General features: G+C 65.7%; 36 protein-coding genes, 1 other RNA gene and 2 pseudogenes. 20 read left to right on the forward strand and 19 right to left on the reverse strand.

Going from position 1 to position 43,918, the window contains the following annotated elements; translation table 11 throughout:
* From QMX82_RS15470 to thiI, 4 genes and pseudogenes are all read right to left on the reverse strand, one after another.
* A pseudogene (locus QMX82_RS15470) lies at nucleotides 1-208 on the reverse strand (autotransporter domain-containing esterase); the annotation flags it as partial.
* Nucleotides 209-1,028: 820 nt separating this feature from the next.
* Nucleotides 1,029-1,418, reverse strand: a complete 390-nt coding sequence (locus QMX82_RS15475) for a lysozyme inhibitor LprI family protein (protein WP_282285126.1) — start codon at nucleotides 1,416-1,418, stop codon at nucleotides 1,029-1,031.
* 145 nt (nucleotides 1,419-1,563) lie between these two features.
* Nucleotides 1,564-3,381, reverse strand: coding sequence for a translational GTPase TypA (gene typA / locus QMX82_RS15480; protein WP_133860504.1), 1,818 nt, complete (start codon nucleotides 3,379-3,381; stop codon nucleotides 1,564-1,566).
* A 157-nt stretch (nucleotides 3,382-3,538) separates the two neighbouring features.
* Nucleotides 3,539-4,993, reverse strand: a complete 1,455-nt coding sequence (gene thiI / locus QMX82_RS15485) for a tRNA uracil 4-sulfurtransferase ThiI (RefSeq protein ID WP_208693120.1) — start codon at nucleotides 4,991-4,993, stop codon at nucleotides 3,539-3,541.
* A 385-nt stretch (nucleotides 4,994-5,378) separates the two neighbouring features.
* Here thiI and glnA point away from each other — a divergent pair, with 385 nt between their 5' ends.
* The 5 genes from glnA (at nucleotide 5,379) to ntrC (ending at nucleotide 10,781) form a co-directional block, all read left to right on the forward strand.
* Nucleotides 5,379-6,785 (forward strand): glutamate--ammonia ligase, encoded by a 1,407-nt coding sequence (gene glnA, locus QMX82_RS15490; protein ID WP_017639449.1) that lies wholly within the window; start codon nucleotides 5,379-5,381, stop codon nucleotides 6,783-6,785.
* A 160-nt stretch (nucleotides 6,786-6,945) separates the two neighbouring features.
* Nucleotides 6,946-7,464 (forward strand): DUF4124 domain-containing protein, encoded by a 519-nt coding sequence (locus QMX82_RS15495; RefSeq protein ID WP_158890157.1) that lies wholly within the window; start codon nucleotides 6,946-6,948, stop codon nucleotides 7,462-7,464.
* Nucleotides 7,464-8,102 carry a DUF4124 domain-containing protein gene (locus QMX82_RS15500; protein ID WP_208693122.1) on the forward strand — a complete coding sequence of 213 codons (639 nt, stop codon included), beginning with the start codon at nucleotides 7,464-7,466 and terminating at the stop codon, nucleotides 8,100-8,102. The genes QMX82_RS15495 and QMX82_RS15500 overlap by 1 nt, the downstream gene beginning before the upstream one ends.
* A 171-nt stretch (nucleotides 8,103-8,273) precedes the next feature.
* Nucleotides 8,274-9,338 (forward strand): nitrogen regulation protein NR(II), encoded by a 1,065-nt coding sequence (gene glnL, locus QMX82_RS15505; RefSeq protein WP_133860500.1) that lies wholly within the window; start codon nucleotides 8,274-8,276, stop codon nucleotides 9,336-9,338.
* Between the two features lie 12 nt (nucleotides 9,339-9,350).
* Nucleotides 9,351-10,781, forward strand: a complete 1,431-nt coding sequence (gene ntrC / locus QMX82_RS15510) for a nitrogen regulation protein NR(I) (protein ID WP_017639445.1) — start codon at nucleotides 9,351-9,353, stop codon at nucleotides 10,779-10,781.
* Nucleotides 10,782-11,917: 1,136 nt separating this feature from the next.
* On the opposite strand, the gene QMX82_RS15515 is transcribed toward ntrC, so the two are convergent.
* Nucleotides 11,918-12,475, reverse strand: coding sequence for a hypothetical protein (locus QMX82_RS15515; RefSeq protein WP_208693124.1), 558 nt, complete (start codon nucleotides 12,473-12,475; stop codon nucleotides 11,918-11,920).
* A gap of 72 nt (nucleotides 12,476-12,547) precedes the next feature.
* Between QMX82_RS15515 and QMX82_RS15520 the strand changes: the two genes are divergently transcribed.
* Both QMX82_RS15520 and QMX82_RS15525 read left to right on the forward strand, forming a co-directional pair.
* Nucleotides 12,548-13,015, forward strand: coding sequence for a tRNA (cytidine(34)-2'-O)-methyltransferase (locus QMX82_RS15520; RefSeq protein ID WP_208693125.1), 468 nt, complete (start codon nucleotides 12,548-12,550; stop codon nucleotides 13,013-13,015).
* Between the two features lie 76 nt (nucleotides 13,016-13,091).
* Complete coding sequence (locus QMX82_RS15525; RefSeq protein WP_282285140.1) at nucleotides 13,092-15,440, forward strand: FdhF/YdeP family oxidoreductase; 2,349 nt, start codon at nucleotides 13,092-13,094, stop codon at nucleotides 15,438-15,440.
* A gap of 173 nt (nucleotides 15,441-15,613) precedes the next feature.
* On the opposite strand, the gene putA is transcribed toward QMX82_RS15525, so the two are convergent.
* A complete protein-coding gene (gene putA, locus QMX82_RS15530; RefSeq protein WP_282285142.1) occupies nucleotides 15,614-19,582 on the reverse strand; it encodes a trifunctional transcriptional regulator/proline dehydrogenase/L-glutamate gamma-semialdehyde dehydrogenase in 3,969 nt (1,322 codons plus the stop codon).
* A gap of 269 nt (nucleotides 19,583-19,851) precedes the next feature.
* Entirely contained in the window at nucleotides 19,852-20,841 is a 990-nt protein-coding gene (locus QMX82_RS15535) for an LLM class oxidoreductase (protein ID WP_187980921.1), read from the reverse strand.
* 500 nt (nucleotides 20,842-21,341) lie between these two features.
* On the opposite strand from QMX82_RS15535, the pseudogene QMX82_RS26055 reads away from it, so the two are divergent.
* Together QMX82_RS26055 and QMX82_RS26060 are read left to right on the forward strand one after the other, a co-directional pair.
* A pseudogene (locus QMX82_RS26055) lies at nucleotides 21,342-22,346 on the forward strand (methyl-accepting chemotaxis protein); the annotation flags it as partial.
* Between the two features lie 144 nt (nucleotides 22,347-22,490).
* Nucleotides 22,491-23,204, forward strand: coding sequence for a methyl-accepting chemotaxis protein (locus QMX82_RS26060; protein ID WP_442969394.1), 714 nt, complete (start codon nucleotides 22,491-22,493; stop codon nucleotides 23,202-23,204).
* A gap of 482 nt (nucleotides 23,205-23,686) precedes the next feature.
* Here QMX82_RS26060 and QMX82_RS15545 read toward each other — a convergent pair whose 3' ends face one another.
* Nucleotides 23,687-24,262: a nucleotidyltransferase family protein gene (locus QMX82_RS15545; protein WP_282285149.1), complete on the reverse strand. Its 576-nt coding sequence runs from the start codon at nucleotides 24,260-24,262 to the stop codon at nucleotides 23,687-23,689.
* A gap of 261 nt (nucleotides 24,263-24,523) precedes the next feature.
* Between QMX82_RS15545 and QMX82_RS15550 the strand changes: the two genes are divergently transcribed.
* From QMX82_RS15550 to QMX82_RS15560, 3 genes are read left to right on the forward strand one after another with little or no spacing between them, the layout of a single operon-like run.
* Nucleotides 24,524-26,146 (forward strand): methyl-accepting chemotaxis protein, encoded by a 1,623-nt coding sequence (locus tag QMX82_RS15550; RefSeq protein WP_133860493.1) that lies wholly within the window; start codon nucleotides 24,524-24,526, stop codon nucleotides 26,144-26,146.
* A 51-nt stretch (nucleotides 26,147-26,197) separates the two neighbouring features.
* A complete protein-coding gene (locus tag QMX82_RS15555) occupies nucleotides 26,198-27,319 on the forward strand; it encodes a hypothetical protein (RefSeq protein WP_282285151.1) in 1,122 nt (373 codons plus the stop codon).
* Between the two features lie 11 nt (nucleotides 27,320-27,330).
* On the forward strand, nucleotides 27,331-27,732 hold the full coding sequence (locus QMX82_RS15560; RefSeq protein WP_282285152.1) for a phosphate ABC transporter substrate-binding protein: 402 nt from the start codon (nucleotides 27,331-27,333) through the stop codon (nucleotides 27,730-27,732).
* 57 nt (nucleotides 27,733-27,789) lie between these two features.
* Here QMX82_RS15560 and QMX82_RS15565 read toward each other — a convergent pair whose 3' ends face one another.
* The 4 genes from QMX82_RS15565 to yrfG all read right to left on the reverse strand — a co-directional run bounded on the left by QMX82_RS15565 (nucleotide 27,790) and on the right by yrfG (nucleotide 32,663).
* The gene (locus QMX82_RS15565) at nucleotides 27,790-30,114 is read right to left on the reverse strand and encodes an FdhF/YdeP family oxidoreductase (protein WP_208693133.1); all 2,325 of its coding nucleotides are present in this window, start codon (nucleotides 30,112-30,114) and stop codon (nucleotides 27,790-27,792) included.
* Nucleotides 30,115-30,130: 16 nt separating this feature from the next.
* Nucleotides 30,131-30,946, reverse strand: a complete 816-nt coding sequence (gene fdhD / locus QMX82_RS15570; RefSeq protein ID WP_158890178.1) for a formate dehydrogenase accessory sulfurtransferase FdhD — start codon at nucleotides 30,944-30,946, stop codon at nucleotides 30,131-30,133.
* 94 nt (nucleotides 30,947-31,040) lie between these two features.
* The gene (locus QMX82_RS15575; RefSeq protein ID WP_282285154.1) at nucleotides 31,041-31,934 is read right to left on the reverse strand and encodes a LysR family transcriptional regulator; all 894 of its coding nucleotides are present in this window, start codon (nucleotides 31,932-31,934) and stop codon (nucleotides 31,041-31,043) included.
* Nucleotides 31,935-32,003: 69 nt separating this feature from the next.
* Nucleotides 32,004-32,663: a GMP/IMP nucleotidase gene (gene yrfG / locus QMX82_RS15580; protein WP_282285156.1), complete on the reverse strand. Its 660-nt coding sequence runs from the start codon at nucleotides 32,661-32,663 to the stop codon at nucleotides 32,004-32,006.
* A gap of 63 nt (nucleotides 32,664-32,726) precedes the next feature.
* Between yrfG and nudE the strand changes: the two genes are divergently transcribed.
* Nucleotides 32,727-33,293 carry an ADP compounds hydrolase NudE gene (nudE, locus tag QMX82_RS15585; protein WP_282285158.1) on the forward strand — a complete coding sequence of 189 codons (567 nt, stop codon included), beginning with the start codon at nucleotides 32,727-32,729 and terminating at the stop codon, nucleotides 33,291-33,293.
* Nucleotides 33,290-34,132 carry a 3'(2'),5'-bisphosphate nucleotidase CysQ gene (gene cysQ / locus QMX82_RS15590; protein WP_282285159.1) on the forward strand — a complete coding sequence of 281 codons (843 nt, stop codon included), beginning with the start codon at nucleotides 33,290-33,292 and terminating at the stop codon, nucleotides 34,130-34,132. Before nudE ends, cysQ begins: the two co-directional genes overlap by 4 nt.
* Before the next feature lie 4 nt (nucleotides 34,133-34,136).
* Here the strand turns inward: cysQ and QMX82_RS15595 are convergent, their stop codons facing one another.
* The 4 genes from QMX82_RS15595 to QMX82_RS15610 are packed head-to-tail and all read right to left on the reverse strand — an operon-like array spanning nucleotide 34,137 to nucleotide 38,464.
* Nucleotides 34,137-35,366 carry a 2-octaprenyl-3-methyl-6-methoxy-1,4-benzoquinol hydroxylase gene (locus QMX82_RS15595; protein ID WP_282285161.1) on the reverse strand — a complete coding sequence of 410 codons (1,230 nt, stop codon included), beginning with the start codon at nucleotides 35,364-35,366 and terminating at the stop codon, nucleotides 34,137-34,139.
* A gap of 19 nt (nucleotides 35,367-35,385) precedes the next feature.
* Nucleotides 35,386-36,567 (reverse strand): 2-octaprenyl-6-methoxyphenyl hydroxylase, encoded by a 1,182-nt coding sequence (ubiH, locus tag QMX82_RS15600; protein ID WP_208693137.1) that lies wholly within the window; start codon nucleotides 36,565-36,567, stop codon nucleotides 35,386-35,388.
* Entirely contained in the window at nucleotides 36,554-37,903 is a 1,350-nt protein-coding gene (gene pepP, locus QMX82_RS15605) for a Xaa-Pro aminopeptidase (RefSeq protein WP_208693138.1), read from the reverse strand. The genes ubiH and pepP overlap by 14 nt, the downstream gene beginning before the upstream one ends.
* 6 nt (nucleotides 37,904-37,909) lie before the next feature.
* Entirely contained in the window at nucleotides 37,910-38,464 is a 555-nt protein-coding gene (locus QMX82_RS15610) for a UPF0149 family protein (protein ID WP_282285163.1), read from the reverse strand.
* A gap of 98 nt (nucleotides 38,465-38,562) precedes the next feature.
* Here QMX82_RS15610 and QMX82_RS15615 point away from each other — a divergent pair, with 98 nt between their 5' ends.
* From QMX82_RS15615 to QMX82_RS15630, 4 genes are all read left to right on the forward strand, one after another.
* Nucleotides 38,563-38,793, forward strand: coding sequence for a TIGR02449 family protein (locus QMX82_RS15615; protein WP_007161334.1), 231 nt, complete (start codon nucleotides 38,563-38,565; stop codon nucleotides 38,791-38,793).
* The gene (locus QMX82_RS15620) at nucleotides 38,790-39,098 is read left to right on the forward strand and encodes a cell division protein ZapA (protein ID WP_017639427.1); all 309 of its coding nucleotides are present in this window, start codon (nucleotides 38,790-38,792) and stop codon (nucleotides 39,096-39,098) included. The genes QMX82_RS15615 and QMX82_RS15620 overlap by 4 nt, the downstream gene beginning before the upstream one ends.
* Before the next feature lie 58 nt (nucleotides 39,099-39,156).
* A non-coding RNA gene (ssrS, locus tag QMX82_RS15625) (6S RNA) lies at nucleotides 39,157-39,334 on the forward strand.
* Nucleotides 39,335-39,343: 9 nt separating this feature from the next.
* On the forward strand, nucleotides 39,344-39,979 hold the full coding sequence (locus QMX82_RS15630) for a 5-formyltetrahydrofolate cyclo-ligase (protein ID WP_280309797.1): 636 nt from the start codon (nucleotides 39,344-39,346) through the stop codon (nucleotides 39,977-39,979).
* Here QMX82_RS15630 and QMX82_RS15635 read toward each other — a convergent pair.
* Nucleotides 39,946-40,113, reverse strand: a complete 168-nt coding sequence (locus tag QMX82_RS15635) for a hypothetical protein (protein WP_208693141.1) — start codon at nucleotides 40,111-40,113, stop codon at nucleotides 39,946-39,948. The genes QMX82_RS15630 and QMX82_RS15635 overlap by 34 nt on opposite strands.
* A 182-nt stretch (nucleotides 40,114-40,295) precedes the next feature.
* Here QMX82_RS15635 and QMX82_RS15640 point away from each other — a divergent pair, with 182 nt between their 5' ends.
* Entirely contained in the window at nucleotides 40,296-40,751 is a 456-nt protein-coding gene (locus tag QMX82_RS15640; RefSeq protein WP_208693142.1) for an EVE domain-containing protein, read from the forward strand.
* Nucleotides 40,752-40,760: 9 nt separating this feature from the next.
* On the opposite strand, the gene QMX82_RS15645 is transcribed toward QMX82_RS15640, so the two are convergent.
* Both QMX82_RS15645 and QMX82_RS15650 read right to left on the reverse strand, forming a co-directional pair.
* Complete coding sequence (locus QMX82_RS15645) at nucleotides 40,761-41,168, reverse strand: flagellar basal body-associated protein FliL (protein ID WP_261793911.1); 408 nt, start codon at nucleotides 41,166-41,168, stop codon at nucleotides 40,761-40,763.
* 45 nt (nucleotides 41,169-41,213) lie between these two features.
* Nucleotides 41,214-42,239 (reverse strand): DUF5924 family protein, encoded by a 1,026-nt coding sequence (locus QMX82_RS15650; RefSeq protein WP_208693144.1) that lies wholly within the window; start codon nucleotides 42,237-42,239, stop codon nucleotides 41,214-41,216.
* 190 nt (nucleotides 42,240-42,429) lie between these two features.
* Here QMX82_RS15650 and glpT point away from each other — a divergent pair, with 190 nt between their 5' ends.
* Nucleotides 42,430-43,770, forward strand: a complete 1,341-nt coding sequence (glpT, locus tag QMX82_RS15655) for a glycerol-3-phosphate transporter (protein ID WP_158890196.1) — start codon at nucleotides 42,430-42,432, stop codon at nucleotides 43,768-43,770.
* Nucleotides 43,771-43,918: the final 148 nt, after the last annotated feature.

Here is a 43,918-nt window from a genome sequence, read left to right on the forward strand (position 1 = left end):
TGGCCGGGCTGTAGCCCGGCCCGACACGGTTGGTGAATCTGAGGCTGGCACCATTGACCCCGGTGTCGGGAAACTGCCCGGCATCGAGCAGGCTGTCGCCGAACACGGTGAAGCCACTGTAGGGATTGGGGGCCGCCTGGGCGGTTGCCGCGAGCGCCGTGGCCAGGGCGATGGCCAGCGGCAGGCGTTGCCGGAGAAAAGATGTCATGCCTGCATCCTTGATTGTTGTTATCGGAGCACGCGTCAGGGCGTGTAGCCCCACGCTAGACGGTTTTTGTGACGTTGTATCTGGGTGTGAACAAAAACTTGCAAGACGTTCATGCCGTCTGGACGGCGTGCCAGACGGCTGTCGATAGTTCGACTAGGGCGGCCCGCCATGACTGTCGAGTCTGCAGCTAACCAGTGGCAGCGCTCATGGGGGCGACGACGCTGAGCACCCGTTCGAATAGCCCCCTCTCCCCCGGGAGAGGATTAGGGTGAGGGCTCTCTGGCGGCGAACCCCCAGTGGAAAAGGCTAACGCCGTTTTCCACGCTACGATTTTCTCCGGGGCAATGACGCTGAGCGCCCGCTAGAATAGCCCCCTCTCCCCGGGAGAGGGTTGGGGTGAGGGCTCTCTGGCGGCGAACCCCCAGTGGAAAAGGCTGCGCCGTTTTCCACGCTACGATTTTCTCCGGGACAATGATGCTGAGCGCCCGCTCGAATGGCCCCCTCTCCCCCGGGGAGAGGGTTGGGGTGAGGGCTCTCTGGCGGCGAACCCCCAGTGGAAAAGGCTGCGCCGTTTTCCACGCTACGATTTTCTCCGGGGCAATGACGCTGGGAGCCCGCTCGAATAGCCCTCTCTCCCTCCGGGAGAGGGCTGGGGTGAGGGCTCTCTGGCGGCGAACCCCCAGTGGAAAAGGCTGCGCCGTTTTCCACGCTACGATTTTCTCCGGGGAAATGACGCTGAGCACCCGCTCGAATAGCCCCTTCTCCCTCTGGGAGAGGGCTGGGGTGAGGGAGCGGCGAGATCCCTACCCCGCCAGCTACCTCACTGCCCCAGCTTGCCCGCCTCGCAACCGGTGCTGGCGCACTCGCGCAGGCGTTCCTTGAGCACCTCCAGGCGGTTGTCGGTCAGGGTGACGGCGCAGTCCAGATTGACGAAGTAGCCATCGGCCTCCTCGCGGGCGCACTGGCTGTCGCGCTGCTTGATCCAGGCCAGCTGGCTCTGCTTGAGCACGGCCTGCTGATCGGCCGGCAGCTGCTTGCGCAGCTCGCCATAGGTCTGGTTCAGCGACTTGTCGCTCTGGGCGAACAGGTTGCTGGCGCAATATACGGTATCGAAGGCATTGCGCGGCGTACCGCAACCGGCGGCCTCGGCCGTGGCGAAACCGAAAATACCGGTCAGGGTGAAGGTGGCGACGAGGGTGGTCTTGAGCATGGCAGCATCCTGCAAGGAGGCCGTCCGGAGTGGCGCGGCCATGAGACCAAACCTAGCAGAGCCACCGGCTCCGCGCGTCGCGCGCGCTGAAAAACAGCCAACAAAAAAGCGCCCGAAGGCGCTTTCCTGTACTACCCGGGCGGGATCAGACCTTGGAACGCTCGAAGCGCTTGCGGTCGTTCTCGTTCAGGTACTTCTTGCGCAGACGGATGGACTTCGGCGTCACTTCCACCAGCTCGTCGTCGGCGATGAATTCCAGCGCCTGCTCGAGGGTGAACTTGATCGGCGGCACCAGGGCAATGACTTCGTCCTTGCCCGAGGCGCGCATGTTGTCCAGCTTCTTGCCCTTGGTGGGGTTGAGCACCAGGTCGTTGTCACGGCTGTTGATGCCGCACAGCTGACCTTCGTAGATCTCGTCGCCCGGCGCCAGGAACAGCTTGCCGCGGCTCTGCAGGGTTTCCAGCGAGTAGGTCAGCGCGGTACCGGTGGCCATGGACACCAGCACGCCGTTCTGACGGTTGGTCACTTCGCCGGCCTTGATCGGGCCGTAGTGGCTGAAGGTCGAGGTCAGGATGCCGCTGCCCGAGGTCAGGGTCAGGAAGTTGTTACGGAAGCCGATCAGGCCACGCGCCGGGATGGTGTATTCCAGGCGGATACGGCCCTTGCCGTCGGGGATCATGTTGGTCAGATCGCCCTTGCGCAGACCCATCTGCTCCATCACCGAGCCCTGGTGCTGCTCTTCGATGTCGATGGAGACGTTCTCGTAGGGCTCCTGCTTCACGCCGTCCTTCTCGATGATCACCACTTCCGGACGGCCCACGGCCATCTCGAAGCCTTCGCGGCGCATGTTCTCGATCAGTACTGACAGGTGCAGCTCGCCACGGCCGGAGACCTTGAACTTCTCGGCCGACTCGCCCGGCTCGACGCGCAGGGCCACGTTGTGCAGCAGTTCCTTCTCCAGCCGGTCCTTGATGTTGCGGCTGGTGACGAACTTGCCTTCACGACCGGCGAACGGCGAGTCGTTGACCTGGAAGGTCATGCTCACGGTGGGCTGGTCGACGGTCAGCGGCGGACGGGCTTCGACGTTCTGCGGATCGCACAGGGTGTCGGAGATGAACAGCTCGTCCATGCCCGAGACGCAGACGATGTCGCCGGCTTCGGCTTCGGCCACTTCCACGCGCTGCAGGCCGGAGTGGCCCATGATCTTGAGGATACGACCGTTGCGCTTGCTGCCGTCATCGCTGATGGCGACAACCGGGGTGTTGGCCTTGATGCGGCCACGGGCGATGCGGCCGATGCCGATCACGCCGAGGAAGCTGTTGTAGTCCAGCTGGGAGATCTGCATCTGGAAGGGACCTTCCAGATCGACCTGGGGGGCCGGCACGTGGTCGACGATGGCCTGGAACAGGGCATCCATGTTGTCGTCCATCTTCTCGTGGTCCAGACCGGCGATGCCGTTCAGGGCGCTGGCGTAGACGATCGGGAAGTCCAGCTGCTCATCGGTGGCGCCGAGGTTGTCGAACAGGTCGAAGATCTGGTCGATGACCCAGTCCGGACGCGCGCCGGGACGGTCGATCTTGTTGACCACCACGATCGGACGCAGGCCGGCCTTGAAGGCCTTCTGGGTCACGAAGCGGGTCTGCGGCATGGGGCCGTCCTGGGCGTCGACCACCAGCAGCACGGAGTCGACCATGGACATCACGCGCTCCACCTCGCCACCGAAGTCGGCGTGGCCGGGGGTGTCGACGATGTTGATGTTGTAGTCGCCCCACTTCAGCGCGGTGTTCTTGGCCAGGATGGTGATGCCACGTTCCTTTTCCTGGTCGTTGCTGTCCATCACCCGCTCGTTTTCCGCTTCTTTGCGGTCCAGGGTGCCGGACAGGCGCAGCAGCTTGTCGACGAGGGTGGTCTTGCCATGGTCGACGTGCGCGATGATGGCGATGTTGCGGAGATTCTCGATCACAGTGGTGTTCTCGGTATAGAAATGAAGGAGCTTCAGCCAGCAGGCTGACAGCCGGAGATTGCAAAGGCGCGAAACGCGGCCGACCGGTACGTGGCCGGCGGGCTAGAAGGGGTCGGGAGGGCGGTGGCGGATACTGCCACCCAGCAGGCCCGGCTGCTTAGGCCGGACGATAAACGCGCACATTGGCGTGCCCTTCGGTGAGCAGGTGATGGGCGTGCAGCCGGCTCATCACCCCGCGGTCGCAATAGAGAAGGTACTGGCGATTCTCGTCCAGTTCCTTGAAACGGCTGTTCAGCGCGAAGAACGGCAGGGTCTGCACCTCGATGCCGGGCAGCTCCAGCGGCAGGTCTTCCTGGGCGTCGGGATGGCGAATGTCCACCACGACCTGCCCGGGCAGCGGCTGGTCCACCTCTTCCACCTGCACGTCCTTGCCCAGTTCCTCGATCACCTTGTCGACGGTGATGAAGCGCGCACGTTCCAGGGCGGCGTCGAGCACTGCCAGGTCGAACTTGCCTTCCTCGTGCTCCACCCGCAGGGCCTTGGCCTTGGTGGTGGGATTCACCGAGATGATGCCGCAGTACTCGGGCATGTGCTTGGCGAAGTCGGCGGTGCCGATGCGCTGGGCGGTGTCGATGATGTCCTGCTTGTGGCTGGCCAGCAGCGGGCGCAGCACCAGGGTATCGGTGGCCTTGTCGATCACCGCCAGGTTGGTCAGGGTCTGGCTGGAGACCTGGGAGACGGCTTCGCCGGTCACCAGCGCCTCGATCTGCAGCTGCTCGGCGATACGACTGGCCGCACGCAGCATCATGCGCTTGAGGATCACGCCCATGTGGCTGTCGTCGCACTGGGTGAGGATCTGCCCCACCACTTCCTCGAAGGGCACGCTGATGAACAGCACGCGCTGGGAGCGGCCGTACTTCTCCCAGAGATAGTGGGCCACCTCCATCACGCCCAGTTCGTGGGCGCGCCCGCCGAGATTGAAGAAGCAGAAATGGCTGACCATCCCGCGTCTCATCATCTGGTAGGCGGCCACGGTAGAGTCGAAACCACCGGACATCAGCACCAGCACCTGCTCCAGGGCGCCCAGCGGATAACCGCCCAGCCCTTCGTGGTGCTCGTCGATGATGAACAGCCGCTGGTCACGGATCTCCAGACGGACGTTCACCTCGGGATTCTTCAGGGCGATGCCGGCGCCGCCGCAGCGTTCGCGCAGGCCGCCACCGACATGGCGCTCGACGTCCATCGAGGAGAAGTCATGGCGACCGGCACGCTTGCAGCGCACCGAGAACACCTTGCCGCGCACCCGCTCGCCGAAGTGGCGTACGCACAACTCGAGAATCGCGTCGAAATCGCCCAGCGGATACTCGTGCACCTCGAGGAACTGGCCGATGCCAGGGGTGCAGGCCAGGCGCTGCTTCAGCTCCGCCAGCAGCCGCGGCTCGGCGAGCGCGGTCTCCAGGGTGATGTTGTCCCAGACCCCTTCCACGCGGACATCCGGATCCAGATCGCGCAGCACGACACGAATGTTCTTCGCCAGCTGGCGAATGAAATTCTTGCGCACTGGGCGACTCTTGATGGTGATTTCCGGAAAGACCTTGATGATGAGCTTCATGAGCGGGAAACGGGGGGCGGGTAACGCGAAAGAAAAGGGCGAATATCATACCTGAAAACCATCACGCACTCGAATTCAGCCGACAAAATCACCTCAGGCGCCATTTGAGTGCAGGGATGAATTTTAAAGCACCAATTTGGTGCGTACATACGTCGCCAATTGGCCTGAAAACGGCACGACTGGCGTCAGGAAGGGCTTCCAGCCCATTTGAGGGCACTGGCATACAACTTGCTCTCTTGTGAGGCAGCCGCCCCTGAGCCAGCATAGGGCGCTTTTCGTGGAACGCCGGTCGCTGACCAGGCAGTACGGAAGCGCCCCTCAAGGGCACAGCTGATACCGGGAGTACCGCCAACCGCTCCCGGCCGAAATTCCTCTGGAGGAAACCATGTCGAAGGCTGTTCAACTGATCAAAGAAAACGACGTGAAGTGGGTAGACCTGCGCTTCACCGACACCAAAGGCAAGCAGCAACACGTCACCATGCCGGCGCGTGACGCGCTGGACGAAGACTTCTTCGCCCACGGCAAGATGTTCGACGGCTCCTCCATCGCCGGCTGGAAAGGCATCGAAGCCTCCGACATGATCCTGCTGCCCGACGACAGCACCGCCGTTCTGGACCCGTTCACCGAAGAGCCGACCCTGATCCTGGTCTGCGACATCATCGAACCCTCCACCATGCAGCCCTATGAGCGCGACCCCCGCGGTATCGCCCGTGCTGCCGAGGAATACCTGAAGTCCACCGGCATCGGCGACACCGTGTTCGTCGGCCCGGAGCCCGAGTTCTTCATCTTCGACGAAGTGAAGTTCAAGTCGGACATCTCCGGCTCCATGTTCAAGATCTTCTCCGAGCAGGCTTCCTGGAATACCGATGCCGACTTCGAGTCCGGCAACAAGGGCCACCGTCCGGGCGTCAAGGGCGGCTACTTCCCGGTACCGCCGGTCGATCACGACCACGAAATCCGTACCGCCATGTGCAACGCCCTGGAAGAGATGGGCCTGGTCGTGGAAGTCCACCACCACGAAGTGGCGACCGCTGGCCAGAACGAGATCGGTGTGCAGTTCAACACCCTGGTCAAGAAGGCCGACGAGACCCAGACCCTGAAGTACGTCGTGCACAACGTGGCCGATGCCTACGGCAAGACCGCCACCTTCATGCCCAAGCCCCTGTACGGCGACAACGGCTCCGGCATGCACGTGCACATGTCCATCTCCAAGGATGGCAAGAACACCTTCGCCGGCGAAGGCTATGCCGGCCTGTCCGATACCGCCCTGTACTTCATCGGCGGCATCATCAAGCACGGCAAGGCGCTGAACGGCTTCACCAACCCGTCCACCAACAGCTACAAGCGTCTGGTGCCCGGCTTCGAAGCCCCGGTCATGCTGGCCTACTCGGCCCGTAACCGCTCCGCCTCCATCCGTATCCCCTATGTGTCGAGCCCGAAAGCCCGTCGCATCGAAGCCCGCTTCCCGGATCCGGCTGCCAACCCCTACCTGTGCTTCGCCGCCCTGCTGATGGCCGGCCTGGACGGTATCCAGAACAAGATCCACCCCGGCGATGCCGCCGACAAGAACCTGTACGATCTGCCGCCGGAAGAAGGCAAGAAGATCCCGCAGGTCTGCGGCAGCCTGAAGGAAGCCCTGGAAGCCCTGGACGCCGGTCGCGCGTTCCTGACCAAGGGCGGCGTCTTCACCGACGAGTTCATCGATGCCTACATCGAGCTGAAGTCCGAGGAAGAGATCAAGGTGCGTACCTTCGTGCACCCGCTGGAATACGACCTGTACTACAGCGTCTGATCCCGCTGCGGTAACTGAAAGAGGCCTCCTTCGGGAGGCCTTTTCTTTTGCCCTGGGAAAACCGCCGCGACCGACGCCAGCGCGGAGCGGCCGAGCTGCCTACCTGCCCACACGACGCGCCTGCTACCCTTGATCTCCATCGCCCGGCCGAGATTCCGCCATGCCTCGCCTGCTTGCCTGCTGTCTGCTCTGCCTCGCCTGCTCCGCCCAGGCCGCGATCTACAAGTCGGTGGATGCCGAAGGCAACACGGTATTCAGCGACCAGCCCTCGGCCAATGCCAAGCCGGTGCAGGTGGCGCCGACCAACACCGTGGACAATCCACGACCGGCGCCGCCCATCCCCAGTGCGCCTGCGGCGGCGACCCCTGCGGGCCCGGCCTTCAGCCGTCTGGAAGTCAATGTGCCCGACGATGAGGCCATCCGCGCCAACAACGGCACCTTCTCGGTGGGGGTAGCCGTGGAACCGGCCCTGGGCCCGGGGCAGTCGCTGCAATTGCTGGTGGACGGCGCGCCCTATGGCAGCCCCGGTCAGAGCACCCGCTTCGGCGTGGCCAATCTGGAGCGCGGTGAGCACCGCTTCGCGGCCCAGGTGCTCTCCGGCAACGGTGAAGTGATCCAGACCAGTGCCGAGAAGACCGTGACCGTGCAGCGCATCAGCGTCAACAGCCCGGCCCGCTGATGCGTCCGCTCCTGATCCTGCTGCTGCTCTGCCTGCTGCCGCCTGTCCAGGCGGCGGTCTACAGCTATGTCGACAAGGAAGGCAATCGGGTCTACACCGACCAGCCACCCAAGGGCGTCAAGGCGACCCAGGTGCCGCTCACGGTGCCCAACAACCTCAACCAGCAGGGCCAGCCGACCCGCAAGCTGAGTCCGACACCCGCCGCCCCGGTAGCCAGTCCCTCCAAGACAGCGCCCTTCCGCTACCAGATGCTGCGCATCCTGGTACCCGAGCCCGATGCCACGGTGATCGATCAGGAAGGGCAGCTCATCGTCAGCCTGGTCAGCGAGCCGGCGTTGCAGCCGGGGCACAGCTACCGGCTGCTGCTGGACGACAAGGAAGCCGGTGCCGGGCGCAGTCCGGTGTTTCCGCTGGGCAACCTGGATCGCGGCAGCCACAGCCTGGTGGCGGAGATCCTCGCTGCCGATGGCAATGTGCTGGAGCGGACACCGGCGCAGCCCTTCCACCTGCGCCGCCCCTCCCTGGAGCAGAAGCGCCTGGCCCATCCCTGCGGCGACAAGGATTGGGGCAAGCGCCCGGAGTGCCCACTGGACCTGAAACCGCCCGAACCCAGGAAATCCTGGCTACCCTTCCTCTAGCGCACCTATTTGGTGCGCTTTTTCATTGTGCACCATCTTGATACAAATACGGATTCGCTCCGCCCGTCGCGCGGCGGCTGTTAGTGCACGTTTCAGCCATCTGCCCTAACTCGGGGCGTCTTGGTTTGCTTCTTGCATTTTCCTATCGTCCCTATAGCGCTGTGGCCCCTCATGCCTACCGACGTCATCCACCGACTCCTGCTCGACAACCTCACCACCGCGGTCATCCTGCTCGATGCGGAGTTGCGCCTGGAGTACATGAACCCGGCGGCCGAGATGCTGCTGGCCATCAGTGGCCAGCGCAGCCATGGCCAGTTCATCAGCGAGCTGTTCACCGAATCGCCCGAGGCCCTGCAGGCACTGCGTCAGGCGGTGGACCACGCCCACCCCTTCACCAAGCGCGAGGCGCTGCTGATCTCCACCTCGGGCAACAGCCTCACGGTGGACTATGCGGTGACCCCGATCCTGGATCGCCACAACACCCTGCTGCTGCTGGAAGTCCATCCGCGCGACCGCCTGCTGCGCATCACCAAGGAAGAGGCGCAGATCTCCAAGCAGGAGACCACCAAGCTGCTGGTGCGCGGCCTGGCCCACGAGATCAAGAATCCCCTCGGCGGCATCCGCGGCGCGGCCCAGCTGCTGGCGCGCGAGCTGCCGGAAGAGGCGCTCAAGGACTACACCAACGTCATCATCGAGGAAGCCGACCGACTGCGGAATCTGGTCGATCGCATGCTCGGCTCCAACAAGCTGCCGAAGCTCGCCATCACCAACGTCCACGAGGTGCTCGAACGGGTCTGCAGCCTGGTGGAAGCGGAAAGCCAGGGCCTGATCAACCTGGTGCGCGACTACGATCCGAGCATTCCCGACCTGCTGATCGACCGCGAGCAGATGATCCAGGCGGTGCTCAACATCGTGCGCAACGCCATGCAGGCCATCTCCCAGCAGAACGAACTGCGCCTGGGCCGGGTGACCCTGAGAACCCGCACCCTGCGCCAGTTCACCATCGGCCACCACCGCCATCGCCTGGTGTGCAAGGTGGAGATCACCGACAACGGTCCGGGCATCCCCCAGGACCTGCAGGAAACCATCTTCTATCCCATGGTCAGCGGGCGCCCCGACGGCACCGGCCTCGGGCTCGCCATCACCCAGAACATCATCACCCAGCACCAGGGGCTGATCGAGTGTGAAAGCCATCCTGGCCACACCGCCTTCAGCATCTTCCTGCCGCTGGAATAACGAGGAGTACGCATGAGCCGTCAGGAGACCGTCTGGATCGTCGACGACGACCGTTCCATCCGCTGGGTCCTGGAAAAAGCCCTGCAACAGGAGGGCATGACCACCGTTGCCTTCGACAGCGCCGACAGCGTCATGACCCGTCTCGGCCGCCAGCAGCCGGACGTGGTGATCTCGGACATCCGCATGCCGGGGACCAGTGGCCTGGACCTGCTGTCGCGCATCCGCGAGATGCACCCGCGCCTGCCGGTCATCATCATGACCGCCCATTCCGACCTGGACAGCGCCGTGGCCTCCTACCAGGGCGGCGCCTTCGAATACCTGCCCAAGCCCTTCGACGTCGACGAGGCCGTTGCCCTGGTCAAGCGCGCCGGGCAGCACGCCCAGGAGCAGCAGGGCTTCGCCGAACCGGCGCACCTGACCCGCACCCCCGAGATCATCGGCGAGGCCCCGGCGATGCAGGAGGTGTTCCGCGCCATCGGCCGCCTCTCGCACTCCAACATCACGGTGCTGATCAACGGCGAATCCGGCACCGGCAAGGAGCTGGTCGCCCACGCCCTGCACCGCCACAGTCCGCGCGCCGCGGCACCCTTCATCGCCCTGAACATGGCCGCCATCCCCAAGGACCTGATGGAGTCCGAGCTGTTCGGCCACGAGAAAGGCGCCTTCACCGGCGCCGCCGCCCAGCGTCGCGGTCGCTTCGAGCAGGCCGATGGCGGCACCCTGTTCCTCGACGAGATCGGCGACATGCCGGCCGATACCCAGACCCGGCTGCTGCGGGTGCTGGCCGATGGCGAATTCTATCGCGTCGGCGGCCACACTCCGGTCAAGGTGGACGTGCGCATCATCGCCGCCACCCACCAGAATCTCGAAGGCCTGGTGCGCGAGGGCAAGTTCCGCGAAGACCTGTTCCATCGTCTCAATGTCATCCGCATCCATATCCCGCGCCTGGCCGACCGCCGCGAGGACATCCCCGCCCTCGCCCGCCACTTCCTCGCCCGCGCCGCCCAGGAACTGGCCGTGGAGCCCAAGACCCTGCGCAGCGAGACCGAGGAGTACATGAAGGGGCTGCCCTGGCAGGGCAACGTGCGCCAGCTGGAGAACACCTGCCGCTGGATCACGGTGATGGCCTCCAGCCGCGAGGTGCTGATCGACGATCTGCCGCCGGAGCTGCTCAACCAGCCCCAGGACGCCGCCCCCGCCGCCAACTGGGAACAGGCGCTGCGCCAGTGGGCCGATCAGGCCCTCACCCGCGGCCAGTCCAGCCTGCTGGACAACGCCGTGCCGGCCTTCGAGCGCATCATGATCGAGACCGCCCTCAAGCACACCGCCGGCCGCCGCCGCGATGCCGCCGTCCTGCTGGGCTGGGGCCGCAACACCCTGACCCGCAAGATCAAGGAGCTGGGTATGAAGGTGGACGGGCCGGATGAGGAGGGGGAAGACTGAGGCTCTCTACCGTACCGTAGGTTGGGCTGAGCGATAGCGAAGCCCAACATTGCCAGGCTTGAACTTCATATCGGTGCCTTAGCTGCTTATCGTGTTTTGCTGGTAGCTCTTTTTTCGCCCACTCGGGCGACTCACTTTTTTCAGTCGCGGCTGCGCGCCCCGGACTACGCGTCCCGGACAAAAGTAAGCAAAAACGCTTGCCCCGACCATCCGGCCCTCCGCTGCGCTCCGGGTGACTCGCGTTGCTCGCCCTTCGGGCCAGCCTACGGCTGTTACTTCGCTGCGCTACGTTTCGCTCACGCCAGCGCCGTTCCGGGGTCGGCCTCCTGAACGGGGCGACTCGCCAGACTGAAAGTGTTGGTTGAAGAAACGGAAGCGACTCATAGCGTGGACAAGGGCGAAGCCTTGTCCACTGATGGTGTCGGTGCCCAACAGTGGAAAACGCTGCGCGGTTTTCCACGCTACGCCCCCCCTTGAACTCCGAACTCTCAGGCTGGCGCCCCGTCCCCGTCTGTGAGGCCGAGTGCAGGTGTCGCGTAGGGGGATGCGAGGCAGGACGCCAAGCAAGGCGCGAGGGCAGGAGGCCCCTTCGTGCCGTGCCCCCCGGAGCGGCGCCGGAGTGAGGGGACCCGGAGCGCAGCGGAGGGCCGAAACGTGGGGACAGCGTTTTTGGTTACTTTTGTCCGGGGCGCGCAGCCGCGACTGGCAAAAGTGACTCGCCCGAGGGGGGCGAAAATAAAACGATCAGCAAACTGCGATAATCAGCTGAGGCAGCCTTAAGCCCGAACCCGAGACGTTTGGGCTTCGCTAACGCTCAACCCAGGTAACAAAGCCCTCCAGAACACCCAAACCAAAACTTGGCACAGCTCCTGCAACATCCGAGGTAACTACCCTTTTGGGGACCTCGGTACAGGCAGGCTGGGGAATCCCCTCTTTTCTTCCCGAGGCCATCACTCACTGTGATGGCCTCTTTTTTTCGTCCTTGAAAAGCTGCAAACCCCGGGCTAGAGCGCTTCCAGCCCAACGACCAAGCCGATGGGATTGGCAAGGGCAGAGCAAGCGCTAGGGCAACCCGGCGCCACATCCCGTTCCGCTCTGGTGCAAACCAGCGGCCTTTTGCCTGATAACGGGGCATTTCAGGGGGTCAGTGGGACCTCGACGTGGAGCACCCAGTCCTCGCCTTCCTCGACGATACGATCACTGGCCTGCAGGGCGCCGCCGACGCCTACCAGCAAAATCCTCAGGTCCTGTCCGTCCTGGCGTACCGTCCAGGAAAAGCTGCCGCCCGGCCGCGCCACTCGCCCCTGGCGTTCGCCACCGTCCCAGCGGGCGCGGGGCAGACGCAGGCTGAGGGCGCCGTCGGGGCGATAGCGTTCGTAGAACAGCGAGCGATCGGCGGTGATCAGCAATTCGAAGCGGCCGGCTTCCTGGCGACTGTCCACCCCCAGGATGACCGGGCGGCGGGCCTCGGATGACCAGGGATCGGGATGGGTACGCTGGTACACCAGCTGGCCGATGATCATGCCGAACAGCCCGGCGCCCAGAGCCGCCGAGGCCAGCCAGAGGGTCAGGCGCTGGCGCTGGCCCCGCCATTCGGCCTTGAGCAGGTCGGGATCCTCCACCCGCGCCAGTTCGTCCCGCCGGGCGCGCCGCTCGCGCAGCAGCCAGTCGACCAGCCGGCGCCAGCCTCTCATCGCCCTATCCCGCTCGCGACGCCGCGCCAGCGGCGCAGTACCATAGCGGCTTTGCCAGGCGCCCTGCCCTTCATGTTCGACATCATCCTCTACCAACCGGAAATTCCGCCCAATACCGGCAACGTCATTCGCCTATGCGCCATCACCGGCTGCCGCCTGCACCTGATCGAGCCGCTGGGCTTCGCGCTGGATGACAAGAAATTGCGTCGCGCCGGCCTGGACTACCACGAGTGGTCCAGCGTGCGGACCCATGCCAGCCTCGCGGCCTGTATAGCAGATTTGCAGCCGCCCCGACTGCTGGCCTTCACCACCAAGGCCAGCCATCCCTTCACCGAGATCGCCTATGCGCCGGGCGATGCGCTGCTGTTCGGCCCGGAAAGTCGCGGTCTGCCGGCCGAGGTGCTGGAGTCCCTGCCGGCCGAACAGCGGCTGCGCCTGCCCATGCTGCCCAATCGCCGCAGCCTCAATCTGTCCAACACCGTGGCCGTGGCCGTCTACGAAGGCTGGCGCCAGCTGGGCTTCGCCGCACCGCCGGGCTGACCGCCAGAACCTTCCCGCCAGACGCGCCGTCCCATGACCTACAGGCATATCGCCAGACCGTCACACGAGGCGCACCATGAGCAAGATCGGCAAACCCAAGGTAGAACGCTACGACGCGCCTTCCGGTGGCTGGGGCTCGGCGCGCTCGGTGACCGAAATCGTCCTGCGTGAACGGGTGCCGCTCAAGTCCGGCGCCCTGCTGGCCAGGCAGAACAAGCATGGCGGCTTCGCCTGCGTGAGTTGCGCCTGGGCCAAGCCGGGCAAGCCTCACCCGCTGGAGTTCTGCGAGAACGGCGCCAAGGCTACTGCCTGGGAGGTCACCAGCAAGAGGTGCGGACCGGAATTCTTCGCCGGCCATTCCCTCACCGAATTGCGCGGCTGGCGCGACTACGACCTGGAAGAGGTCGGACGCCTGACCCACCCCCTGCGCTACGACGCCGCCAGCGACCGTTATCGTCCGGTGAGCTGGGCTGAAGCCTTCGCTGACATCGGCGCCGAACTCAAGGCGCTGGATCCGGACTCGGTGATCTTCTACGCCTCGGGTCGCGCCGCGCTGGAGACCTCCTACCTCTATCAGCTCTATGCCCGCCTGTACGGCACCAACAATCTGCCGGACAGTTCCAACATGTGCCACGAGAGCACCTCGGTGGCCCTGCCCAAGAGCATCGGCGTAACCGTGGGCACCGTGACCCTGGACGACTTCGATCAGACCGACTGCCTGCTGTTCTTTGGTCAGAATCCGGGCAGCAACAGCCCGCGGATGCTGCATGACCTGCAGGAAGCACGCAAACGCGGCGCGCCCATCATCACCTTCAACCCCCTGCGCGAACGTGGCCTGGAAACCTTCGTCAATCCACAGTCGCCGGTGGAGATGCTGACCGACCACCCCACCCAGATCAGCACCCAGTACCATCAGCTCAAGCCGGGTGGCGACCTCGCGGCCCTTACCGGCATGTGCAAGGCGCTGCTGACCGCCGATGACCAGGCCCGCGAACAAGGCCAGCCCGCGGTGCTCGACCATGCCTTCATCGCCGAGCACTGCCATGGCTTCGCCGACTTCTGTGAATGGCTGCTACGCCAGGAGTGGCCGCAGCTTGAGCGCCAGTCGGGTCTTACCCGCAGCGCGCTGGAAGCGGCCGCCGCCGTCTATGCCCGCTGTCAGAAGGTCATCGGCGTCTATGGCATGGGGCTGACCCAGCATCGCTACGGGGTGGAAACCATCCAGATGCTGGCCAACCTGCTGCTGCTGCGCGGTAACCTCGGCAAGCCTGGTGCCGGTATCTGCCCGGTTCGCGGCCATTCCAATGTCCAGGGTCAGCGCACCGTGGGCATCACCGAGAAACCGGAGCTGGCGCCGCTGAAGCAGCTGGGCGAGCGTTTCGGTTTCACCCCGCCCCAGGACAAGGGCCGCAATACCGTCGAGGTCTGCGAAGGCATCCTCGACGGCTCGGTGAAGGCCTTCATCGGCCTGGGCGGCAACTTCCTGCGCGCCATTCCCGAGACCAGCCTGATGGAGCCGGCCTGGCGCACCCTGCGCCTGTCGGTACAGATCGCCACCAAGCTCAATCGCAATCATCTGGTGCCGGCAGACAAAGCCTATCTGCTGCCCTGCCTGGGGCGGACCGAGATCGATCGCCAGAACGAGGTGGAACAGGCCCATAGCACCGAGGACAGCACTGGCTGCATCCACGGCTGGCGCGGCGCGGCCGAGCCGCCCGAGGGTGAGTTGCTGTCCGAGCCAGCCATCGTCGCCGGGCTGGCCAAGGCCACCCTGCCGGACAACCCCAGGGTCACCTGGGATGCCTGGGTCGCCGAATATGCGCTGATCCGCGACGAGATCGCGCTGTCCTTCCCGGAGATCTTCCACGACTTCAATGCGCGAATGTGGGAGGTAGGTGGCTTCCATCGTCCGCTGCCCGCAGCCAGGCGCGAATGGAAGACCGAAACCGGCAAGGCCAATCTCATCGTGCCACGCAGCCTGGAAGAGGATCCGGACATGCCCGCAAAGGGGCGTGACGTCCTGACCCTGATGACGCTGCGCAGCAATGACCAGTTCAACACCACCATCTACGGCTATCACGATCGTTTCCGCGGCGTGAAGGGCACCCGGGCGGTGCTCTTCATGAATCGTAACGACATCGAACGCCTGGGCCTGGCCGAGGGTGACAAGGTGCAGGTGTCGACGGTGGCCGACGATGGCGTGCGCCGCGAAGTGGGACCGCTACGGGTCACGCCCTACAACATCCCGGAAGGCGCCTGTGGCGGCTACTACCCGGAATGCAATGCCCTGATCCCGCTCTGGCACCATGCCGAAGGCAGCAAGGTGCCGGCGGCCAAGGCCATCCCGGTCCGTCTGAACAAGCTGATCGCGGCGAACGACGGCGGCTTTCCGGTAGAGCCGGAGGGGTATGGGGCGCAGTATTAGGTCCTGCTGGAGTCTCGCCTGAGCGAGGCCATGGCTTGCCTGTTGGGCTTCGCTACGCTCAACCCAACCTACGAATGAACGTCCGTAGGTTGGATTGAGACAGCTCCATCGTCGAAGCCCAACGGCTACGCGAATGGCGGGCTTCGCTGCATCCAGCTCGGCCCGACAAGCCTTCAACCGATGGTCATCAGACTGGCATTGCCACCAGCCGCTGCCGTATTCACGCTCAGGGCGCGCTCGATGAGCAGGCGTTCCAGCGGAATGGCGGTTTCGCCACGGGCCAGGCCCTGGACACCGACGATGGGACCACTGCGCTTGGCCACCTGCTGGCAGACCTGACGCAACTGATCGGAATCGCCATGGTGCAGGACCGCTTCGAAGGCGACCTCGTCCTTGCGCCAGTCGGCCGCTACCTGCACCCGCGAGCGTACAGCCTGTGGTAGGCGGTTCAGGGTGGCCTTGTGGGCCTCCTCGATCAGGGCCGTGCTGCCCACCGCCATGACCGCTGCCAGTTGCAGCAGCAGATCGCTGTCGTCCGCCGCCAGGCACAGCACCCGGCTGCGTGGCAGCAGGCTGTAGCTGTTGCGCTCGCCAGTCGGACCCGGTAGCAGGCGGGTCAGGCCGCTCAGGGATTCTTCGGCGAATCTCAGGCAGGCCTGCTCCAGCTCGCCCAGGCCTTGCTGCCTGGCCCAGTCGTGCAGGGCGCCCAGCGGATTGCCGGCCTGCTGGCGCAGGGCATCGCGCACCTGCCATTCGGTCTCGCCGGTGCTGCCCTTGGCCAGGGCGACGGCGGGATCGCCATCCGGACGGGTGCTGAGCAGGCGATAGAGGTAGAGCGGACCGCCCGCCTTGGGACCGGTGCCCGAGAGGCCTTCGCCGCCGAAGGGCTGCACCCCGACCACCGCGCCGACCATGTTGCGGTTGACGTAGAGGTTGCCGGCATGGGCACGCTCGATCACCTTGGCGATGGTCTCGTCGATGCGGGTGTGGACGCCAAAGGTCAGGCCGTAGCCGGTGGCATTGATCTGGTCGATGACCTTGTCCAAATCCTTGCGACCATAGCGCACCACGTGCAGCACCGGCCCGAAGACCTCGCGACCCAGTTCGGCCAGGCTCTCCAGCTCGATCAGGGTGGGCATGACGAAGGTGCCGCGGTGAATGGCGTCGCCTTCGACGCGACCGCCCTGGTGCACCCGGCGACCTTTGCCTCTCAGGGTCTGGATGTGCTTGTCGATGGTGGCCTTGGCCTCGCCGTCGATCACCGGGCCGATGTCGATGGCCAGGTTCTCCGGGTTGCCCAGGCGGCATTCGGCCATGGCGCCCTTGAGCATTTCCAGCACGCGATCGGCCACGTCGTCCTGTACGCAGAGCACGCGCAGGGCCGAACAGCGCTGACCGGCGCTGTCGAAGGCGGAGGCGACCACGTCGGTCACCACCTGCTCGGCCAGCGCCGAGGAGTCGACGATCATGGCGTTCTGGCCACCGGTCTCGGCGATCAGCGGGATCGGCCGGCCCTGGGCGTCCAGGCGTCCGGCGATGTTGCGCGCCAGGATCTGGGCCACCTCGGTGGAGCCGGTGAACATCACGCCCTTGACCCGCACATCGTTGACCAGGGCGGCGCCGATGGTGGAGCCCTCGCCTGGCAGCAATTGCAGCACGCCCTCGGGGATACCGGCCTCCAGCAACAGGCGCACGGCCTGGGCGGCGATCAGCGGGGTCTGCTCGGCCGGTTTGGCCAGCACGGTGTTGCCGGCGGCCAGGGCCGCGGCGATCTGGCCGCTGAAGATGGCCAGGGGGAAGTTCCAGGGGCTGATGCAGACCACCGGACCCAGGGGGCGATGGCTGTCGTTGGCGAAGTCACGGCGCACCAGGGCGGCGTAGTAGCGCAGGAAATCCACCGCCTCGCGCACCTCGGCGATGGCGTTGGCGTAGGTCTTGCCGGCTTCGCGCACCAGGAGGCCCATCAATGGTTGCAGCTGCGCCTCCATCAGTTCGGCGGCGCGATCCAGGGCCGCGGCGCGCTGCTCGGGCGGGGTGGATTGCCAGATGGGCGCGGCGGCCAGGGCCTCTTCCAGGGCGATGTCGACATCGGCGCGGGTGGCGTTGCTGACCTGGCCGACGCGATCGCGGCGATCGGCCGGATTGAGCACCGGCTGCGCAATCGACGGCTCGCTGGCGCGACCCAGCAGCGGACGGGCTTCCCAGGCGGTGTTGCCACTGGCCAGCAGCGCGGCCGACAGCGAACCCAGGCGGTGCTCGCTGGACAGGTCCAGGCCGCTGGAATTGCAGCGCTCGGCACCGTACAGGGCACTCGGATGGGGAATGCGCGGATGCGGCAGGCCGATGCCGCCCTCGCTGGTGGACTGCTGCTCGATCTGCACCACCGGATCGGCTACCAGCTCGTCGAGGGAGATGGAGTGGTCGGCGATGCGGTTGACGAAGGAGGTGTTGGCACCGTTTTCCAGGAGACGGCGGACCAGATAGGCCAGCAGCGTCTCGTGGGTGCCCACCGGGGCATAGATGCGGCACGGCCGCGCCAGCTTGCCGTCCTTGACGCTGCCCACCACCTGCTCGTACAGCGGCTCGCCCATGCCGTGCAGGCACTGGAATTCGTACTGGCCGGGGTAGTAGTTCTGCCCGCCGAGCTGGTAGATGGCCGCCAGGGTGTGGGCGTTGTGGGTGGCGAATTGCGGGTAGATGGCTTCCGGCGCGGCCAGCAGCTTGCGGGCGCAGGCCAGGTAGGCCACGTCGGTGTAGACCTTGCGGGTATAGACCGGATAGCCCTCCAGGCCTTCCACCTGGGCACGCTTGATCTCGCTGTCCCAGTAGGCGCCCTTGACCAGGCGGATCATCAGGCGGCGACGGCTGCGCCGGGCCAGGTCGATCAGGTAGTCGATCACCGGCGGGCAGCGCTTCTGGTAGGCCTGAATGACGAAGCCGATGCCGTTCCAGCCGGCCAGTTGCGGTTCGAAGGACAGGCGCTCCAGCAGATCCAGGGAGATCTCCAGGCGATCGGCTTCCTCGGCGTCGATGTTCAGGCCGATGTCGTAGCGCTTGGCCAGCAGGGTCAGCTCCAGCAGGCGCGGGTAGAGCTCGCTCATCACCCGGTCGTACTGGGCGCGGCTGTAGCGCGGATGCAGCGCCGAGAGCTTGATGGAGATGCCCGGGCCTTCGTAGATGCCGCGACCGTGGGACGCCTTGCCGATGGAGTGGATGGCCTGCTCGTAGGAGGCCAGGTAGCGGCGCGCGTCGGCCTCGGTCAGGGCCGCTTCACCCAGCATGTCGTAACTGTAGCGGAAGCCCTTCGCCTCGAACTTGCTGGCGTTGGCCAGGGCCTCGGCGATGGTCTCGCCGGTGACGAACTGCTCGCCCATCAGGCGCATGGCCATGTCCACGCCCTTGCGGATCACCGGCTCGCCGCTCTTGCCGATGAGGCGATTGAGCGAGCTGGTGAGGCCGGCCTCGTTGTGGGTCGAGACCAGGCGCCCGGTCAGCAGCAGACCCCAGGTGGCGGCATTGACGAACAGCGACGGGCTGTTGCCCAGGTGCGGCTGCCAGTTGCCGGTGCTGATCTTGTCGCGGATCAGGGCATCACGGGTGCCCTTGTCGGGGATGCGCAGCAGGGCTTCGGCCAGGCACATCAGCGCCACGCCCTCCTGGGAGGACAGCGAGAACTCGCGGAGCAGACTCTGCACCATTCCGGAGCGCCCGGTTGCACCCTTGGCGTTACGCAGCTTCTCGGCGATGCGATGAGCCAGTTCGTGGGTAGCCTTGGCCTGGGCCGCGGGCAGGCGCGCCTGTTCCAGCAGCAGCGGCAGCAGCTCTTCTTCCGACCGGCGATAGGCAGCGGTGATGGCCGAGCGCAGCACGGACTGCGGCAGGATGCTCTCGGCGAATTCCAGGAACGGCTGGTAGACCGGATCGGCCAGGGCCTCGACGGCTTCGTTGTCGCCTTCGGCCAGACGCTGGGCGATGCCCTGCAGATCGGCCAGGGTCGCGCCGCTTTCCAGGGTCTCCAGATAGGTATAGATGGCCTGCTTGATCAGCCAGTGGGGCGTCCGATCAATGCGGCGCGCCGCTTCCTTGAGGCGATCGCGGGTGGCTTCGTCGAGCTTTACGCCCAGAGTGGTGGTAGTGGCCATGCGCAGGTCCTCAAGCAAGAAGGCGTCGAAATTCGGCGCAGCTTAGCGCCGCTCGAAAGAAAAGTGCAACCAAGTGCAACCCATGAGGTTCTACCGTCGATCTGGTTGCACCAGCAGGCGGGTAACAGATCGCAAGACTATGCAGAGATCAGGCCAAGGGGTGCGACCAGGTTGAACCCCTGCCACAGGGGAGCCCGCCAGACGAAAAGGGACGACGACAGATCGTTAGCCTGGCAAGTGTTACCTGGCTTCACACCAAGGCGCCGGCTTCAGGCCAGGGATGGAAAGTGCGGCAGCACAAATTCGCCCAGTTCCTGGACCACTTCGCTGGCCGGGCGCCGCGAAGGGCGCAGGTTGAGGGCCAGGTGATTGACCCCCGCCTCCTGCAACTGAGCAAGGTAGTCCACCAGCGCGCGCCGCCCGCAGGACAATCCGGCATGGATGGGCCGTGGCGGCTGGGCCGGATCGCTGGCCAGCTCGAAGAACAGCCCCTGGGCAAAGGGCTTGAACAGCTCGCGCCCACCGATCTCGTCCAGCGCCTCGCGCCAGACCCGCGTCAGGGCCGGGACATGCTCGGCGGGTACGAAGTAGTAGAACCAGCCATCGGCCTTGGCGGCGATCCAGTCCACCGTCTGCCGACTGCGCCCGGTCACCAGCGCCGGGATGCGGCCGTGCACCGGTTTGGGCACCAGATCGGCCAGGCCCTGCAGATCGCCGAAACGGCGAAATTCACCCCGGGGAAAATTGGTCTCGCCGGCCAGCCGGAACATCTCGAAGGCATCGCGGAAGCGCTCGCCTCGCCGCTCGAATTCGCTCTCCAGGCCAAAGGCCGGGTACTCCACCGGACGATCGCCGGAGGCCACGCCCAGCACCAGCCGGCCATCGCTCAACTGGTCGACCGAGGCCGCCATCTTGGCCAGGTGCAGCGGATGGCGCAGGGTGATGACGGCGCTGCCGGTGGCCAGGGTCAGGTGCTGGGTGATGCCCGCCAGGTAGCCGAGATAGGTGAAGGGTTCGAACACCTGGCCGGCATCGTTGAAGCCGGGATCGTAGAAGGGTACGTCGCGCGCCCAGAGCGCCGCGAAGCCCAGCTGGTCGGCCAGCCGCGCCAGGCGGGCATGGTCGCGCAGGGTCGGCATGGGATCGTCGGGATAGCCTTCCAGCGGCAGCAGAAAACCCAGGGTCAGGCGACCGGGCGCGAACAGTCGTGAAAAGCCCGGATGCTGCAGAAAGGCGCGGCGACGCTCCGTGGTGGACATGGGGATTCCTTGCCGGAGAGGGGAAAGCGGATGACCTTTCTATGGAGTCTAGCGGCATTCCAGGGTTCGCCGGACAACCGATGAGGGCGCGAGGCATAGCTCCTCTGCGCCAGGGCCGCACCTGCTGATCGCGAGCGGATGACGAAGCCTCCCGCCACCCCTCCCTGCCGAGTCCGGGCCAGGCCTCTCGATTCCCGCCCTTTGGCTGTATCACTAAAGCATGACTAATAAATAATAACCCATTAAAACGGCACCCCTCGTTCCACCTGGACTTCCTGGCCAAGAATCTACTTCTTCAATAGTCCCGATACCAGGGGCCAGCAAACAGCAAAACCTCTCTTTAAGCCCCTATATAAAGATTAGACTTACCATTATTTAAATGTTGTAAATACCAAACTTTCCCCTATGACCCTCGGCTAGAATCCGACGCCTTCAGCACTCCTCGAACCCCGGAACTTTCCGCCGAACGTTGGGAAATAGCCCCCATGAAAATGAGCAACATGAGTGTTCGTACGAAGCTGTTTTCCGGCTTTACCGTCCTGATCATCCTGACCCTGGCTATCGCCTATGCCGGTTGGAACGGCATCCAGGCCCTGGGCCGACGCGGCAACCTGATCGAACAGTTCAACCAGATCGGGCTCCTTGCCCGCGACATGCGCAATGCGCGCAAGGACTTTGCGATCCTGCCGGAAGCGGACCAGGCCGGTCGCTGGAAAAGCGGCATCGATGCCCTCGAACAGCACTTGCAGGATGCCCGTCCGCTGTTCAAACGCCCGGAGAGCAAAGCGCTGCTGGCCCGCACCGAACAGACCCTCAGGGAATACCGTGACCTCTACCGGCAGACGCTGAAGGTGACCCAGGACCGCACCACCACGCTTCAGGACGTGCGCAACACAGGCGATATGCTGGACAAGCGGTTGCAGGAGGCGTCCGGCGCCCTGAACCGCGCAGGCGATCAGGCCAGCGCCCAGCTGCCTTCCCTGCTGGCGGCGCTGCAGCAGCTGCGGATCCACCTGCACCTCTATGTACTCAAGTCAGCCGGCCCGCAACAGGAAGCCTTGCAAGCGTCCCTGGACAGGGTCGGCGAGGTACTCAAGACCCTGCCTTCGACCCCGGAATTGCAGCAGCTGCCAGGGCTCCTTGACGAGTATCAGCGCCAGGTCCAACAGCTGTTCAGTATCCAGAAGGCGTACCAGGAGGTTAATCAGGGCCTCTACCAGCATATCCAGGTGCTGCTCAAGACCTCCGACGAAATGAAACAGATACAAAGCCAGTTCCGCCTCGACGATATCCGGGGGGCCAAGCTGATGCTCTTTGGCGGGCTGCTGCTGGCGATACTGCTCAGCCTGATCGCGGCCTGGATCATTACCCGCTCCATCGTGACGCCGCTGCGCCAGACCCTGGCGACCGTGGAGCAACTCGCCGCCGGCGACCTGACCGTGCAGATCGAGGCAGCGCGCAGGGACGAACTCGGCCAGCTGCAGGCGGCCATGCACCGCATGATCGTCAATCTGAGCGACCTGATCCGCGAGCAGAAGGATGGCGTCATCCAGGTCGCCAGTGCCGCCGAAGAACTCTCCGCCATCACCGAGCAGACGCGCGCTGGCGCCTCGGCGCAGAAGATGGAGACCGAGCAGATCGCCACCGCCATGCAGCAGATGAGCGCCACCATCAATGAGGTGGCGCGCAATGCCGAACAGGCGTCGACGACCGCCCGCGAGGCCACCCTCAAGACCCGCGAGGGCGACGAGATGGTCAATCAGGTCGCCACTCAGATCCAGACCCTGGCCCAGGAAGTGGACAGCACCCAGGCCACCATGGAGTTGCTCAGGCAGGATGCCGACCGCATCGGCGGCGTGCTGGACGTGATCAAGGCGGTCGCCGAGCAGACCAACCTGCTGGCGCTCAACGCCGCCATCGAGGCCGCTCGCGCCGGTGAGGCCGGACGCGGCTTCGCCGTGGTCGCCGACGAGGTGCGCGGCCTGGCGCAGCGTACGCGCTCCTCCACCGACGAGATCGCCAGCCTCATCACCCGGCTGCATGGCAGCACCGACAAGATGAGCGCCGCCCTGGACCGCAATATCCAGCTGACCGGTGACAGCGTCGACCTGACCCGCCAGGCGGGCGTGGTCCTGGGCAGCGTCAGCAGTGCGGTGAGCGAGATCGAGGCCATGAACGAGCAGATCGCCACCGCGGTCGAGCAGCAGAGCGCGGCCAGTGAAAACATCGGTCGCAGCGTGGTCAAGGTCCACGAAGTCGCCGACCAGACCGCAGCCGCCACCGAGAAAACCGCCGGTTCCAGCACCGAGCTGGCCAACCTGAGCCTGCAGCTGCAAGAGCTGACGTCGCGCTTCAGGGTCTGATACCTGTTCGGCCCCCGTTCCGCCGAACTTCCGGCCTGCTCTCGTCGCGGACAGAAGCCCCCGGGCGTTGCTGCCCCGGGGCTCGTTCAGGCCTGACGCCCAAGGGCGTCTTCCCCCTGCACTTCGACGACCCTCCAACCAGGCACAAACCTGAAGCGGAAAAATTCCTGTTAGTGGGTGAAAGATCCCTTGCGAAGTTAGGCGGGTAATAAATTCTCCACCCCGAGCGAAGTTCATCAGCGTCTGGGCGAAGAAAATCTTCAATAGTCATAAACTTGAAACAAAGACTCCAGGATCCACCTTCTTTTTATTATCGGTTGAACGATATCTCTTATCTCAACAGATAGTTCCACCTGGAGCCAAGGTGTTTGTCACCGAACCGCTCGTGCGTTCCTGCACAGGCCTTTCCCTGCACTCCAGCGGCAAGACCCGGCGTGTTGCCAAGTTCCTGGCAATGAACGCCTTCCCAGCGCCGCTGCTGCTCAACCCGGGCCGTCGTTCAGGCGATCGGTCCGTACCTGCAATCGCGGCCAGCGCTCCAGCCAGCCCTTGGTCATGAGCCGCTGGCGAAAGGCTTCCGGCCGGGGCCGCCAGGAATTGGGCGTGAGATGCAAGGCCAGGAGCCCTTCCTGGGCGAAGGGACTGACGACTTCGAGCTCACCTTCGGCGGTCAGGCGCGCGGCCAGGGCCGTTTCCACCTCGGGCCAATGGGCCATGGCATCCCGGCAGTCGCGATAAGGGCGATCGTCATTGCGCAGATGCATCCGCGCCTGATTCTTCACCGACCAGGGCCAACCCGGCGCCTGCACCGCTAACAGCGCTTCGATCGCCCTGTCCCGCTCGGGTCGACAGTCGGTCGCGTCGAAATGGATGACATCCAGGTCCGCCAGCGGCGTCGATTCGGCATGGCCATGCAGTCGATCCCAGACCAGGTTGCGCACGAAGCCTGCAGCCAGCCAGGCGTGGGGCAGCTGCAGGTCGGCGAGGGCGCGCAGCAGGCGCAGACGCTCGGCATCGGCCTGCAACCAGGACTCGATCTGGGAAAACACGGGGGTCATGTCAGGACTGGTCAGTCTGGAAATCCCGAAGATGACCGCCTGCACCGCCTTTCGCAACGCCCATCGCCAACAATCGCAATAACGTTTGGCCGTCTTAAGTTTTACCGGCAGATGTCGAAAATGTGACGGCTTCGCTAAATCACGTTTGCGAGGCCAACAGGAGGTGGTGACCGGTCAGGACATGACCCTTGGCAAGCCCTCGCTCGAAAAGAGAGTGCCGCCCCTCGCCGCTTGCTACTGCCCATGCTTCCCGAGGTGTAGATGTTTCGTAACCTGTCGCTGACGCTCAAGCTGTCGCTGCTGCCGGCTGCCGCTCTGCTGGGCCTGCTGCTTTACGTGGCCTATACCTCCGCTCAGCTGGCTGGCAACGATCAACGCCTGGACCAGCTGGAAAACCACAGCTATCCGCTGCTGGAGAAGGCCGACGCGGTGCTCTTCCAGTTTTCCCGCCTGCCCGGGCTGTTCAACAGCGCCGTGACCGCCAGTGAGCTGGAAACCCTGGGCGAGGCGCGCAAGGTGGTCGACGACATCGACAGCCGCCTGCAGGAAATGGCCGACCTCACCCGCCAGACCTCGGCGCGCAACGATGAGATCTCCGGTTGGCGCCAGGGCATCCATCGCTATGCGGACAACGCCCTGAGCGCCTCCGAACAGCTGATCAAGGGCAGCGGTTCCTTCGATTCCCTGCGGCCCAATCTGGACCGCATGGCCACGGATCTCGCCGCCGCCCAGCAGCTGGGCACCACCCTGCGCAGCCATGCCTATACCGACTTCCAGCAGACCCTGGCCCAGGCCCGCGACCAGAATGCCGACACCACCCGGGTCGGCATCTGGCTGAGTCTGCTGCTGGTGGTGATCCTGGCTGGCGCCGCCGTGCTGACCATCCGCAGCGTGCTCGGCAGCGTGCGCGAGGTGATCACCTCGCTGCGCGCCATCGCCGAGGGCGACGGCGACCTCACCCGTCGCCTGCAGGTCGGCTCGCGGGACGAGATCGGCCAGATGACCGCGCTGTTCAACGTCTTTCTCGATCAGTTGCAGGGCACCATCAAGGCCATCGTCGATGCCGCCCACCCGCTGGGTCAGGTGTCCGGCGAGCTCTACAGACTCACCCAGACGGTGGAGAACAACGCCCGTTCCCAGCAGGGTCACACCGAGTCCATCGGTCGTGACATCCAGACCATGAACACCAACCTGCACGAGGTGGCCGACCGCTCGCGCGAGGCCGCCGACCAGGCCTCCGCCGCGGCCGAGCAGTCCGCCGCCGCCCGCACCAGCATCGGCCAGCTGTCGCGCAACATGGGCGAACTGGACGACAGCGTGCGCCAGTCGGCCGAGTCCATGCAGCAGCTGGAACAGGAAACCCGCCAGGTCGGCCTGGTGCTGGACGTGATCAAGTCCATCGCCGAGCAGACCAATCTGCTGGCGCTCAACGCCGCCATCGAGGCCGCGCGCGCCGGCGAACAGGGCCGCGGCTTTGCCGTGGTGGCCGACGAGGTGCGCAATCTGGCGCAGAAGACCGCGCGCTCCACCGCCGAGATCCAGCAGATCATCGAACGCCTGCAGGGCAACGCCCAGCGCGTGCTACAGGCCATGCAGGGCAGCCATACCCAGGCGCAGGTCAGTGCCAGCAGCTCCCAGGCCGCCACCGCGATGCTCGAAGGCATCGCCCAGGCCGTGGCGCGCATCAACGACTACAACGCTCAGATCGCCCTGCTCACCGGCGAGCAGCTGAGTCTTTCCGATTCGATCAGCAGCGACACCCGCCGCCTGCAGACCGATACCCAGTCCAGTGCGGACAGCACCACCGCCACCGCCCGCATGGGCGAGCAGCTGGTGGTGGTCGACACCGATCTCCGCCAGGCGACCTCGCGCTTCCGCATCTAGCTAGCCCTCTACCGACTTTCCCTATACCGAGATACCTCTAGGAGCATTTCCATGGCTTTTGCACGTCTGCTCGCCTTCGGCGCGGCCCTCACCTGCGCGGGATCCGCGCTCGCCCTCGATCAGGGTGACTACCGCTTCAACGGCTTCGGCACCGCCGGCATCACCCACCTGGGCGGCGAAGACGACGGCCGCAGCTTCGGCATCAACGGCCAGACCAACGATCACTGGCGGGGCGATCAGCTGAGCAAGCTGGGCGGCCAGTTCCAGTACGGCCTGACCGACAAGCTGGACGCCACGGTGCAGGTCACCGCCAAGGCCGAGCAGGACCAGTGGAAGGCCAACCTGGAATGGGCCTATCTGGCCTTCCACGCCACCGACAACCTGACCTTCCGCGCCGGCCGCCTGCGCACGCCGGTGTTCATGTATTCCGAGACCCTGGACGTGGGTATCACCTACCCCTGGCTGCGCCTGCCCGACGAGGTCTACAGCCAGGTGCAGGTCTCCAACTACGAAGGCGCCGACGCCCTCTGGAGTCTGCCGGTCGCCTTCGGCACCCTGAACGTCCAGGTGAGCGGGGGCCAGGCGGTCAATCGCAACTACTTCGTCAACGATGATCTCTACGACATCGACTACAAGCGCATCGCCGCCGCCAACGTCAGCCTGGCGACCAACGAATACGGCACCGTGCGCCTGGCCTACACCGAATCGAGCATCGACCTGCACTACCCGTTGCTGACCCTGGACGACCAGAAGGGCAAGTTCACCTCGCTCGGCTACCAGTACGACAACGGCACCTGGCTGACCGGCAACGAATGGACCCGTCGCGTCATCGAGGGCGACAACCAGGGCAGCAGCAACGCCTTCTACCTGATGGCCGGTCGCCGCTTCGGTGACTTCCTGGCCCACGTGACCTACGCCCAGCTGGACGAAGAACGCGCCGGTCGCCAGAGCTCCTGGACCTATGGCCTGAACTACAACATCACCCCCAGCCTGGTGCTCAAGAGCGAATACAAGCGCGTCGACACCACCGGCGGCTACAACGGCACCTTCGTCAAAACCGACAGCGAGAGCATCGCCAACGCCGTCTACGACCGCAGCGGTGGTCGCTTCGGCGCGCCGGCGCGCAACTTCGACGGTGACATCGTCAGCATCGGCCTCGACTTCATCTTCTAAGGAATCCGCCCATGAGTTCTCTCCGCCTGCTCACCGGCGCCGCCCTGCTGTTCAGCGTCGGTCTGGTCCACGCCGACGTCGCCGTGATCGTCAATCCGGCCGCGGCCAAGACACCCGGCCAGGATGAAGTGGCCAACATCTTCCTCGGCAAGGACAAGTCGCTGAAGGGCGTCGACCAGAAGGACTGGTCGGCCACCAAGGAGACCTTCTATGCCAAGGTCGCCAACAAGAACGAAGCCCAGCTGAAGTCCTACTGGTCGGGCCTGGTGTTCACCGGCAAGGGCCAGCCGCTGCCCAGCGTGGCCGGCGACGCCGCCGTGGTCGCCCAGGTAGCCGGCGAAGCCGACGCCATCGGCTACGTGGACAAGGCCGCGGTCACCGACAAGGTGAAGGTCCTCTTCACCCTGCAGTGATAGTCGCACCATGAAAAAAGCCGTCTCGCGACGGCTTTTTTCATTTCCGGGAAGGCCTCAGGCCACCGAGGCGATACGGTTGCCGGCGCTGGCCTTCTCGACCTTGATGGCGACGAACTTGGAGGTCGGGGTGAAGCTGCCCTCGCCGTAGCTCTCCAGGGGCACCAGCGGATTGGTCTCCGGGTAGTAGCCGGCGGCCTGGCCGACCGGGATGTCGAACGGCAGCGCGGTGAAGCCGCGGACCCGGCGCTCGATGCCGTCGTCCCACAGGGCGACCAGATCCACCTTCTCGCCGGCGGCCACGCCCAGCCGATCCAGATCGGCCTGGTTGACGAAGACCACGTCGCGCTGGCCCTTCACACCGCGATAGCGGTCGTCGAGGCTGTAGATGGTGGTGTTGTACTGGTCGTGGGATCTCATCGTCTGCAGGATCAGATCCGGCTTGATGCCCTGGCGGCGGACCGCGTCCGGCAGCAGGTCATGCAGCAGCGCATTGGCGGCGAAATTGGCCTTGCCGGTGGCGGTGTTCCACTCCCGGCGCCCGGCCTTGTTGCCCAGGTAGAAGCCACCGGGCGCGGCTAGCCGGGCATTGAAGTCCTGGAAGCCGGGGATGACGTCGGCGATCAGGTCGCGGATGCGGTCGTAGTCCTCGATCAGCCAGTCCCAGTCCACCGGATGGTTGCCCAGCACGGCCTTGGCCAGCCCGGCGACGATGGCCGGTTCGGACTTCATCTGCGTCGACAGCGGCCGCAGGATGCCGGCCGAGGCATGCACCATGCTGAAGCTGTCTTCCACGGTGATGGCCTGCTTGCCGCCCTTCTGCACGTCCGTCTCGGTGCGCCCCAGGCACGGCAGGATCAGCGCCTGCTGACCGGTCACCAGGTGGCTGCGGTTGAGCTTGGTGGCGATGTGCACGGTCAGCCGGCACTTGCGCAGCGCCTTGTGGGTGCGCGGGGTGTCCGGGGTGGCCTGGGCGAAGTTGCCGCCCAGGGCGATGAACACCTTGGCCTGCCCCTGCTCCATGGCGGCGATGGCCTCCACAGTGTTGTGCCCACGGTTGCGCGGCGGCTCGAAGGCGAAGCGCTTGGCCAGGGCATCGCTGAGCCAGGCCGGGGCCTTCTCGTCGATGCCCATGGTGCGGTCGCCCTGGACGTTGCTGTGGCCGCGCACCGGGCAAAGACCGGCGCCGGGTCGGCCGATGTGGCCGCAGAGCAGCTGCAGGTTGGCGATCTCCTGCACCGTGGCCACCGAGTGGCGGTGCTGGGTGATGCCCATGGCCCAGCAGATGATGACCTTCTCGGCGCGGGCATACATGCGCGCGGCCTGCTCGATCTCATGCAGCGACAGCCCCGACTGACGTTCGATCAGCTCCCAGGAGGTGGCGTCGACCTGGGCCAGGTAGTCGTCCATGCCGAGGGTATGGGCGGCGATGAATTCATGGTCGAAGACGCGCTTGCCACCCTTGGCGGCGGCTTCGCGCTCCCACTGCAGGAGGTACTTGGCGATACCCCGCAGCGCCGCCATGTCACCGCCCAGAGCCGGACGGAAATAGGCGGTGTTGGTCGGCCGCGAGTCGTTGGTGAGCATCTCCAACGGATTCTGCGGATGCTGGAAGCGCTCCAGGCCACGCTCCTTGAGCGGGTTGAAGCAGACCACCTGGGCACCGCGCTTCACCGCGTTGCGCAGGGTCTCGATCATGCGCGGATGGTTGGTGCCCGGGTTCTGGCCGATGACGAAGATGGCATCGGCCTCGTCCAGGTCGTGATAGGTCACGGTGCCCTTGCCGACGCCGATGCTGCGGCCCAGGCCGACGCCGCTGGCCTCGTGGCACATGTTCGAGCAGTCGGGGAAATTGTTGGTGCCATAGGCGCGTACGAACAGCTGGTAGAGGAAGGCCGCCTCGTTGCTGGCGCGGCCCGAGGTGTAGAACTCGGCTTCGTCGGGGCTGGCCAGGGCCTTGAGCTCCTTGGCGATCAGCGCGAAGGCGGCGTCCCAGGCGATGGGCACATAGCGATCGGTGGCGGCGTCATAGCGCAGCGGCTCGGTCAGCCGGCCCTGGTATTCGAGCCAGTAGTCGCTCTGCTCCTGCAGCGAGGTCACGCTGTGGCGAGCGAAGAAGGCCGCATCGACACGGCGCTTGGTGGCTTCCCAGTTGACCGCCTTGGCGCCGTTCTCGCAGAACTTCACCAGGCCGTTTTCCGGCGCCTCGCCCCAGGCACAGCCCGGGCAGTCGAAGCCGTGGTCCTGGTTGGTCTTGAGCAGCGTACGCAGATTCTTGAAGGCGTTGCCGCTGTCGAGCCAGAAGTGCACCACGCTCTTCAGGGCGCCCCAGCCGGCGGCGGGGCCTTGATAGGGTTTGAAGGACTGCTGAGGTTTGTTCATGGCGATTCCCGTGGGATCAAGGGGCTACCGGCGCCGGGGCATAGACCCGCGGTGGCGACCGGTGCGGCAGGTGGATCAGATTGAGACGATGGCGGCGCGCCCATTCCACGGCGAGTCCGGTGGGCGCCGACAGGGTAATGAGGGTGGCGAGCCCGGCACGCACCGCCTTGTGGATGAGTTCGAGACTGCAGCGACTGGTGACCACCACGCAGCCCTCGCGCACCGGCTGGCGCTGGCGCAGCAGGGCGCCGATGAGCTTGTCCAGAGCGTTGTGGCGGCCGATGTCTTCGCGGCACAGGGTCAGTTCACCCTGAGCGTCGATGAACAGCGCGGCATGCACCGCCCCGCTGCGTTGCCCGAGATCCTGGGCAGCATCGATCCGCTGGCGCAGGTCATGCAGATGAGCGGCCGGGGGCAACCGCACCTTGCGCAGGCGATCCAGCTGCGGCAGCGCCTGTTCCAGGGCCTCGACCCCGCACAGGCCGCAACCACTGGTCCCGGCCAGCTGGCGGCGCTGCTGCTTGAGCGCCCAGAAGGTGCGGCTGCTGATCTCGACGTCGACATTGAGGGCCTCGCCCACGCGCCGCACCTGGATGCCATAGATGTCGTCGATGGCATCGACGATGCCGGCGCTGAGGCTGAAACCGACCACGTAGTCTTCCACGTCGGCCGGGGTCGCCATCATCACCGCATGGCTGATGCCGTTGTAGGCGATGGCCAGTGCCACCTCTTCGGCCAGCGGCTGTTCGCCCCCTACGGCAGGCTGCTCCAGCTCGGCGAAGGCATAGCCGGCGGGGGGCGCGGCAACGAGGTCTGGCGATTGCTGGGACATAGGCGAAAACGACCTGCGGCGGTTTGACACAGATCAAAGATTAACCAGCACATCCCGGGGCGTCTAATCGCTATGACCGATGCCTTGATAAACGCTATCTATCACTCTTGGCGTAGAGCGCCTTGACCGCCTGGAAACAGGCATCGGCGACCGCCAGTCGGGGTTCGGTCCGACGAATGAGCAGGCCCAGGGGCGTCAGGGTACGGGCCGTGTCGATGGGGATCAGCCGCGCATGGGGAGTGAGACGGTCGAAGCCGCCGGCCAGGGGTACCACGGCGCAGCACAGCCCGGCATTGACCGCCTGCAGGAGCAGATAGACCGCGTCGGTCTCCAGCACCGGTTGCGGCGTCAGGCCCAGACTGCGAAAGCCGTGGTCCACCGACTGGCGGAAATGCATGGCGCCGGTCAGCAGGCCGAGTGGCAATCCGGCCACCGCCTGCCAATCCAGCGCGGCCTGGTCGAAGCTGAAATACCGCTCGTCATAGAGCAGGCCCATGCGCGTCTCGGTCAGGGTCAGGCTGTCGAAGCGCGCCGGATCCAGGTGTTCCAGGTAGGAGATGCCCAGCTCCAGGCGGTTGCTGGCCACGGCTTCGAGGATGCGCTCGGTGCTCAGCACCTGCAGCTGGAAGTGCAGCTTGGGGTGCAACAGGCGCAGGTGCTGCAGCAGCGGCATGGGATCGAAGCTGGCCAGCGGCACCAGGCCGACCCGCAGGGTGCCCACCAGTTGCCCCTGGAAGGCCTGGGCCTCGGCATAGAGCCCGTCGTGGGCGGCCATCAGGGTACGCGCCCAGGCGAGGATGCGCTGACCGGCCTCGGTGAACCCCTCGAAGCGCTGTCCGCGGCGCACCAGCTCCACCCCCAGCTCGTCTTCCAGGCCGCGCAGGCGCATCGACAGGGTCGGCTGGGTGACGTGACAGCGCGCCGCCGCCTGGCCGAAGTGCCGCGTCTCGTCCAGGGCGATGAGAAAGCGCAGCTGCTTGATATCCACCGATCTACTCCACTCTCGCCTGCTTTACCCCCTCTCCCCCTGGGAGAGGGTTGGGGTGAGGGTCATGCTTCAAGCGGGCAGTATCTCCCGATAATCCCGCACCGCCTCGAATTCCTCGCTGTCCTTGGGTCCGCGCCGGCTGTCCGGCTCGTGGATCGCCAGCAGGTGGGCGACCCCGTAGTCGCGGGCGCTGCGCAGGATCGGCAGGTTGTCGTCGATGAACAGGGTGCGCGCCGGATCGAAGGCGAAGTCGGCCTGCAGGGCGTGCCAGAACTGCTGCTCTTCCTTGGGGAAGCCATAGTCGTGGGAGCTGATCAGCCGGTCGAAATAGGGCGCCAGCTCGATGCGCTCCAGCTTCAGCGACAGGGAATCGCGATGGGCGTTGGTGATCAGCGCCACCCGCTTGCCGGCGCGCTGCAGGGCGGCCAGGAAGGTGTCGGCGTCCGGACGCAGGTCGATCAGGTGGGCGATCTCCTCCTTGAGTTCGCGCATGGAAAAACCCAGCTCGGCGCTCCAGAAGTCCAGGCAATACCAGGTCAGCCTGCCCTGGTGGCTGAAAAACAGCGGCTCCAGCTCGGCCTTGGCCAGCGCCAGGGACTGGCCGTGGCGCTCGGCATAGCGCTGCGGCAGGTACTCCAGCCAGAAATGGTTGTCGAAATGCAGATCAAGCAGGGTGCCGTCCATGTCCAGCAACACGGTATCGATACGGCTCCAGTCGAGAGGGGTCATGGTGACTCCGGATCATGTAACAGGCGGGTTATCATACCCGTCCGCCCAGCCCAGGAGCCGTCCATGCGCCAGAAACCCACTGTTCTCGCCCGACAGATCGTGGCCAAGAGCCGCCTGTTCACCGTCGAGGAGATGCAGTTGCGCTTCGCCAACGGCGAGGAACGCACCTATGAGCGCCTGGCCAACAAGGGCACCGGTCACGGTGCGGTGATGGTGGTGGCCCTGCAGGACGCCACCCGCGCCCTGCTCATCGAGGAATACTGCGGCGGCGTGGAAGACTACGAATTGTCGCTGCCCAAGGGCCTGGTCGAGCCGGGCGAAGAGATCCTCGCCGCCGCCAATCGCGAACTCAAGGAAGAGGCCGGTTTCGGCGCCCGCCAGCTGGAATACCTCACCGCGCTGTCGCTGAGCCCCGGCTACATGAGTCAGCGCATCCATGTGGTGCTGGCTCGCGACCTCTATCCGGAGCGCCTGCCGGGCGATGAACCCGAGCCCCTCGAAGTCAGCAGCGTCGACCTGCGCGAGCTGTCGCAGCTGGTGCAGAATCCGCGCTTTTCCGAAGGCCGCGCCCTGGCCGCCCTCTACCTGGTGCGCGACCTGCTCACCCAACGCGGAGAACTGCCGGCATGATGGCGCCTGTTTCCATTACCGCTCCGCTGGTACTCAACGTCATCGACCTGGTGCGCCAGGCCGGCGCGGCCATCCTGCCCCATTGGCGTCAGGGCGTGGCGGTGCGGCAGAAGAGCGACGACTCGCCGGTGACCGCCGCCGACCTCGCCGCCCACCGCGTGCTGGCCGATGGCCTGGCGCGGCTGACCCCGGACGTGCCGGTGCTGTCGGAGGAAGCCTGTGACATCCCCTTCGCGGCGCGCAGCACCTGGGACGTCTGGTGGGTGGTCGATCCCCTGGACGGCACCAAGGAATTCATCGATGGCAGCGAGGAATTCACCGTCAACGTGGCCCTGGTCGAACGCGGCCAGGTGATCTTCGGCGTGGTCGGCATCCCCACTCGGGACGTCTGCTTCAGCGGCGGCCGCGAACTGGGCGCCTGGCGCATCCAGGGCGAAGACGGCATCGAGATCGGCGTGCGCGTCCAGCCGGAAGACGCCTTCACCGTGGTCGCCAGCCGCCGCCACGGCAGTCCGGCGCAGCAGCGTCTGGTGGACGGGTTGGGCAATACCTTCGGCGAACCCAAACTGGTAAGCGTGGGCAGCTCACTCAAGTTCTGCCTGCTGGCCGAAGGCCTGGCCGACTTCTATCCCCGACTCGCCCCCACTTCCCAGTGGGATACCGCCGCCGCCCAGGGCGTGCTGGAAGGCGCCGGCGGCGAGGTCGTGACCCTGGACGGCCAGCCCCTCACCTACGAGATGCGCGAGTCCTTCCTCAACCCGCACTTCCTCGCCCTGCCTCGCGAGGCCGCCTGGCGGCAACAGGTGCTGGAGCTGGCCGGATCCTTGGGCGACGCCTGAGCCGCTAGGCCACGACCTTGGCCAGTTCCGGCACATCGCCGGACAGGCCCAGGGCGCGGCGGACGAACAGCGCCTTGGCTTCGAAGTGGCGATCGACCTGCTTGAGCGCGGCGTTGCGCAGCCAGCGCAGCGGCAGGCGGTCGTCCTGGAACAGGCGCTGGAAGCCTTCCATCGCCGCCATCATCGCCAGGTTGTGCGGCATGCGGCGGCGCTCGTAGCGTTCCAGCACCCGCTGTTCGGCGATGGATTCACCGCGCGCCTGGGCATGGCGCAGCTCCTCGGCCAGTACCGCGGCATCGAGAAAGCCCAGGTTGACGCCCTGCCCGGCCAGCGGGTGGATGACGTGGGCGGCATCGCCGATCAGCGCCAGGCCAGGTTCCACATAGCGCTTGGCATGGCGCTGGCGCAGCGGGATGCACAGCCGCGTGTCGCTGCATTCCACCTTGCCCAGACGCTGCTCGAAGGCCTCGCCCAGGGCCTGGCAGAAGGCCGCGTCGTCCAGGGCCATCAGCCGCTCGCCCTGCTTGGGCGTGCAGGACCAGACGATGGAGCACCAATGGGTATCGCCACCGCGGTCCAGCGGCAGGAAGGCCAGCGGGCCGTCGTCGGTGAATCTCTGCCAGGCGGTGCGCTGGTGCGATTCGGCGCAGCGCACGCTGGTGACGATGGCATGGTGCAGATAGTCCCACTCGCGGGTTTCCAGACCGGCCAGCCGGCGCACCGCGGAGGTGGCGCCATCGGCCGCCACCACCAGCGGGGCGCGGATCTGACGGTCGCCAGCCAGTTGCACCAGCCACTGGTCGCCGGAGCGGCGCAGCAATTCCAGGCGCGCCTCGGGCAGGAGCAGGACGTTGGCCTCGGCCAGGCGTTCGAGCAGGGCGTCCTGCACCACGCGATTCTCGACGATGTGGCCGAGCACCTCGGCATGCACGCTGGCGGCATCGAAATGCACGGCGCCGGTGCCGGAGCCGTCCCAGACGTGCATGGCCTGGTAGGGACTGACGCGGCGCGCGAGGATGCCATCCCAGGCGCCGAGGCGTTGCAGGATGCGTTGACTGGCCAGCGACAGGGCGCTGACCCTGGGTTCGAAGGGCAGGTCGCTTTCGACCGCGCCAGGGGTGAGCGGGCCGCGGTCGAGCAGCACCACCGACAGGCCGCTGTCGGCCAGGGCCAGGGCCAGGGCGCTGCCGACCATGCCGGCACCGACGATCACCAGATCCGCATGGGTCAGCATGCTCGTTTCTCCTCGCAGGTCAGGGACGGGTACCCAGGCCCATGGCCTGGCGGGCGAAGGCACTCTTGGCCGGCGGGCACAGCTCCAGGCCGACCAGGCCCAGGTTGCGTCCGGCACTGAGCCAGGGCCGACTGTTGGAGAACAGCCGGGTGATGCGATCGGAAAAGCCGATGGTCAGCTGCTGGTCCAGGCGCTGGCGCTGCAGGTAGTCCTGCAGGGTAGCGAAGTCACCGGGCGCCGCGGCGCTCTCCAGCAGGCACTCGGCCAGGCTGTCGACGTCGCGCAGGGACAGGTTGAAGCCCTGGCCGGCGATGGGGTGCAGGCTGTGGGCGGCATTGCCCAGGACCACCAGATGCGGACGGACCTGTTCGTTGGCCTCCAGCAGGGTCAGGGGATAGGCATGGCGGGTGCCGACCTGGGTGAAGCTGCCCAGGCGATAGCCCACCGCCTGCTGCAATTCGGCGAGAAAGACGGCATCGGGCGCCTGCTGCAGGCGCAGCGCCTCGCTGTCTGGCTGGGTCCAGACCAGGGCACTGCGCTGGCCCGGCAGGGGCAGCAGCGCCAGGGGACCATGGGGCGTGAAGCGCTCGAAGGCGCGGCCGCCATGACCCAGATTGGTCGAGACGTTGGCGATCAGCGCGGTCTGCTCGTAGAGGGTACGCCGCACCTCGATACCGAGGGATTCGCGCAGCGCCGAGCGCCCGCCGTCGGCCAGCACCGCCAGGCCGCACTCGAGGATGTCGCCATCATCCAGCTCCAGGCGATAGCCCTCGGCGACGGCCGTGAGGCTGCGCACCTCGGCCGGGCAGCGCCAGTCGACCACCTCGCGATCCAGCGCCTGCCAGAGCACCTGGCCGATCCAGGCGTTCTCCACCACATAGCCCAGCGCCGGCAGATTCTCCTCGCGGGCAAGCAGTTGAGTCACGCCGAAGCGGCCCTGGTCGGAAACCTGGATCTCGCGGATCGCCTCGGCATGTTCGGCCAGGGCGTCCCAGACGCCAAGGCGCTGGTAGATCAGCCGCGAGCCATAGGACAGCGCCGAGGAGCGGGCATCGTAGCTGGGCTGATAGGTGTCGCCAGGGGCGAAGGGCTCCACCAGCAGGATGCGCCAGCCGCGCGCCTTGGCGCCGGCCTGCAGGGCCAGGGCCAGGCTGGCGCCCACCAGGCCGCCGCCGATGATGGCGATATCAGGACGTTGCATGAGCGTTCTCCCGGCAGTCGCGCGCGACCGCCATCAAGCCTTCGATCTCCGCGGCCGCCTTGGGCAGGCCGGCGGTCAGCACCTCGCAACCAGCGCGTGTCACCAGAACCTCGTCCTCGATGCGGATACCCAGGCCGCGCCATTTGCGCGGCACCTCGGCCTCCGCCGGGATGTACAGTCCGGGCTCCACGGTCAGCACCATGCCCGGCTCCAGCATCCGCCACTGATCGCCGATGCGGTATTCACCGACGTCATGAACATCCAGCCCCAGCCAGTGACCGGCGCGGTGCATGTAGAACGGGCGACAGGCGCCCGCCTCGATCAGGTCGTCCAGTTCGCCCTGGAGCAGACCCAGGGCCAGCAGCCCCTCGGTGATGACCCTGACCGTGGCTTCGTGGGGTTCGTTCCAGTGCCGTCCGGGCGCCACGCAGGCGATGGCGGCCTGGTTGGCGGCCAGCACGATGTCGTAGAGCTGCCGCTGCTCCGGCGAGAAACGGCCATTGACCGGAAAGGTACGGGTCACGTCGCTGGCATAGCACTCCAGCTCGCACCCGGCATCGATCAGTACCAGATCACCGTCGCGCAGGGGCGCGTCGTTGGCCTGGTAGTGCATGACGCAGGCATTGGCCCCGGCGGCGACGATGGAGCCATAGGCTGCCAGCCGCGCGCCACCCTGGCGGAAACAGTAGTCCAGCTCGGCCTCTAGGTGGTACTCGCGCAGCCCCGGCCGGCAGGCCTGGATGGCACGCAGGTGGGCGGCGCAGGTCAGCTCGGCGGCGGCCTTGAGCAGGCGCACCTCGGCGGCCGACTTGTACAGCCGGCTGTCATGCAACAGGGTATCCAGCGCCAGCAGCTCCCGCGGCGGCGAGGCGCCCTGATCGGCCTTGGCGCGGATCAGCTCGATCCAGTTGAGCAGTTGCCGCTCGAATTCCGGATGGGCGCCCATGGCGTAGTAGACCCGCTCGCGCCCTTCCAGCAGTCCGGGCAGGATGTCGTCCAGATCGCCGATGGGAAAGGCATCGTCCGCGCCATAGTCCGCCAGTGCCCCCTCCTGACCGGCGCGCCGGCCCTCCCAGCGCTCCAGCTCCGCGTCCCGCTCGCGGCAGAACAGCAGATACTCGCCATGGGCACGCCCGGGAATCAGCACGGCCAGGGCCTCGGGTTCGGGAAAGCCGGTGAGGTACTGGAAATCGCTGTCCTGCCGATAGGGCTGCTCGATGTCGCGATTACGCAGGCACACCGGCGCGGCGGGCAGCAGGGCGATGCCGCCGTGGCCGATCTCCGCCATCAGCGCGCGGCGGCGACGGGCGAATTCGGCCTTGTGGATCCGCGGCATGGCCGCTCAGTGCACCACGGGCGCAGGTTCGGGAATGGGGCCGCGCCCGTATTCGCCGTACAGCAGCAGCGGAGCGACGCGCAGGTATTCGGTGACTTCCATGAAGTCGTTCTCGCCCTCTTCGCCTTCTTCGGCGGGCTCCTGGATCTGCGCGATGGCCGCCAGGTCCTCGAGCACCTCGCGGGCCTCGCCCGAGACCTCGCCGGTGCGCCCGGAAAGCCCGAAACCGGCCAGGAAGCCCTGGCACCACTGGCCCAGGGCGGCGGTACGCTCGGCCAGGGGGAAGTCGTCCGGTGGCAGCATCAGCACCAGGGCCACCTGCTGGCCGGCGAATTCCTGCTGCACCATGCCCAGCAGCCCCGACAGCGCCGCCTGCAGACGCTCGCCCGGCGCGCCACCGAGCAGCTCGCTGGCCGCGGCCAGCCAGTCGTTCTCGTCGAAACCCGCGGCCCCACAGACCCGCCCGAGCAGGTGACCTTGGAGTTCGGCGGGCGAGACCGGCAAAGCGGCCTCGGCGAGCAGGGTGGCGAAGGCGGCGTAGGCGGATGCTGAGCTGGACATGGCGTCGAGGTGAGGCGCTGGCTAGAATGAAGCCTTATCCTACGCGCTGACCCCGCCGGCGGCCAATCTCGTTGCACCCTTCTGGAGCTGTAGCCCTCATGCGCGAGTCTCGCGACACGCCCCTCGACGCCGATCTGGAAGCCCTCGGTGACCGTGTGGAGCGCCTGCTCCTGCGCCTCGAGGAGCTGCAGCGGCAGAATCGACAACTGCGCCAGGGCGAGCGCAACTGGCGCCAGGAGCGCGCCGAGTTGATCGAAAAGAACGAATTGGCCAGATCGAAGGTCGAAGCGATGATTTTACGCCTGAAAGCTTTGGAGCAGGACTCATGAGCATCGAGACCGTGACCGTCCAGATAATGGAAAAGGAATATCGCATCAGCTGCCCGGCTGACGAGCGCGCCAACCTGGAGAGCACCGCTCGCTACCTGGACGGCAAGATGCGCGAGATCCGCGCCAGCGGCAAGGTCATTGGCGCCGACCGCGTAGCGGTGATGGCCGCCCTCAACATCACCCACGAATTGCTGCACCGCCAGGACGACGTCAGCCTGGAAGTCAGCAGCACCCGCGAACGGGTCCGTGATCTGCTGGATCGCGTCGACCGGGCGCTGATCACCGAACACGACACCACCGCCTGACCGCCGACCGGAATGGGTGGGGGGTTTGCATCCCGGCTCAGGGGCGTATACTGGAGGTCACTCTCTGGTGTGTGCGCCAGTCGGTCATGTCCCCGAGCCGATAAGCAACACCCCGGGGGTTGCTCGTAAGACTGGTGTGCATGTCCGCTACGGCGGAAAGCCTAAAGGTCTACGACTTCTCCCACCTTGAACCAAGGGTTCAAGGGCTACACCGGCAGCGGCATTCCGGAGAGCTTATTTTTTCCATGACCACCCCGCCTTCTCCCGATCTCAGCAGGCCCGCGCTGCGCAAGCTCCTCCGCCAGCGACGTCGCGCCCTTACCCCCGTCCAGCAACGCCAGGCCGCTCGCCAGCTCTATCGGCAACTCGCCCAGCATCCGCTGTTTCGCCGTGCCCGGCATATCGCCTTCTATCTCCCCAGCGATGGCGAGATCGATCCGCGCCCGCTGCTCGAAGCAGCCCAGCGTCGCGGCAAGGCCACCTATCTGCCCGTGCTTTCGCGCTGGCCGCGAACGGCGATGATCTTTCAGCGGGTCGGTCGCGGCGAATCCTGGGTGCGCAATCGCTTCGGCATCGCCGAGCCGCGCCCGGATCGGCGCCTGGGTCGGCCGACCTGGGCCCTGGATCTGATCCTGATGCCACTGGTGGGCTTTGATCCCCAGGGCGGACGCCTGGGCATGGGCAAGGGCTTCTATGACCGCAACCTGGCCTACCTGGCGCGCCGGCGGCAGTGGCACCGTCCGCAGCTGATCGGCTGCGCCCATGAATGTCAGAAGGTGGAGCGACTGGCACTGGCGGCCTGGGACGTGCCCATGGCGGCCGTGGTGAGCGATGGCGACTGGTACGCTCAGCGAATGGGAGAGACGTCCCGCGTCGGCTGAGCGTCGCTGGTATAGCGGGCGTACTGCTGCTCGCTCTGGCGCTGCTCCCAGAAACTCTGGGTGTACCCGGTGGTGACCACGCCCAGGGTGAAGATCAGGACCAGCACCCACAACAGATCAGGTTTGCGTTTCATCGAGCTGGGCCACCCCCTTGCTGGCACCTTTGGGCAGGACAGGACGTCGCCCTGTTATGCTCAGCGCGTACGATCAGACTACATCCGGAATGGGCGGCATTCTGCGACAAGCGGTCGCCCCTTGCAATCGACCAGACCCTTTCCTGGAAGCTCCCGAGCCTCCATTCGTCAGGAGACGAACCGTGGCCTGCTGGCTGTTGAAATCCGAGCCCGATGAGTTCTCGCTAACCGACCTGGAACGCCTGGGCCAGGCGCGCTGGGACGGGGTGCGCAATTACCAGGCGCGTAACTTCCTGCGCGCCATGGCATCCGACGAACTGTTCTTCTTTCATCATTCGAGTTGCGCCGAACCGGGCATCGCCGGCATCGGCCGCATCGTCGGCGCGGCCTTCGCGGACCCTACCGCCCTGGACCCTGAAAGCCCCTACCATGCGCCCAAGGCCAGCGCCGAGGACAACCCCTGGACGGCGCGCCAGGTCGCCTTCGTCGAGGCCTTTCCGCGGGTGCTGACGCTGCCGCGCCTGCGCCAGTTGCCGGCACTCGCCGACTTCGCCCTGCTGCGCAAGGGCAACCGCCTGTCGGTGATGCCGGTCAGCCCGGCGGAGTGGACGGCGATCGTTGCCGCGGCGCGCGGCTGACCGTCGACCTCAGGGCTGGATGATCAGGTTGTTGAACAGCAGGTCCTCCACCAAGGGCTTGCCCTCCTCCTGGGTAAGGATGCTCTGCACCTGCTTGAGCGCCTCCTGGCGCAGTTTCTCGCGGGCGTCGACGCCCGCCAGGGTCTCATCGGTCTGCTGGGCGAAGAGCATCACCAGCTGATTGCGGATCAGCGGCTCGTGGAACTCCACCCTATCCTTGGCTTCCTTGCCGGTCATCATCAGGGCGATGTCGGCCTTGTAGTACTTGAGCTTGGGACCGCTGCCATAGTTGCCGACCAGCGCCGGGGTCAGGTTGTAGAACTCGGTCTTGGGGGCCTCCCCTTCCTTCTTCTCTTCGTTCGCCCAGACATTGAAGGCCAGGCAGAAGGACAGCAAAACGGCAGCGACGGCTTTCACGGCGAATCCTCTGGAGGTGAATGGCTGCAGCATAGCCAGCGGGATTCAAGGGGTCACCTCGAACCTGAGGGTTCCGATCACCTGGCCGACGTCCGTCACCACTTGCACCTGCCAACGGCCGGTCACGTCGCCGGGAAAGTTCTGCTTGTGGGTCCAGGCGCGATAACCGGCCTCGCGACCGCCGCTGATATCCAGCGGAATCCGATCCACCTCCTGACCGGCATGCCGCCAGACATGGTAGATGCGCTCGTTCAGGCCGCGCGGCGCATTGATGGCGGTGAAGGCATAGAGTCCCTGGGCACGCAGCTGGGCACTGCTCAGGCTCCTCACCGCATCGCCCGGCTGGCGCTTGAGGCTGTCGAAGTTGGTGCTCATGCCCATGTCGGTCAGCCACAGGGTGGCCGGCGGCACCCAGGCGCGACCCAGCCAGCCGAAGGCGCCGATGGCCAGGCACAGCCCCAGCAGTCCCAGCCAGCGCCAGCCCAGGCGTACCCGGAAGGCCACCGCCAGACTGGGAAAGGACAGCAGCACGGCGACGCCCAGGGCCAGTTCGTAGCTCTGGGTGGTGGTCAGGTGCAGGATGATCGGCAGGGCGGTGAGCAGCACCGCGAACAGGGTCAGGGTGTGGTAGCTGAGGAACACCCAGCGCCGCGGCGCCAGGGCCTTGTAGTAGAGCGGATCGATGATGGACACCAGCGCGGCCGCGCCGATCAGCCCGGTGAACAGCGCCTGGCCGCTGTTCCAGGCGGTGGTGATGGCAAAGAACGGCAGGCAGAAGAACAGGCTTTCCTGGTGGATCAGCTGGGTGGCGTAGCGCAGCAGCGGCGGCGGCAACTCCCAGCCGAAGCGGCGACTGATCCAGCCCCGCAGCACATTTTCCAGCATCAGCCAGACCCAGCTCGCCAGCATGACCACGGCCATTACCGGGGCGAAGCCCTTCTGCCGGTCCACCAGCAGGAAACTGCAGATCCCCGAAATGAAGCCGGCCAGGGCGATCAGCCGCGGATAGCGTTCGAACAGGGCGGTGGCCAGGTTCAGGGCGCGGGAGGACAGGACTTTCCAGGCAGGCATGACGACTCGTTAAAACGGCAGCAAAGACGCGCCACCCTAGGCGCGCAACCCCCGTAGATCAAGGGGGAATCCTGGCGCTCGCTGCCACAGGGCGGAAAAGCCTGTGCAGGCTGTAATATCATTGTAATATTCGAAAACGAACCTGGAATGTTCGCTTTCGATTAATACCTATAACAATACCGAGGCTCCCATGCTTGGAATCTTCGCCCCTGCGGCCCATCGCACGCCGCTGCCCGCCGATCGCATCGATCCCGTCTACCGCCGTCTCCGCTGGCAGATCTTCGCCGGGATCTTTATCGGCTATGCCGGCTACTACCTGCTGCGCAAGAACTTCTCGCTGGCTATGCCCTACCTGGTGGAGCAAGGCTACAGCCGGGGTGAACTGGGGGTGGCGCTGTCCGCGGTAGCCATCGCCTACGGCCTGTCCAAGTTCCTCATGGGGCTGGTCTCGGACCGCTCCAATCCGCGCTACTTCCTGCCCTTCGGGCTGGTGATGTCGGCGCTGGTAATGCTGCTGTTCGGATTCGCGCCCTGGGCCACCTCCAGTGTCAGCATCATGTTCGTCCTGCTGTTCCTCAACGGCTGGTTCCAGGGCATGGGCTGGCCGCCCAGCGGTCGCACCATGGTGCACTGGTGGTCGCAGAAGGAGCGTGGCGGGGTGGTCTCGGTATGGAACGTCGCCCACAACGTCGGCGGCGGCCTGATCGGCCCGCTGTTCCTGCTTGGCCTGGCCTGGTTCAACGACTGGCACGCCGCCTTCTATGTCCCGGCCGTGGTGGCCCTGGCAGTGGCGGTCTTCGCCTTCATCGCCATGCGCGACACCCCGCAGTCCTGCGGCCTGCCATCGGTGGAACACTGGAAACAGGACTTCCCCGAGGGCTACAGCGAAGGTCACGAACGCGAATTCTCCACCAAGGAGATCTTCGTCGAGTACGTGCTGAAGAATCGCCTGCTCTGGTACATCGCCCTGGCCAACGTCTTCGTCTACCTGCTGCGCTATGGCGTGCTGGACTGGGCCCCCACCTACCTCAAGGAAGCCAAGCACTTCTCGGTGGACAAGACCTCCTGGGCCTACTTCTTCTACGAATGGGCCGGCATCCCCGGCACCCTGCTCTGCGGCTGGCTCTCGGACAAGCTGTTCCGCGGCAACCGCGGTGCCACCGGCGTGGTGTTCATGCTCGGCGTGCTGGTCGCCACCCTGGTCTACTGGCTCAACCCGGAAGGCAATCCCGGCATCGATCTGGCGGCCCTGGTATCCATCGGCTTCCTGATCTACGGACCGGTGATGCTGATCGGCCTGCAGGCGCTGGAACTGGTACCCAAGAAGGCCGCCGGCACCGCCGCGGGCTTCACCGGGCTGTTCGGCTACCTGGGTGGCTCGGTCGCGGCCAACGCCCTGGTCGGCTACACCGTGGACCACTTCGGCTGGGATGGCGGCTTCATGCTGCTGATCGGCTCCTGTGTCCTGGCCATCGTCTTCCTGGCGATGACCCTGAGACACACCGGCATGGTGGCCAAGTCGGCGCGGTAGCGCCGATTGCCAAGAGTGGATGACGGCACAGCTTCATCCACTCTGGGTCCTGGTCGAAAACGCTTTGTGCTTTTCGATCAATCGCGGCCATGGGCCGCTCCTACAGGTAGAGCTTACCCGTAGGAGCGGCCCATGGCCGCGATAGGCT

This window comes from Pseudomonas sp. PS02302 (assembly GCF_029959585.1).
GTDB lineage: Bacteria > Pseudomonadota > Gammaproteobacteria > Pseudomonadales > Pseudomonadaceae > Chryseomonas > Chryseomonas aestiva.

Bases quoted from the DNA above. Each gene is read 5' to 3' on its own strand.
- QMX82_RS15475 (WP_282285126.1), bottom strand. From the start codon at position 1,418: ATGCTCAAGACCACCCTCGTCGCCACCTTCACCCTGACCGGTATTTTC.
- thiI (WP_208693120.1), bottom strand. From the start codon at position 4,993: ATGAAGCTCATCATCAAGGTCTTTCCGGAAATCACCATCAAGAGTCGC.
- glnA (WP_017639449.1), top strand. From the start codon at position 5,379: ATGTCGAAGGCTGTTCAACTGATCAAAGAAAACGACGTGAAGTGGGTA.
- QMX82_RS15495 (WP_158890157.1), top strand. From the start codon at position 6,946: ATGCCTCGCCTGCTTGCCTGCTGTCTGCTCTGCCTCGCCTGCTCCGCC.
- QMX82_RS15500 (WP_208693122.1), top strand. From the start codon at position 7,464: ATGCGTCCGCTCCTGATCCTGCTGCTGCTCTGCCTGCTGCCGCCTGTC.
- glnL (WP_133860500.1), top strand. From the start codon at position 8,274: ATGCCTACCGACGTCATCCACCGACTCCTGCTCGACAACCTCACCACC.
- ntrC (WP_017639445.1), top strand. From the start codon at position 9,351: ATGAGCCGTCAGGAGACCGTCTGGATCGTCGACGACGACCGTTCCATC.
- QMX82_RS15515 (WP_208693124.1), bottom strand. From the start codon at position 12,475: ATGAGAGGCTGGCGCCGGCTGGTCGACTGGCTGCTGCGCGAGCGGCGC.
- QMX82_RS15520 (WP_208693125.1), top strand. From the start codon at position 12,548: ATGTTCGACATCATCCTCTACCAACCGGAAATTCCGCCCAATACCGGC.
- QMX82_RS15525 (WP_282285140.1), top strand. From the start codon at position 13,092: ATGAGCAAGATCGGCAAACCCAAGGTAGAACGCTACGACGCGCCTTCC.
- putA (WP_282285142.1), bottom strand. From the start codon at position 19,582: ATGGCCACTACCACCACTCTGGGCGTAAAGCTCGACGAAGCCACCCGC.
- QMX82_RS15535 (WP_187980921.1), bottom strand. From the start codon at position 20,841: ATGTCCACCACGGAGCGTCGCCGCGCCTTTCTGCAGCATCCGGGCTTT.
- QMX82_RS26060 (WP_442969394.1), top strand. From the start codon at position 22,491: ATGCAGCAGATGAGCGCCACCATCAATGAGGTGGCGCGCAATGCCGAA.
- QMX82_RS15545 (WP_282285149.1), bottom strand. From the start codon at position 24,262: ATGACCCCCGTGTTTTCCCAGATCGAGTCCTGGTTGCAGGCCGATGCC.
- QMX82_RS15550 (WP_133860493.1), top strand. From the start codon at position 24,524: ATGTTTCGTAACCTGTCGCTGACGCTCAAGCTGTCGCTGCTGCCGGCT.
- QMX82_RS15555 (WP_282285151.1), top strand. From the start codon at position 26,198: ATGGCTTTTGCACGTCTGCTCGCCTTCGGCGCGGCCCTCACCTGCGCG.
- QMX82_RS15560 (WP_282285152.1), top strand. From the start codon at position 27,331: ATGAGTTCTCTCCGCCTGCTCACCGGCGCCGCCCTGCTGTTCAGCGTC.
- QMX82_RS15565 (WP_208693133.1), bottom strand. From the start codon at position 30,114: ATGAACAAACCTCAGCAGTCCTTCAAACCCTATCAAGGCCCCGCCGCC.
- fdhD (WP_158890178.1), bottom strand. From the start codon at position 30,946: ATGTCCCAGCAATCGCCAGACCTCGTTGCCGCGCCCCCCGCCGGCTAT.
- yrfG (WP_282285156.1), bottom strand. From the start codon at position 32,663: ATGACCCCTCTCGACTGGAGCCGTATCGATACCGTGTTGCTGGACATG.
- nudE (WP_282285158.1), top strand. From the start codon at position 32,727: ATGCGCCAGAAACCCACTGTTCTCGCCCGACAGATCGTGGCCAAGAGC.
- cysQ (WP_282285159.1), top strand. From the start codon at position 33,290: ATGATGGCGCCTGTTTCCATTACCGCTCCGCTGGTACTCAACGTCATC.
- QMX82_RS15595 (WP_282285161.1), bottom strand. From the start codon at position 35,366: ATGCTGACCCATGCGGATCTGGTGATCGTCGGTGCCGGCATGGTCGGC.
- ubiH (WP_208693137.1), bottom strand. From the start codon at position 36,567: ATGCAACGTCCTGATATCGCCATCATCGGCGGCGGCCTGGTGGGCGCC.
- pepP (WP_208693138.1), bottom strand. From the start codon at position 37,903: ATGCCGCGGATCCACAAGGCCGAATTCGCCCGTCGCCGCCGCGCGCTG.
- QMX82_RS15610 (WP_282285163.1), bottom strand. From the start codon at position 38,464: ATGTCCAGCTCAGCATCCGCCTACGCCGCCTTCGCCACCCTGCTCGCC.
- QMX82_RS15615 (WP_007161334.1), top strand. From the start codon at position 38,563: ATGCGCGAGTCTCGCGACACGCCCCTCGACGCCGATCTGGAAGCCCTC.
- QMX82_RS15620 (WP_017639427.1), top strand. From the start codon at position 38,790: ATGAGCATCGAGACCGTGACCGTCCAGATAATGGAAAAGGAATATCGC.
- QMX82_RS15630 (WP_280309797.1), top strand. From the start codon at position 39,344: ATGACCACCCCGCCTTCTCCCGATCTCAGCAGGCCCGCGCTGCGCAAG.
- QMX82_RS15635 (WP_208693141.1), bottom strand. From the start codon at position 40,113: ATGAAACGCAAACCTGATCTGTTGTGGGTGCTGGTCCTGATCTTCACC.
- QMX82_RS15650 (WP_208693144.1), bottom strand. From the start codon at position 42,239: ATGCCTGCCTGGAAAGTCCTGTCCTCCCGCGCCCTGAACCTGGCCACC.
- glpT (WP_158890196.1), top strand. From the start codon at position 42,430: ATGCTTGGAATCTTCGCCCCTGCGGCCCATCGCACGCCGCTGCCCGCC.